Raw genomic sequence first — 56,724 nt, 5'->3', positions numbered from 1 at the left:
GGCGCGCTGCCTGCGAGGGTCTGGGTGGACATCATTCTTCCAAGTCTATCGAGGGGATCTGAGTCTGGTCGGGGAAGGCTCTGTCCGGGAGCGGAGTCCTAGAGGGATCTCTGCGCCCGGCTGCGGACGGGGACGAAGGCGAGGACGGCCGCGATGACCATGGGGCCGAGCAGCCACACCACCGACCGCAGGGTGCCGGTGACGACGATGTCGGATCCCGGCAGCCACTCCGGCTGGCCGAGGATGTAGGAGACGACGGCGATGACGATCGCGGCGACGAGCATCGGTGCGGTGGACCGGTACATCGATTTGAGGTGCCAGAGGCCGCACAGGGCGAGCAGCAGTCCGAGTCCGAGTCCCCAGGGCACGATCGCGGGGGTCTCGCCGAGGCGGACGACCGAGACGTTGAGATGCTGGAATCCCCCGAGGAGGCCGATGAGGAGGCCGAGGAGTCCCGCATGGATGAAGGCGAAGACACCGGGCTTCTTCGGCTCGCGGCGACGCCGGGGGGCTCCGGCCGCGTTCGCGTCCTCGAGAGCATCGAGGTCGAGGCCGGCGAGGACGTGCGAGGCGAGTCCCGAGCTCTGGGTCTCCGCGGGGAACGGGGCGCCGGCGCCGAGGGAGTAGTACTCGTGGTCGGCGGGCTTCGTGCCGATGCCGTTGGACAGGGCCATGAAGTCACCGCTGAGGCTCACCTGCGTGCGGTGCGCGGCCAACGCCCTCCGGCGGGCATCGCGGACGCCTGCGACGTTCTGGGCGACGACGATCTCGCCGACCGGCGCCATCGTCGGAATCGTCTGCGCCTGGGCGAACCCGGTCTCGGAGAATCCGGACTGGCGCGGATCGAAGGACGCCCTGGCCACCTCGGCGGGGATCTCGACGAAGAGCAGCCGACCGGGCCGCCAGGTCGCCTTCTCGACGGCCGCGACGGTCGCGTCGTGGACGCGGACGTGGTCGGGGTGGCCGTAGCCGCCGTTGGCCGAGTACGTGATGACCACGTGCGGGCGGACCTCGTCGATGACGGCGGCGATGTAGTCGGCGACCTCGTCGGTCGACGCCGCGCACAGGGCGCCTGCGGGCATCGACGCTGCCGGCACGGCGTGGCCCTCGGGCCCCCATTCCATCCCCGAGTCCTCGAAACGACGCTCGGGCAGGGTCACCGCACCGCCTCGGCGAGTGCCGAGGAACCGGTGGTCGGTGACGCCGAGGGACCGCATCGCCTCGGCGATCTCGGACTCCCGCACGGACGCGAGCCCGGCCCGGTCGCCCTCGAGGGCCTTCATCTCCGGCGGGATGACCTCTCCGCCCTCACCGCGGGTGGCGGTGAGCACGGTGACCTGGTCGCCTTCGGCGGTCAGGGCTGCGATCGTGCCTCCCGTGGCGATGGTCTCGTCATCGGGGTGGGCGTGGACGAAGAGGATCCGCGGCGTGATCATGCGTTCTGACGACGCAGCTTCGCGTAGATCTTCGCGCGCTCCTTCTGGTCGAGTTCGACCTTGCGGATGCGCACGGCGGACGGGGTGACCTCGACGCATTCGTCCTCACGGGCGAATTCGAGGCTCTCCTCGAGCGTGAGCCTGCGCGGGGGCACGAGGTTCTCGAAGGAGTCCGCGGAGGCTGAGCGCATGTTCGTCAGCTTCTTCTCCTTCGTGATGTTGACGTCCATGTCATCGGCCCGGGAGTTCTCGCCGACGATCTGGCCCTCGTAGACCTCGGAGGTCGGTTCGACGAAGAAGGAACCGCGCTCCTGGAGGTTGATCATCGCGTACGGGGTGACGGCTCCGGCGCGGTCGGCCACGAGCGAGCCGTTGGTCCGGAACTCGATGTGGCCGGCCCACGGTCCGTAGCCGGCGGAGATCGAGTTGGCGATGCCGGTGCCGCGGGTCTCGGTGAGGAACCGGGTGCGGAAGCCGATGAGGCCGCGGGCGGGGACGGTGAATTCCATCCGCACCCAGCCGGTGCCGTGGTTCGTCATCGTCGACATGACGCCCTTGCGGCTGGCCATGAGCTGGGTGACGGCGCCGAGGTAGTCCTCCGGCACGTCGATCGTCAGGTCCTCGAAGGGCTCCTGGGTCTGGCCGTCGACCTGCTTGGTCACGACCTGGGGCTTGCCGACGGTGAGCTCGAAGCCCTCACGGCGCATCTGCTCGACGAGGATCGCGAGCGCGAGCTCACCGCGCCCCTGGACCTCCCAGGCGTCGGGACGCTCGGTGGGCAGGACCTTGAGGGAGACGTTGCCGACGAGTTCGGCGTCGAGGCGGTCCTTGACCATGCGGGCGGTGACCTTCGTGCCCTTCTCACGACCGGCCAGCGGCGAGGTGTTGATGCCGATGGTCATCGAGATCGCCGGATCGTCGATGACGATCGCCGGCATCGGCTTCGGGTTGTCGATGTCGGTGAGGGTGTCGCCGATCATGATGTCGGGGATGCCCGCAACGGCGACGATGTCACCGGCCGACGCCTCGGTGGCGGGAACCCGGTCGAGTCCCTGCGTCTCGAGGAGCTCGGTGATCTTCACGGAGCTGATCTCGTCACCGCGGGCCCACGCGACCTGCTGGCCCTTCTTCAGGGTGCCGCCGAAGATCCGCAGGAGGGCGAGACGGCCGAGGAACGGCGAAGCGTCGAGGTTCGTCACGTGCGCCTGGAGGACGCCGTCGGCGTTGATCTCCGGGGCCGGGATGGTCTCGATGATCGTCTTGAACAGCGGCTCGAGGTCCGGGTTGTCCGGGACCTCGCCGTCGGCGGGCTGGTCGAGCGAGGCCGCTCCGACCTTCGCGGCGGCGAAGACGACGGGGACGTCGAGGACGGCGTCGACGTCGAGGTCGGGGACCTCGTCGGCGAGGTCGGAGGCGAGGCCGAGGAGCAGGTCCTGCGAGTCCTCGACGACACCGTCGATGCGGGCGTCAGCCCGGTCGGTCTTGTTGATGACGAGGATGACCGGCAGCTTCGCCGCGAGAGCCTTGCGGAGGACGAAGCGGGTCTGGGGCAGCGGGCCCTCGGAGGCGTCGACGAGGAGGACGACGCCGTCGACCATGGACAGTCCGCGTTCGACCTCACCGCCGAAGTCGGCGTGGCCCGGGGTGTCGATGACGTTGATGACGATGGGCTCGTCACCGGCGGAGGGTCCGTTGTAGAGCACCGAGGTGTTCTTCGCGAGGATCGTGATCCCCTTCTCCCGCTCGAGGTCGCCGGAGTCCATCACGCGCTCGGCGAAGTCACCGTGCTCGTTGAAGACACCGGTCTGCCGGAGCATGGCGTCGACGAGGGTGGTCTTACCGTGGTCGACGTGGGCGACGATCGCCACGTTGCGGCGGTTGTCCCGGCGCGTGGGAGCTTCAGTCATCAATAGCCTTAGGTAGGGAGGGTGGTCCGGACCGGACCCAACACACAATTATACGCACCGCGCAGGTCGCCCGATTCACAGGTGGTTTCGGGCTCCTCCGGTGCCGGCCCGCCGGTGTCGGCCCTCCCGTGTCAGCCCTCGGACGCCAGCGAGGCGGATCCGGTTCGACATCAGAGCTGAGATCGAACCGGATCCGCCTCGCGGAGACTGCCATCCCCGGCACCGACGCCGAGGCGGTCCTGCTCAGGCGTTCATCGTCGCCTCGAGCACGGCGTCGCGGGCCTCCCGGCGCTTGCGCTGCTCCTTGGGATCCGGAACCGGAACCGCGGAGAGCAGGCGCTGCGTGTAGGGATGGACCGGGTTGGCCACGACCTGCGAGGCCTGCCCGATCTCGACGAGGTACCCGTGCCGCATGACGGCGATGCGGGAGGCGATGCGCTCGACGACAGCGAGATCGTGGCTGATGAAGAGGCACGCAAACCCGTAGAGCGCCTGGAGGCTCTCGAAGAGGTCGAGGACCTTCGCCTGGACGGAGACGTCGAGCGCCGAGGTCGGCTCATCGGCGATGAGCAGCTTCGGCCGCAGGCTGAGCGCACGGGCGATGCCGATGCGCTGACGCTGACCGCCCGAGAGCTCGTGCGGGTAGCGGTTGCGCATCGACGTCGGCAGCTCGACCGCGTGGAGGAGCTCCTCGACGCGCTTGTTGAGCGCCGGACCCTTCATCCCCTCGTGGAGGTAGAGGGGTTCGCCGATCGACTCGCCGATGGGCAGGCGCGGGTTGAGCGAGGAGCCGGGGTCCTGGAACACGATCCCCACCTCCTTGCGCAGCGGCCGCATCTGCTTGTTGGTCAGCCCCTTGATGCTCTTGCCGTTGACGACCATGTCGCCTTCGACGGTGGGCAGGAGGCCGAGGGCCGCGCGGCCGATCGTCGTCTTGCCCGATCCCGACTCGCCGACGAGGCCGACGACCTCACCGGGAGCGATCATGAGGTTGATGTGGTGAGCGGCGCGGAACGCCTTCTTCCGCCCGACCGCGGGGTACTCGATCGCCGCATCCCGCAGCTGGAGTGCCGAGGGCTGCGAGAAGTCCGCCTGCGACCCAGGATGGTAGTAGGTCTCCGTCGAATCCATCTCTATGTGAGGATGCGAAGCCTCCCCCGTCGACACGGCAGTGGCCTCGGCATCGTTGTCGGCCACCGATCCGGCGCCGAGATCGTCGCCCCCGGACTCGTCCGCGAAGGTCTCCTCGAGTTCGTGGATGGCCTCCTCGACGTCGTGGAGATCCGTACCGAACGCCTGCCCTTCGATCTCGGTGCCGAGGTGGGGCACGGCTTCGAGGAGCTGCTTCGTGTACGGGTGCTGCGGGTTGTAGAAGATCTCATCCGCCGTCCCCGACTCGACGACCTTGCCCGAACGCATGACGATGATGCGGTCGGCCATGTCCGCGACCACGCCCATGTCGTGCGTGATGAGGATGATGCCGGCATCGAGCTTCGACTTCAGCTCGCGCATGAGCTTGAGGATCTCCGCCTGCACCGTGACGTCGAGCGCCGTGGTCGGCTCGTCGGCGATGAGCAGCTTCGGCTGGCACGCAAGCGCCTGCGCGATCATGATGCGCTGGCGCTGACCGCCCGAGAGCTGGTGGGGGAACGAGTTGTACCGCTCCTCCGGTTCCGGGATCTCGACGAGGCGCATGAGCTCGAGAGCGCGCTCCTTCGCCTCCTTCGGACCCATGTCGAGGTGGACGCGGAGGGTCTCCATGATCTGGAAGCCCGCCGTGTAGACCGGGTTGAGCGCGGTCATCGGCTCCTGGAAGATCACCGAGATGTCGTTGCCGCGGATGTGCTGCATCCGCTCCTGCGGCATCCCGATGAGCTCCTTGTCGCCGAGCTTCGCCGAGCCGGTGGCCCGGCCGTTGCTCGGCAGCAGACCGAGCAGGGACATGCTCGACTGCGATTTGCCGGAACCGGACTCACCGACGATCGCGAGCACTTCGCCCGCATTCACCGTGTACGTGAGTCCCTCGGCTGCCATCCACCATTCGTCGCTCACCCAGAAGTGGACTCCGAGGTCCTTGACGTCGAGGATCGGTGACTTCGCACCGGTGGTCGACTCAGTCGTGTTCTGCTCGGTCATCACTTGTCCCCCTTCTTCGCCATGCGCTCGGCCTTCTTCATCTTCCGCCAGCTCGGGATCGTCTTCATGCGGGGGTCGAACGCGTCGCGGAGACCGTCGCCGATGAAGTTCACGCACAGAGCGATGACGATGATGAAGAGACCGGGCCACCAGAACAGCCACGGGCGGGTCGCGAACGAGGTCTGGTATTCGCTGATGAGCTGCCCGAGTGAGATGTCCGGCGGAGAGATGCCGAAGCCGAGGAAGCTCAGCGACGCCTCGAGGACGATCGCCTGGCTCATCAGCAGCGTCGTGTTGACGATGATGACGCCCATCGCGTTCGGGAGCATGTGCTTGAACATGATCCGGAAGTCGCTCGCGCCGGCGACTCGGGCGGAGTCGACGAACTCGCGTTCGCGCAGGGAGAGGAAGTCACCGCGGACGAGTCGCGCCAGGCCGGTCCAGAGGATCGCGCCGAGGACGAGTCCGAGCATCGCGCCTCCGGTGCCCGAGACGAGCTTGCCGAGGATGGCGCCGACGACGATGACGGGAAGGATGATGAAGCCGTCGGTAACGCGCATGAGCAGTGAGTCGACCCAACCCCGGTAGTAACCAGCCAGCGCGCCGACGATCGTGCCGATGATGAGCGCCACGATGCCGATGATGAGCATGACCATGATGGAGATCTGGGTGCCCTTCATCACGCGGGCGAAGTTGTCCCGGCCGATCTCATCCTGACCGAACGGGTGCTCTCCCGGGGAGAAGAAGTTCTGCAGCGTCCACGTCGGCGCGCCGCCCGGATTGACGATCGGATTGGAGGCCGTGTGGTTGAAGATCCACCAGCCCGGGATCGGGCCGATGCCCTGGGCCGAGTAGGCGAAGACGGTGACGAGGAAGAGGACGATGAGTCCCACCATCGCGCCTTTGTGCCGGAGGAACTTCCGGAAGACGATCTTCCCCTGCGAGAGGCCTTCGGTCTCCTTGGCTTCGATCGCGTTCTCACCGACGCTGTCGGTGGCGATCGGGCTCTGTTCTTTGTCGTCGATGCTCATGCGTTCACTCGGATTCTCGGGTCGAGGACGGCGTAGAGGAAGTCCGCGACCAGGTTGGCGATGATGGCGAGGAGGCCCGTGATGAGGATGTAGGCCATGATCGGGTCGAGCTCAGCGCGATTCATCGAGTCGATGAAGAGCTTGCCCATGCCGTTCCAGCCGAAGATCGTCTCCGTGATCACCGCACCGCCGATCATCGTGATGACGTCGACGGGGATGATCGAGGCGAGCGGCAGAAGCGCGTTGCGCAGCGCATGGCGCATGATCACGGTGCGCTCGTTGAGTCCCTTGGCCCGCGCGGTGCGGATGTAGTCCTGTCCCATGACCTCGAGCATCGACCCGCGGGTGTAGCGGGTGTACGACGCGAAGGAGATGAGGACGAGGGCGATCGACGGCAGGAGGAGGTGGGTGAACGAGTCGAGGTTCGTGATCCAGAAATCGCCGTTGACGTTCGGTGCGGAGGCCCCGATCGTCGCGATCGGACGGTTGTTGATCGCGGGGCTTCTCGAGTACTCCGACCAGCCCTGGAGCACGCGGTCGGCGAAGATCGTCACGGCGATGATGAGCGTCGTGAAGACCGTCGTGCGCGCGGTGTCCCACGGGTCGGGTCCGCGGAAGGCAAGGCCGACGCCGATGGCCACGCCGATGGCGACGACGAGGAGGCCGAACATCCACAGCCAGTTCATCTCCTGGTAGTAGAAGAGGTACTGGAGCGGCATGTAGATGAGGGCTCCGATGACGGCGCACGTGAGTGTGGCGTAGAGGACGCGCTTGTTCTTCAAACCCGTCGAGAGGAACGTCATGACGATCGCCGCACCGACGCCGATGACGACGACGCCGACGACTCCGATGGTCGGCTGCTGCAGCCACCCGCTCGCGAGGATGTAGTAGATCGTGCCGAAGGTGACGAGCGTCGCGGCGGCGAAGGTGATGATCCGCCGCTTCTTGCCCCCGCCGAGTGCGCCCATCCAGAACAGGCCCATCGCGAGGCAGAAGATGATGATCGGCCACCAGCTGTCCAGTGTCGGATCATTGATGAAGTTGTTGATCTCGATCGCCCCGTACTGCTTGAGCAGAACCGCGACCCAGAAGACGGGCAGCGAGTAGAGGAGGAACGAGACGAAGGTGATGAAGTAGTCGAAGCCCGAGTACTGGCGGATGGCCGAGATCATGCCGACGGCGATGCCGAGGATGATGGCGACGATCGTCGAGGCCGTGATGAGCTTGATCGTGTTGATGATCGCGCCCTGGAGCAGGTAGGTGACTTCCTGACCGCTCTTCCACGCGATGCCGAGGTCGCACTGGCCGATGAGGCATCCGCTGGCACCGGCGAGCCACTTGAAGTAGCGGACGACCGCGGGTGTCTCGAGATCGAGGAGCCTGATACGGGACTCATAGAGTGCTTCGATGTTCGGGGAGGTGCTCGAGCGCAGGTCCCAGAAGAAGTCGAGGGCGACGTTGAGCAGGAGATAGAGGACGAACGTGACGACGAGCAGAACGATGACCGTCGACAGGAGACGTCTGAGAATGAACTTGATCATGGTGTGTCCGATTCCGTCTGTGCGAGCACGCCACTGTGGGGATCACTGATGTGATCCCCACAGCAGCTGAGAAGGTGAGAAGCCGATCGCATCAGATGCGAATCAGTTCTTCTCCCACTCCCAGTAGTTCCAGAACATCGTCGGCGACACGGACGTCGACTTCACGTTCTTGACGCTGTCGTTGTAGATCGTCAGCTCCGGGAACTGGAAGATCGGAGCACCGAAGGCGTCGTCGGTGAGCTGCTTCTCCAGATCGATCGAGAGCTTCTCGGCGTTCGCTTCGTCAGCGGTGAGCATCTCGTCGAGGATCTTGTCGACCTTCTCGTTCGAGTACCCGCCGTAGTTGTTCTGCGCACCGGTCCGGTAGTTCGCATCGCTCGAGGTGATTCCGGTGTCCTCGGACTGCCAGCCGAAGAGCGAGAGATCGTACGTGCCGTCGCCGAGGCGGGTGCCCCAGTTGACGTCGCCGACGTCTTCGATCTTGAAGCCGGCCTTCTCAGCCGATTCCTTGATGAGCTGGAACTCCTGCTGACGACGCGAGTTCGTGTTGTCGTACATGATGCGCACGGGCTTGATCTCGCCGCCGACCTCGTCGAGGAGCTTCTTCGCCTCGTCGGTGTTGACGTCCGAGTAGTCGGCCTTCATCCCGTTGCCGTTGACGATGCCGTCGTACATCGGCGAACCGGGCACCTGGGTGAAGGAATCGCGCACCACGGCGTTCTCGTTGAGCGGCTTGATAATCTTGTCGACGATCTCCGCGCGGGGAACCGTCTTGAGGAAGGCCTGCCGGACCTTCTTCGCCTTCTCCTCGTCGCCGCCGTAGGACTTCGGATCGAACGGACCGTTGTTGTCGAAGGTGAAGTCGACGTGCTCGTAGGTCGCACCGTCAGCGGCGTCGACCGTGACGCCGTCGATGCCCTCGGCGGCGGAGAGGACGTCAGCGGTCGCCTGCGGCTGGGTCATGTCGACCTCGCCGTTCTCGACCGCCTGCACCATCGCCATCGGGTCGCCGTTGTAGCGCACCGTGATGGTGTCGACCTTGGGCTTGACGGGACCCGAGTAGTTCTCGTCCTTCTGGACCGTGATGTACTGGCCCTCCTGGAAGTCCGTGATCTTGTACGGGCCGTTGTGGACGAGGAGGTCCTCGTCGTCGGGCATCGAGGTGAAGTCGAAGCCGGTGTTCCAGACATTCGAGATCTTCGACAGGGCTGCTGTGTCCTTGTTCTTGATCGCGTCGAGGATGGCCTGCTTGCCCGCGGCAGGGTCTTCCTCTCCCAGCGCCTTCTTCGCGACGATGTGCGCCGGCACGCCGACGCCGTCGGCGCCGACGCCGAAGGTGAGCTCCCAGTCGGCGAAGGGCTTGGAGTACTCGAAGGTGATCTCCTTGCCGTCTTCGGAGACCTCGGGGAAGTCCTTGATGAGAGCGGGGCCGATCGACGAGGAGTCGAAGTAGACGGTGCTCTCGTCGTTCTCCTTGACGGTGCCGTCGTCGTTGTTGTTCGAGTCGACCGTGTTGAAGTTCGCCGAGGTGCCCGCCCAGGTGAGAGCGAGGTCCGCGGCGTCGACCGGCGTGCCGTCCGACCACTTCGCGTTGTCGTTGAACGTGTACTTGACCTTGAGCGGATCCTCGGAGACCCGCTCGACCGAGCCGAGTGAGCCGTCCTGCAACTCCAGATTCTCGTCGTAGTACTTGAAGTTGTCATTCATCATGTAGGTGAGAATGGCGTTCGAGACCGCGTTGCCGTTGGCCGTCATCGTGTTCATCGAACGGAAGGACTCGTTCCACCCGATGTTGAGGATCGAGTTCTCCGAGGCCTGATCGTCATTGCCACCACCGGGAGGGGTGCAGGCAGAAAGCACCATTGCTGCTGCGGCAACTGAGGCACCGGCTGCGAGGAAGCGCTTGTTCACGTTCTCTCCTTGTTGTTCTCTGGGCTCGCGCCCACGTGCTCGCCTCCCGGATTCGGGATGCGCTGCGGTCACACGGCCCGCCATCGGGAATGTGACCTCGTTCATGCTTCTGCATGGATTGCCTCAAAGTTAATTCACACGTCACTGTGACTGAGTCCACAATGTGAGCCATATCTCGAATCGTTACCGTTTCGAGACCCAGGCCACAGTGATCGACCCTCGGGTCTCAGTGGATAGGATGTTCGGATGGCAAACAGTGAGATCGGACCCGACGAGACCCGAATCGTGAGAACGACGGGATCGACCGTCCTCTTCGTCCTCGTAGCGGCCGTCGCGGCGATCGGCATCGGCTCGATCGTTGTCGGCGACTTCACCCTTCGCGGCCTCGCCGTCGCAGGGATCCCGGTGCTGCTCTTCGTCGGCGTCTGGGCGCTCTACCGGCACCCCCGGGTCGAACTGCGACCGCAGGAGATCGTCCTCGTCAACCCGCTCACCACGATCACTGTGCCGTGGAACCTCGTCGACGGCTTCGACACCCATTTCGGACTGAGCGTGCGCACACACGAGAAGAGCTATTCATCGTGGCCGCTCGCGGGTCGGGGCAAGAAGATGGAGAAGGACGCCCACGGGATCCGCCGACTCGTCGACGAGCCGAGTCCCGCGGTCGACACCGTCCTCGACCACCATGCGCGCCTGAACGAGGCGCAGCTGGCCAACCCTCGCGGAGAGCGCACGATCACCCAGGTGTGGAATGTGCCGGTGATCGCAGCGCTGGCCGTCGCGATCGTCTGGGCGATCCTCGGCTTCATGGCCGTGCCGCGCTGGTGACCCTGCCCTGAGATCGGGTGCCGGGGAGTACTGACGATCAGGTTCCGGTCACCAGCCGCGTTCGCGCCACTCCCCCAACTGACCGCGCTCGGCACCGAGAGTCGTCGGCGCGCCGTGTCCCGGCAGCACCTGCGTGTCATCGGGCAGCTGGTCGAAGACCCGCTCCTCGAGGTCGTCCATGAGCGAGGTGAAGTCCTCCGGCGACCACGTCTTGCCGGGTCCGCCGGGGAAGAGCGAATCCCCGGAGAAGAGGATCGTCTCTCCCCCGTCGCGCAGCAGCAGGGCGATCGATCCCGGCGTGTGTCCGCACAGGGCGATTGCCTGGAGGACGAACCCGCCGAAGTCACCGACGTCGAGGTGCTCGACGGTGTGCGCGATCTCCACCCCTTTGGCCTCGGCGATCGCCGCGGCATCGGCGGCCCCGGCGATCGTCATCGCATCCGGGTGCCTCTTCGCTGCCGCCGGCAAGGCGCGGATGTGGTCCCAGTGGCGATGCGTCGTGATGATCGCCTGCAGGACCGGTGTCGCGCTCGTGTCCTCGGCTCCGGCACCAAGCAGCTCCTCGATCGCGTCGATGTCGTCGGCGGCGTCGATGAGGACCTGAGCCCCCGTCTCCTTCGCCGTGATGAGATAGACGTTGTTCTCCATCTCCGACACGGAGATCCAACGGACGACGACGTGCTCTGTCTCGATCGTGTTCACCATCTGCCCCTCACATACTGCGGTGGATACGGCCCCGGCTCTTCGCCGAGTTCATGGGCCGCCCGCTGCGGCCACGCAGGTTCGCGCAGGGCCACACGGGCGAGCAGGATCGCATCGGCCTGGCCTGATGCGAGGATCGTCTCCGCCTGACCGGGTTCGGTGATGAGGCCGACGGTCGCCGTCGTCGCGCCCGCGTCCCTGATCGCCGCCGACAGCGGCACCTGATAGCCGGGTCCCACGGGGACCTTCACGGGAACGTTTCCGCCCGAGGACACGTCGATGACGTCGACCCCGCGGGCGTCGAGGGCACGGGAGACCTCGACCGCCTCGGCGATGTCGAATCCCCCTTCGGTCCATTCGCTCGCCGAGAGCCGGACGAACACGGGGACATCCTCACCCACGGCCGCACGCACGGCGTCGTAGGTCTCGACGAGCAGACGGGAGCGTCCCTCGAGATCACCGCCGTAGCGATCGGTGCGCTGATTCGACAGCGGGGAGAGGAACGAATGGAGGAGGTAGCCGTGAGCGGCATGGAGTTCGACGAGGTCGAAGCCGACCCCGACGGCGCGTTTCGCGGCCGCGGCGAAGGCGGCGACCACCTCGGCGATGTCGTCCTCCGTCATCTCCGTCGGCTCGGTGTACCCGGGGTAGGCGATCGGGCTCGCGCCCACCGGCTGCCATCCGCCCTCCGACTCGGGAACGGTGCCGCGCGGGTTGCCGTCGAAGGGCCGGTAGGTGCTCGCCTTGCGTCCGGCGTGGGCGAGCTGCATGCCGATCGGGGTCCCCTGCGAGTGGACGAAGTCGACGACGGGCGTCCACGCCGCGGCGTGGTCGTCGCTCCAGATCCCGGCGTCCTGCGGGGAGATCCTGCCCTCGGGAACGACCGCCGAGGCTTCGGTGAGGATGAGCCCGAATCCGCCGGTCGCGCGCGCTCCGAGATGGACGAGGTGCCAGCTGCCGGGCATGCCGTCCTCGGCCTCGCACGAGTACTGGCACATGGGAGCGAGCCAGATCCGGTTCTCGATCGTCAGTCCGCGCAGCGTCATCGGGGTGAAGAGTTCAGCCATGGTCACAAGTCTGCCTGAAAGATGCTCGTCTCACCTCATGAAGCGTCACATCATGATGCCGAAGACGGGAACGGCGAGGAGGAAGACCGTCGCGGTGATGAGGACGATGCCCACGAGGTTGAGCCAGATGCCGCCCTTGACCATCTGCCCGATCGTCACGTACCCCGACCCGTAGGCGACGGCGTTGGGCGGGGTGGCCACCGGCAGCATGAACGCACAGGTCGCCGCGAGCGCGACGGGGATCGTGAGGAGCAGCGGGTCGAGCTGGAGGCCGAGCGCGACTCCGCCGACGACGGGGATGAACGTCGCGGCCGTCGCCGTGTTCGACGTCAGCTCCGTGAGGAAGAGGATAATCGCAGCGAAGACGGCGACGATGAGGATGGGCGGCAGGACCCCGAGGCCGGCGGAGGCCTCGCCGATCCATTCGGTCAGGCCCGAGGAGGAGAACTGTGCGGAGAGGGCGAGACCACCGCCGAAGAGGAGGAGGACGCCCCACGGCAGCTTCTCCGCGGTCTCCCAGTCGAGGAGGCGGACGCCGCGGTTCGCCCCTCCGGGGATGAGGAAGAGGAGGAGGCCGATGACCATGGCGATGCCCTCATCGCTGATGGGCGGGTCCTCGAAGATGAGCGGGATCGTGATCCAGCTGACCGCGGCGAGGACGAACATGCCGAGGACGAGCTTCTCGCCCGTCGACATCGGGCCGAGCTTGGCCAGCTCCTCGCGGATGAGTTCGCGGCCGCCGGGGATCTCGTCGATCTCGGGCTTGAAGAGGACCTTGACGAGGAGGAACCATGCGATCGCCATCATCACCACGGCCAGGGGGACGCCGACGAGCATCCACTGTCCGAAGCCGATCGAGATGTCGTGGTTGTCCTTGAGGTAGGCGACGAGGAACGTGTTCGGCGGGGTGCCGATGATCGTGCCGAGCGATCCGATCGAGGCGGCGTAGGCGATGCCGAGCATGAGCGCGGTGCCGAAGTTCGACTTCACGACGTGGCCGAGGCCCACCTCGGAGTCGGGGCCCGAATCGGCGCCGGAGGCAGTGTCAGCGCCAGTGCCAGTGTCAGCACCAGTGCCGGCGTCGGGAGCCGAACCCTCGGTTGTCGCTGACGACCGTTTCGAGTCGGACCGGTCGGTCGCCTCGGCGGGGGTGATCGCAGATCCGACGACCTTGGCGACGATCATGAGCACGGAGATGCCGATCGGCAGCATCATCACGGCCGTCGCCGTGTTCGAGACCCACATCGACATGAACCCGGTGGCGATCATGAACCCCGCGATCATCGGGCCGGGCCTGTTGCCCATGAGGCTGAGGGTGAAGAGCGCGATGCGCCGGTGGAGGTTCCACCGCTGCATCGACAGGGCGATGAGGAATCCGCCGAGGAAGAGGAAGATGATCGGGTTGCCGTAGGAGGCGCCGACGTCGGCCATCTCGATCTCGGAGCCGAAGACGGGGAAGGCGACGAGGGGGACGAGTGAGGTCGCCGGGATCGGCAGGGCCTCGGTCATCCACCACACGGCCATGAGGACGGCGACCCCGGCGGTGAGCCTCGCGTCGTGGGCGACCGAGTCGGGCATGATCGCGTAGACGAGCGTGGAGAGGATGAGGCCGAGGAAGAAGCCGGTCCACCGGATCCGCACGGTCTTGAGCGGGAACCCCGGGGCCCGCTCTCCCGGTGACTTCTCCGCGATCTCGGTCGACATCGGCGTGGTCTGGTTCTCGTTCACGGTGAGCTCCTCGGCGAGCCGGCTGGACTACAGCTGTCCCTGTCATCGTAGCAACCGGGGGTGACGCGCGGGATCATGCTCGGGCGGGGATGAGGCTGTCGGTGTGAGGCCCGGCCGACGCCACGAGCGGGGCCGTCGCGGTCGGGCCGTCGCCCTACCGGCGGGGCCGTCGCCCTATCGGCGGGGCCGTCGCGGTCTCGGCGGGCCCGTCGCCCTCTCAGCGACGTCGACGCGCTATCGGGCGGCGTCGACGCGCTATCGGGCGGCGTCGACGCGCTATCGGGCGGGTTCGACGCGCTATCGAGCGGCGTACTCGCCCTGCTCAGGATGCTGAGCAGTCGCCCTTAGCGGGAGGCGAGGAACGAGTGGATACGGTCGGCGACGATCTCGGGGTGCTCGGCCATGAGCAGATGCGCGGAGTCGGGGACGACCGCGAGCTCCGAGCCGTCGACGGCGTCGCGCATCTCCCCCATCGCCTCGGGCGTACAACCGGGGTCCTGCGAGCCGGCGAGGAAGAGCGTCGGCGTCGTGATCGCGCCGAGCTTGCCGGTGAGGTCGTAGAGCGCGAGCGCACGGCAGCAGGCGATGTAGGCGGCGTCGTCGATGGTCGCGAGGTCGGTGAGCGTTGCCGGCCCCGTCGCGATGTCCTCCTCGAGGAAGCCCGCGGCGAACCAGCGGTCGGCGGTGTCGGGCAGCAGGGACTGCGTGCCGTCGTTCTCGACCTCGGTGATCCGCTCGGCCCACGAAACATCGGTGCCGAACTTCGTCGCCGTCGAACACGCGATGAGACCGGTGAGCTTCTGCGGGTGTTCGAGGGCGAGAGTGAGACCGATCCCGCCGGAGATCGAGGCACCGCAGTACGTGAACGACTCGACGCCGTGGTCCTCGAGCGATTGAACGAGGCCGGCGGCGAGGTCGGAGATCGTGAAGTCGGTGCTCAGCTCCTGCTTCGACACCGGGAACGTGTGTCCGGGCAGGTCGGAGAGGTAGATCTGGTGGTCATCGACGAGGCGCGAGGCCACGGCCGCCCACAGCGAGACGCGCGTGCCGAGGGCATCGCCGAAGACGAGGACAGGAGATCCGGGGTTGTCGTTGAAGGCGTGCAGGGCGATGCGCATGAGGGCTCCTCATCGTCGGGTCGGGATCAGCTCGTCGGGTCGGGATCAGCGGTCGTCGACAGTCCTCTCTGGAGCGTCGACGGTCGTCGCAGGTGAACTCGCAGGTCAACGGGATCGCGCCGGAGCGCCGGTCACGCCAACAGCCTACCGTCGGAATAGCGCAGATAACAGCGCGGACACAGCGATTCATAGGTCACGGCGTTGCCGTCGATGGCGACCTGATCGCCGTCGAAGATGAACCGCCCGTCGACGAGGCGGCCGTTGAACATCGCCTTCCTCCCACAGCGGCAGATGGTCTTGAGCTCTTCGAGGGTGTGGGCGATCTCGAGCAGGCGCGCCGAGCCAGGAAAGGCCCGGGTGCGGAAATCGGTGCGGATGCCGTAGCACATCACCGGCACCGAGGCGTCGGTGGCGATGCGCATGAGCGAGTCGACCTGCTCGGGTTCGAGGAACTGCGCCTCGTCGATGAGGAGGCACGCGACCGGGGCCTTGGGGGCGTCGATCGATTCGATGAGGGCGTCGTGGTCGACGTAGTCGGCGTGCTCGCGGTAGATGAGCTCGACATCGGCGCCTGCGGGGATGAGGAAGTCGACGGCGCGGGTGACGCCGAGGCGGGAGACGATCTCGTCGGCGCCCTTCGTGTCGATGTCGGGTTTGGCCAGCAGCACCCGCTGCCCGCGCTCCTCATAGTTGAAGGCGGCCTGGAGCAGCGCCGTCGACTTGCCCGAGTTCATCGCCCCGTAGCGGAAGTAGAGTTTGGCCACCTGGTCCCCCATCTGTCGAATCTGCTGCCGCGCAAGCCCCGGCGTGCTGTATTCCGGCGTGCTGTATTCCGGCGTGCTGTGTTCCTGCGTGCTGCGGTATTCCTGCGTGCTGCCGCGCGGTCCCGCGCGTGCGTGCCGACGACACTCTACCGTCGCCGCCGCGCACGCACCCCGGCGGGAGGCCGCGATCGCACTGCGGGCCCGACCGCCTCGGCGAGAGGGCACAGCCGGGCTGGGACCACACGATCGCACGTACGCCTCCGACCACCTCGGCGAGAGGGCGAGTCACCGCGCTCACAGGCGCGAGCGCCTCGGCGGAACGACCGAACGGGGCGAAGAGACCAAACGGTAGGATGGTGAGGTCAAACCCCACGACGATTCGGAGCAGTCCATCACCATGGCCAAAATCATTTACACGCGCACCGATGAAGCGCCGCTGCTGGCGACGTACTCACTCAAGCCGATCATCGAAGCCTTCGCCACCTCGGCGGGCGTCGACGTCGAGACCCGGGACATCTCCCTGGCCGGCCGTGTGCTCGCCCAGTTCGCCGATCGTCTCCCCGCCGACCAGCAGGTCGCCGACGCGCTGACCGAGCTCGGCGAACTCGCCAAGACCCCGGCAGCGAACATCATCAAGCTCCCCAACATCTCCGCCTCCGTCCCCCAGCTCAAGGCCACGATCGCCGAGCTGCAGTCCCAGGGCTACGACCTCCCCGATTACCCGGAGGAGCCCGAGACGGACGAGGACAAGGACGTCAGGGCCCGCTACGACAAGGTCAAGGGTTCGGCCGTCAACCCGGTGCTGCGCGAGGGCAACTCCGACCGCCGCGCACCCGAGGCCGTGAAGAACTACGCGAAGAAGCACCCGCACTCGATGGGCGAATGGTCGCCGAACTCGAAGACGAACGTCGCGACGATGGGTGCCGACGACTTCCGCGCGAACGAGCAGTCCGTCGTCATGGACGCCGATGACACGCTGAGCATCGTGCTCGTCACCGAATCCGGCGACGAGGTCGTCCTCAAGGACTCCCTGCCCGTGCTCGCCGGCGAGGTCGTCGATGCGACGAAGATGAACGTCGCCGCCCTCGACGAATTCCTCCGCGCGCAGATCCAGCGCGCCAAGGACGAGGGGATCCTCTTCTCCGTCCACCTCAAGGCGACGATGATGAAGGTCTCCGACCCCATCCTCTTCGGCCACGTCATCGAGGCGTTCTTCCCCGAGGTCTTCGCCGAGTACGGCGACGCCCTCGCCGAGGCGGGGCTCACCCCCGACAACGGCCTCGCCGCGATCCTCGCCGGCCTCGATGAGCTGCTCGCCGAGGTGGCCGAGGGTGTCCGCGCCGGCATCGAGAAGGGTCTCGCCGATGGTCCGGCACTCGCCATGGTCAACTCCGCGAAGGGCATCACCAACCTCCACGTGCCCTCCGACGTCATCGTCGACGCCTCGATGCCGGCGATGATCCGCGTGGGCGGGAAGATGTGGGACAAGGACGACCAGACCCAGGACACGCTGGCCGTCATCCCCGACTCCTCCTACGCCGGCATCTACCAGACCGTCATCGACGACTGCCGTGCCAACGGCGCGTACGACCCGACGACGATGGGCACCGTCCCCAACGTCGGCCTCATGGCCCAGAAGGCCGAGGAGTACGGCAGCCACGACAAGACCTTCGAGATCGAGCAGGCCGGCGTCGTCGAGGTCCGCAACTCCGCCGGTGACGTCCTCATGAGCACCGAGGTGGCCCCCGGTGACATCTGGCGCGCGTGCCAGACGAAGGACATCCCCGTCCGCGACTGGGTCAAGCTCGCCGTCACCCGGGCCCGCCTGTCGAACACCCCCGCCGTGTTCTGGCTCGATGAGACCCGCGCGCATGACCGCAACCTCAAGGCGAAGGTCGAGGAGTACCTCGGCGATCACGACACCGAGGGCCTCGACATCCGGATCCTCAACCCCGTCGATGCGACCCAGTTCTCGATCGACCGGATCCGTGAGGGCAAGGACACGATCTCCGTGACCGGCAACGTCCTGCGCGACTACAACACGGACCTCTTCCCGATCCTCGAGCTCGGCACCTCGGCGAAGATGCTCTCCGTCGTCCCGCTCATCGCCGGCGGCGGACTCTTCGAGACGGGTGCCGGCGGTTCCGCACCCAAGCACGTCCAGCAGCTCGTCGAGGAGAACCACCTGCGGTGGGACTCGCTCGGTGAATTCCTCGCCCTCGCCGAGTCGTTCCGGCACGAGTTCAACGTCCACGGCAACGCTCGGGCCGGTGTCCTCGCCGACACCCTCGACGCCGCGACGGGACGCTTCCTCGAGGAGAACAAATCGCCCTCGCGCAAGGTCGGCGAGATCGACAACCGCGGCAGTCACTTCTACCTCGCCCTCTACTGGGCGCAGGAGCTGGCGAAGCAGACCGAGGACGCCGAGCTCGCCGCCGCGATCGCCCCGGTCGCAGCCGAACTCGAGGAGAACGCCGAGACGATCGCCTCCGAGCTGCTCGCCGTCCAGGGGTCGCCGGTCGACCTCGGCGGATACTACAACCCCGACGATGCGAAGACCGAAGCGGCGATGCGTCCGTCCGAGACCCTCAACCGGATCGTCGCGACGCTGAGCGAGAAGGTCTGAGGCAGGCCACAGCACACCCGCGACTCGCATCGCACCACTGACTCACGTCGCACCACTGACTCGCGTCGCACCACTGACTCATGGGCCCATCAGCATCTATGATGGGCCCATGAGTTCTCAAGACCCCCGTGGACGCTCCCAGACGCCCGAAGAGCTGCTCGCCGAGACCGATGCGCTGCTCGGCCAGTCCCAGACGCCTGCCGGACAGTCACCGGCCGGACAGGCGCCGAACGGACAGGCGCCGTCCGGCCACGCGCCGACGCAGGAGACGACTGCCGGTCAGAGTCCTGTCCGGCAGTCGCCGACGGGGACCTCGCGCACCAAGGAGCAGCGCGGCGGAATGTCCGCTGGCATGTGGATCTCACTCATCCTCGGCGCGGCCATCGTCGTCCTCCTCCTCATCTTCATCCTCCAGAACAACGTGCCCGCCGACTTCCAGTACTTCGGCTGGCAGTTCCAGCTTCCCCTCGGCGTCGCGATGCTCTTCGCGGCGATCGGCGGCATCTTCGTGGCAGGCATCATCGGCTCGGTGCGGATCTTCGTGCTCAGCCGCCGCCTGAAGAAGATCGAGAGGTCAGGCCGCTGAACCTCCCGATGCACCCCGACTTCACCGTTCTCCCCACCGATCTTCCCGCTACGTTCGTCCTCGCCGATACGGCCGGTGCTGCCTCATGGGCGCGCACCGAGGAGGCGATCGCCTCAGTGCTCACCGAGCAGGAGCAGAACTATGCCAAGGAGTTCGACGCCGAGGCGGCCCTGACCTGGGCGGCCGGTCGCGTCGTCCTCCGCCACGTCCTCGGGTCGGTCCTCGACGTGGATCCCGCGGAGATCGAGATCCGCCTCGACTCGGCGGGAAAGCCGCGCATCGACGACGGCGAGTTCTCGGTCACGCGGGCGCGCAGGCTCGTCCTCATCGCCGTCGCCGAGGATCCGGTCGGCGTCGACCTCGAGGCCGTGCCCGACCACGCCGTCGCCGCCGAAGCGCTGACGCTGCTCCAGCCTCGGGAACGTGAGGAGCTCGAATCCCTCGCCGAGGCGGACCTGCCTGAGGCCTTCGTGCGCGTGTGGGCGCGCAAGGAGGCATTCCTCAAGGCGCTGAGCACCGGTCTCGCTCGGGATCCCGGCATGGACTACATCGGCTCGGGTGAGACGCCGCAGTCACCGCACCCCGACGTCGACATCCACGACCTCGTCGAGGGCGTTCCCGCCGGTTACCGGGCCGCGATCGCCTTCAACCGCTGATTCCTCAGGGCGCCGACCGCGCCTCGGTCAAGGCGCAGCGCGGATCGCCGCGCGCCCAGCCGCCACCGCCGCTCGGTCAAGGCGCAGCGCGGATCGCCGCGCGCCCAGCCGCCACCGCCGCTCGGTCAAGCCGCAGCGCGGATCGCCGGCCGAGGAACCCCCGCGATCTGCGCTGCGCCTTGAGTGAGGGATGTGCGCGAGCGATCTCCGTGGGCTGCCACTCATCGCGGGCCACCACCGTGCCGCGCAATCTCGGTCAAGCCGGAGCGCGGATAGCCACGCGCCCAGCCGCCACTGCCGCTCGGTCAAGGCGCAGCGCGGATCGCCGGCCGAGGAACCCCTGCGATCTGCGCTGCGCCTTGAGTGAGCGGGGTGGGCGACGACCTCGGGTGCGCGACGGGCGTGAGTGACCGAGCGTCTGGGGTAAGACAGGCGCGCCGGATCAGGCCTCTTCCGCGAAGTCGGGGCCGTTGGCGCCGGTGGTGAAGACGATCGCGATCGCGAGCGACACGAGGGCGAGGACGCCGAAGAGGATGTAGCCGCCGGCAGGATTCTCCGCGGCGGCGAGGATGATTCCGACGACGACCGCGACGATGACTGCCGAGTCGGCGAGCATGACGTGCATGAAGTAGGTTCTCGCACCCTTGCTCACGCCGTACGAGATCTCCGTGGCCGAACTGAGGAAGAGCAGGACCGCCGCGGTGATGACGATCCACGTCGGGGCGAGGAAGAAGTCCCGGAGTCCGGGCATGAAGACGAGCAGGGCTACCGCGGCGAGGAGCTTGACGATTCCGTCGACGACGTACACGGGCTTGATCATGCTTCGATCCTATCGGCTCTGCGGCGGACTCCTCAGAGCGCCGCAGGTCCCCGCGGCCTGACCCGGGGCAGCCTCGCCTCCCACCCGCGCAGCGTCGCCGGTCTCATGTCACGCACCGCCGTCGCCGAGCTCCCTGATCTCCCCGAGCACCCGCCGCAGGACGCTCGCCTCGACGTTCGAGTGCGCGAGGACGATGCCGTGACGGACCGCGCTGTCACCGCTCCAGCCGTCGGCGAGCGATGCCACCCGGATACCGCGTTCGAGCAGCTCACTCTGCAGCCTCCTCGCCTCCCGCGCGCTCGTCTCGATGACGAGCGTCCTGCCTTCGTGGACGAGTCCGGGCAGAGTTCCGACCTCGGCGACGACCGCCTCGGCGGCCCGCAGACGACGACGCCCCCGGGCGATGCGCCGCCGCAGGCCACCCGACTCGAGGTAGCCGGCCACCGCGGACTGGAGCACGGGTGCGATCGCCGGTCCCCACGACGTACGCACCTCGGCCATCGCCGTCCCGAACCGCCCGCCGCGGGCGACGACGTACCCGGTCGAGACAGCGGTGGTCAGCAGGGTCGAGAATGTGCCGATGTGGACGAGGTCGACGTCGAGCTCCATCGACCCGGCCAGATCGAAGAGCGTGGGCACCGCGGTGCGCTGGAACCGTGCCTCACTGTCGTAGTCGTCCTCGATGACGACGACCCCCGCCTCTGCCGCCCACGTCAGCAGCGCGATGCGCGTGCTCAACGGCATCGTCGTCCCGTGCGGGAACTGATGGTTGGGGGTGACGACGATCGCCGCGACCCTGCCCTCGAGGCCCGCGAGCGCGCCGATGTCGAGACCGGTGGAGACGTCGAAGGGGATGAGCTCGCGGTCGGCCATCGCCAGCCGCAGCCCGGGGAACCCGGGGTTCTCCACGCCGATCGGCCCGCCGAGTCCCGACGCGAAGAGCAGCCGCAGCCCGTCGCGCGAGCCGCTGGTGACGATGAGGTCGTTCGGGTCGACGCTCATCCCCCGGAGCAGACGGAGATGATCGGCGATCGCCCAGCGGGCACCCGGCTGTCCGAGCGGATCGGTCGTGCCCGGGTCGACGTCGAGAGCATCCCGCCAGGCCTTGCGGAACGCGGGATCGCGCAAGGGGTCGTCGCCGCCGTGACCGGGGCGCAGATCGATGAGCCGCCGAGGCGGTCGCCGGGGCACCGTGGGCGGTGCGGGGGCCTGCGCCCGCCGCAGCAGCGCCGCCGGGAGGTCGGGGTCGACGATCGTCGCCGACCGTTCCCGCGTGAGGAGGTAGCCCTCGACCGCGAGCTGGGCATACGCGGTCTCGACCGTCCCGCGGGAGACGCCGAGGTGGCCGGCAAGCTTCCGACTCGCAGGCACGGGCTCTCCCGGCCGCAGCTCCCCGCGCGCGACGAGGGCCCGGATCCCGGTGACGATCTGGTCGGGCAGCGGCGAGTCGTGGTCGAGTGCGATGCCGAGGGACTCACGGGTCGAGCGCGGAAGTGCGGGCATGGCTCCATGCTACCCACTACTGGCCCAAACTTCTCGATGGATTCTGGCTCTCCGTATGGGCCACATTGAGCTCTAGCCTGGAGTGGACGCGTCGGCGGCCGACGTGCAGACAAACCCTTGTCCCACCCATCCACGGTGCCCGTCCCCCTGGGCACCCGTGCGACAGAAGCGAAGCGAAGGCACAGCAATGACCGAGACACAGACCCTGCTCAACACCGGACTCGCCCAGATGCTCAAGGGCGGCGTCATCATGGACGTCGTCAACGAGGAGCAGGCCCGCATCGCCGAGGCCGCCGGTGCCTCCGCCGTCATGGCCCTCGAGCGGGTCCCCGCCGACATCCGCGCCCAGGGCGGTGTCGCTCGGATGTCCGACCCCGACCTCATCGACTCGATCGTCAACGCCGTCTCCATCCCCGTCATGGCCAAGGCCCGCATCGGCCACTTCGTCGAGGCGCAGATCCTCGAGAGCCTCGGGGTCGACTACATCGACGAGTCCGAGGTCCTCTCCCCCGCCGACTACGTCAACCACATCGACAAGTCCGTCTTCACCGTCCCCTTCATCTGCGGGGCGACCAACCTCGGCGAGGCGCTGCGCCGCATCCAGGAGGGCGCATCGATGATCCGCTCGAAGGGTGAGGCAGGCACCGGCGACGTCTCCGAGGCGATGCGCCACCTGCGCACGATCAACTCCGAGATCCGGGCACTCGGCGCCAAGAGCGAGGACGAGCTCTACGTCGCAGCGAAGGAGATCGCCGCCCCGTACCAGCTCGTCAAGCAGGTCGCCAGCCTCGGCCGCCTCCCCGTCGTCACCTTCGTCGCCGGCGGCATCGCCACCCCGGCCGATGCCGCGATGATGATGCAGCTCGGCGCCGACGGCGTCTTCGTCGGCTCCGGCATCTTCAAGTCAGGCAACCCCGAGGCCCGCGCCAAGGCCATCGTCGAGGCGACGACCCACTTTGACGATCCCGCCGCCGTCGCCGCCGCCTCCCGCGGTCTCGGCGACGCCATGGTCGGCATCAACGTCGCCGACGTCCCCGCCCCGCACCGCCTCGCCGAGCGCGGATGGTGACGGTCGGCGTCCTCGCCCTCCAGGGAGCGTTCCGCGAGCACCTGAGCGTGCTCGGCTCCCTGGGGGTCGGGACCCGCAAGGTCACCCGCCCCGAGCACCTCGACGGACTCGACGGGATCGTCCTGCCCGGCGGGGAGTCGAGCGCCATGGTCAGGCTCGCCGCCCCCACGGGACTCTTCGGCCGCCTCGGCGAGAGGATCCGGGACGGTCTGCCGGTCTTCGGCACCTGTGCCGGACTCATCCTCCTCGCCGACCGCCTCACCGATGATTCGCTGGCAGGCTTCGACCGCCTCGGCGGGCTCGACATCACGGTCGCCCGCAACGCCTACGGTCGGCAGCGGGAGTCGTTCGTCGCTCCCCTGACGATCACCGGGATGACCCCGGATTTCGACGGCACGTTCATCCGTGCCCCGCAGATCGTCGACACCGGAAGCGCCGAGGTGCTCGCCCGTCACGGCGGGACCGCGGTCCTCGTCCGGCAGGGAGACGTCTGGGGCGCGAGCTTCCATCCGGAGTTGGGTCCGGACACGAGACTCCACGCGGAGTTCGTGCGAAGATTGGGCCATGACGACTGAGGCGATCGACACGCTCAAGACCGGATACACCTTCGACGGCGCCACCCTCGACCTGGGGGTGGCGCTCGACGGGGAGACCCCGGCACCGGACGTACCCATCTCGATTCCACTCTCGATGCTCAACCGGCACGGACTCGTCGCCGGGGCCACCGGCACCGGCAAGACCGTCACCCTCCAGGTCCTCGCCGAGCAGCTCTCCCGCGCGGGCGTTCCCGTCTTCGCCTCCGACATCAAGGGCGACCTCTCGGGCATCGGGGCGCCCGGGGTGCCCTCGGACAAGCTCACCAAGCGCCTCGAGGCCGCCGGTCAGGAGTGGGACCCGAAGGCGAACCCGACGGAGTTCTACACCCTCGGCGACTCCGGACTCGGGACTCCGATCCGGGCGACCGTGACCTCGTTCGGGCCCATCCTGCTCTCGAAGGTCCTCGAACTCAACGACACCCAGGAATCGGTCCTCTCCCTCGTCTTCCACTACGCGGACAAGGCCGGTCTCGCGCTCCTCGACCTCTCCGACCTCCGGGCGGTGCTCACCTACCTCACCTCGGATGAGGGCAAGGCCGAGCTCGAGGGCATCGGCGGGGCATCGAAGGCGACCGTCGGCGTCATCCTCCGCAAGATCGCCGAACTCTCCGCGCAGGGCGGCGACGTCTTCTTCGGCGAACCCGAGTTCGACACCGCCGACCTGCTCCGCGTCGACGAGAACGGCGCGGGCATCGTCTCCGTGCTCGAGCTGCAGAAGCTCAGCCAGTCCCCCGCGCTCTTCTCGACGTTCCTCATGTGGCTGCTCGCGGACCTCTTCCAGGATCTGCCCGAGGTCGGCGATGCGGACAAGCCCTCCCTCGTCTTCTTCTTCGACGAGGCCCACCTCCTCTTCGCCGACGCGTCGAAGGCGTTCCTCGAGTCGGTGACTCAGACCGTGCGCCTCATCCGCTCGAAGGGCGTCGGCGTCTTCTTCGTCACGCAGACGCCGAAGGACGTCCCCGAGGACGTCCTCGCCCAGCTCGGCTCCCGGATCCAGCACCAGCTGCGAGCGCACACGCCCAATGACCAGAAGGCGCTCAAGGCCACGGTGCAGACCTTCCCGAAATCCGACTACGACCTCGAGGAGCTGCTCACCTCGCTCGGCATCGGCGAAGCCGTCGTCACCGTCATGGATCCCGACGGCGCCCCGACTCCCGTTGCCCCGACCCGGATGCGCGCCCCGGAGTCGAAGATCGGCCCGATGAGCGAGGACGAGGTCCGTGCCGCCGTGGCCGCTTCCCCGCAGCAGAAGAAGTACGGCACTGCGATCGACAACGAGTCCGCCCGTGAGATCCTCACCGCCCGTCTCGAAGGCGGAACCGCAGCGAAGGAGGCCGAGGACAAGGCCGCCGGGCAGGGCACAGCAGGCGCCGAGTCGGGGTCCGCAGGCGCCGAGTCGGGGGCCGCAGGCTCGGCAGACAAGGTCCCGTTCCCCGAGGATCCGGCACCGCGGTCGCAGTCGAAGGCTCCCGAGAAGAAGGAGGAGAACCTCTTCTCGCAGGTCGTCAACTCCTCCGCGTTCAAGCAGTTCACCCGGACTGCGGCCAGGGAGATCGCCCGCGGCATCTTCGGCACCTCGCGCCGCCGCCGCTGAGGCGGCGCGGCTGAGCTGTCGCAGGGCCGCCGCTGAGCTAACGCGGCCGAGCCTGTCACTGGGCCGCCGCTGAGCCCGCCGCTGGGCCGTCGCCGAGCCGGGGTCGCCGCTGAGCTGACGCGGCCGAGCCTGTCACTGGGTCGCCGCTGGTCTACCGCCGCTGGTCAATCGCCGCTGAGCCGTCGCGGCGCCCGGGAGACCGGTCAGCGTCGGTGCGACCTCGATTCGGCGGGGACGATGACGTCGAGCATGAGCTCCCCGGTGTCGATCTCGACGGCGACCGCCTCGCCGAGGTGGTCGCCGTCGAGCTCGATCGGCGCAGGCTCCGAGACGGTGATCGTCGACCGCCGTGCTGTCCAGTAGCGCATCGCCGGGTCCCGTTCGGGGTGCCCGCGCAGGCAGGCGGCACCGATGCCGACCCACTCGCCGAGGCGACGGGCCGCCGCACCGGGCCCGAGGACGACGGCGAGGAATTCGAGGTCTTCGCTCACCGCCTCGGCGCCGGGGAAGACCGGGACGGGACCTGCGGGACGCCGCGTCTTGGCGGCCATGACCGACCAGACCTCGAGTTCCTCGCCGTCGATGCGCGCTGTCAGCTGCGGGGCGAAGAGCGCGAGCAGCGCGCCTCTCGCATAGCCGAGCAGCCCCCACGCGCGGTCGTGGGCGGCGACGGCGCGCGCATCGCCGCCGATGCCCGCCAGCGAGAGGAAGTGCTCGTGCCGGACCGCACCAGAGGCGTCGAGGAACTCAGCGACCGAGATGGGGACGCCCGCCTGGGAGACGGCTCCGTGGAGGAAGTCCTCGCACAGCGCCAGACCTGACCGTGCCGTGTGGAGGCCGAACCCGCGGGAGAAGACATTGGCTGTGCCCGTGGGGACGACGAGGACGGGGACCCCTGCGGTCGCGAGGACGGGGGCGGCGGATCGGAGGGTGCCGTCCCCGCCGAGGAGGACGACCGCCTCGGCGCCCCAGTCGACGAGGTCCTGCGCCTGCCGTGACCCGGGGGCCTCCGGGGTCGTCGAGGTGGTGCGGTATCGGATGTCGAGTGCGGTGAGCAGACCGACGAGGCGGTGGTGGGCGCGGTGCGTCCGGGCGTGGACCGGGTTGACGATGATCCCGATGCGCATGTGCCTGCTCCTCCTTGAACGAACTCTTGAACGAACTCTCGGACGAACCCTCAGACGAACGCCGGATGGGTGCTCGCGACGGCGTCGACTCGCTCCGCGTCGATCGTCTCCCCCGGAAAGGGGTCGACGAGGACGCGCGGGCCGCTCTTCTTCGGTGAGCGCTTCCACGTGCCGCGCACGCGTGTGCCCTCGACGACGGTGTTCTTGAACATGCCGTTGCCGCCGGGGACGACGGCGCGCTCGTGGCCGGGGTCGAGGGTGCAGCTGCGGTCCTTGTAGCCGAGGATGAGCTCGTCGAATCCCGGCAGCAGGGTGAGCGCGTGGGCGGCGTCCTCCCAGACGGACAGGCGGTCCTCGAGGTCGGGGGCCTGGACGTGTTCGACGTCGTCGATCGTCACGGCCGCGATGTCGCCCGAGTCGACGAGTGAGGCCAGGTCGGCGCGGATCGGGGTCTTGGGCAGATCCGTCCATCGGGTTGCGTCGTCGACGGTGACCGGTCCGTGACCGAGAACGTAGCGGCGCATCCATTCGACGAGGGCGGACTCGGTGTCGACGGCCGTGTCGGCGGAGGGATCGCGCAGGGCGAAGGCGAGTTCGTCGCGCCCGGGCACGAACCCGGACTGGATGAGCAGACCCTGCATCGAGAGGTTGGTGATGAGGTGCCGCTGTCGTCCGTACTCCTCGTCCTCGGAGATTCCTGTCATCAGCGGGGCGAGGCTGGCGACGAGGTCCTCCCGGCTGAGCGGGCCGCGGTCGGCGATGGCCGCCTCCACGAGGGCGGCGGCGGTCTCGAGCAGCGGTTCGTCGACGCCGAAGTGGGCCCGCCGGGTGGCTTCGGTTTTCCACCGCCGCGGCGCGGTGAGGCGGAGGATCCACCCGACGTCCTCGGCAGTCGTGAGGTGGACCGTGCCGCGCTGGGTCCACGTGCGCACGATCGATCCGGCCTCGATCTCCGCCCGCACTTCGGCGAGGTCCCGGGTCTGCGTGCGCAGCGCCACGGAGACGAGCGCCCCGCCGAGCGCCTGGGCCTGCACGCACGCGAGCCGACGGACCGCCTCGGCGAGGGTGAGGGCATCGGACCCGACGAGACCTGAGGAGATCATGCGAGCCGCCGAGATCTGGGCTGAGTCCATGGACTCAGCGTAGCGCGCGGACCTCACCATCTATTACGGTCGAATAACGAGTTGCGCCTCACATCATGACTGACAGCATCTGTTGTGAACGATGTCCGATCATGGAGGGGCAGCACTCCCCACCCACAAAGGAATCCCGAAGTGACTTTGAGCCCCATCAGAGCACGCGACCGCCTGGTCGACGACACCTGCACACGGGCCGTGACCGAGCACGGCCTGCTCTTCATGGTCTCCGGCTACGCGGGGACCGGCAAGACCTGGCTGCTGCGCGCGATCGGCGAGCGGATGATCGCAGCGTCGACGGTCTGCTTCGCCACCGCCGACGAGTTCGAGAAGGAGATCCCGTACAGCTTCATCGAACGGCTCCTGAGCACCTGCGCCGCTCCCTTTCCGATCATCGATCCGACTCGTCCGCCGATGGAGATCGCCCGGGAGATCCTGCTCGGGCTCATGGACAAGGGCGACGGCCGACTGCGGACGATCATCGTCGACGACGCCCAGTGGATCGACATCGAATCCCGGCTGGTGCTCCGCTACATCGTGCCGCGCGTGATGCGACAGGGACTCTTCATCGTCGTCGCCGCACGACTGCCCGACATGGATTCGACCGCGATGACGTTCTTCGCCGATCTCGCCGAATCGACCCCTGGAGGGATCACGAAGGTCCTCGAGCCGCTCAGCGTCGAGGAGATCCGGGCCCTGGCCGTCGACGTGCTCGGGGCGTCGATCTCCCCGTTCACCGCCGAGACGCTGCGCAATTCGACGGGCGGGTCGTTCCTCGGCATCGACAGCATCTTCCGCCGCATCACCCCGCAGGAGCGCAACAAGCTCCACCTCCTCTGGGACATCCCCATCCGCGGCGTCGAACCGGCGCGCAACCCCCTTCTCGGACCGTTCCACATGCTGCCGCCCGCCGCGAAGGCGGCCGTGGAGATCGTCTGCTGTGCGGGTCCGGAGACCAGACCGACGACCGTCGCCGAGGTGGCCGACCGCCTCGGCGAGGACGTCGAGATCGGTCCCGCTGTCGCCGCCTCCGTGCTCACGGAGTCCGGGTTCGGTTCGACGGTGTCCCCACGGCATTCGCTCATCGCCCACGCGGTGCGGCAGATGCTCCCGCGCGCTCGGGCCCAGGCGATCTACCGGGCCCTGGCACCGAGCGCGCAGGGGTTCCGGAGGATGTGGTATTCGCTCAGCGGGGCCGCCGAATGGAGTCCGGAACTCGCCGAGGCGGTCCGGGAGTTCATCGACGACGCCGTGGTCAGACGCAGCTATGCGACGATCAACGATGTGCTCCGGCGCAGCCTCGACTTGGCGACCGGCAGCGACCGGGATGCGCTCCTCATCCGGCTCGGCCTCATCAATATGGAGAACAAGACCGTGTACTCGCTCTTCGACCTCGCCCCCGAGTTCGAAGCCCTGCCGGAGACACCGGTGAGGGAGTGCATCATGCTCACGATCATGGCCTACCGCAAGGACCAGGAGTTCCCCCGGGCGCGGTTGGCGAAGTTCCTCGCGCTCGAGCACGCGGATGCCGATGTGCGCACCCTGCAGGCCTATGCCGGCTTCCTCTCCGTCGTCGAGGTCATCCGCAGTCAGGACTACGACCAGCTGCCTGCTGTCGTCGCCGAGGCCAAGGCGATCATCGCCCGCGGACCGGAGACACCGGAGGAGGTGAGCGATCCCGATCTCGCGTGGATGGTCGCCCCCGGACCGGTCCTCGTGCTCCTGGATACCCTGACGATGCTCCAGTCCGTCGTCGTCTCCGATGCCGTCACCGTCTCCGGCATGCTCGATGACCTTGTGCCGCAGGTCCTCGCCCTCCCGCCGTCGCCGCACAAGGTGGATGCGCTCACGCCGCTCGCGATCGTGGCGATGATGATCGGTGAGATCAACCGGTCCCGTTCGCTGGCGGCGACCGCCGTCGACCTCCTCGAGCAGGTGGGACGCACATGGGGAGAGGGCACGGTCCGGCTGATCCACGCGCACACGACCTCGCTGCTCGGATCGCTCGATGAGGCGGCCGAGCTCGTCGAACTCGCCACGGAGTCGAGCGGAAGCACGATCGACGTCGAGACGAGGCTGCCGCTGAGCGGCCTGCAGGCGTGGGTGAATGCGGTCCGCGGGGTGCCCGACTTCATCGACCTCGACGCGCAGACGGACCGGCAGACGAGTCTGGCCTGGCAGCCGTACGCCGCTGACATGATCGTCAACGCCGAGTGCGAGCGGGCGCGGGCCGCCGGCGATCCGCAGGGCGTCATCGACGCCTCGGCCCCGCACAGGGTGCGCTCGCTCGTCGGCACCCAGCGAGGGTTCCTCAACTATCGGACTCATGCGCTCATCGACCTCGAACGCCTCGGCGAGGCTGCCGAGCTCATCGGCACCCTCATCGACAAGCGGGGCCGGGGGTGGCAGCCGTACTGGGGATCACTCGAATGGGCGCAGGCCAGGCTGCTCTCCGGGTTCCTCGGCACCGCCGGGGCCGGGAGCGAGGAGGCACGGGCAGGTGTCGAGCGGGCGGGCCTCTCCCCCGATCGGATCGGCGCGGAGGAAGTGGCCCGACTCTTCGACGAGGCGGTCGGGGACGACCGTTTCCCACTCCCCCACGCGCTCACCCTCCGCGACTACGGAACGTTCCTCATCGCCGAGGGCCAGCGGGCGCGGGCGCGGACGATGCTCGAGCGATCCCTGGCGACGGTGCGGCGGATCGGCGCGGCGGCCTATCTGCCGAGCATCCGCGACGTCCTCGGCTCGGTGTCGCAGGCGGAGCGGGATCTCCTCTCCTCGCTCACCGCGCGTGAGCGGGAGATCAGTCGTCTGCTCGCACAGGGGCGGAGCAATCAGGAGATCGCCGCCGAGCTCTTCGTCGCCCCTGCCACGGTCCGCTATCACGTCTCGAACGTGCTCCGGAAACTCGAGCTGAGCAGACGCAGCCAGGTCGCCGCCGTGTTCCACGAATCGGGCATCGCCGTCGGGGACTGACCAGGCGCCGCGCGGGGCAGGCGGTATGCGGGAGGCTGGACCGGGTGACGTGGTCGCGACGGGTGCCTGAGTCGCTACGGATGCCTCAGTCGCTGCGGGTGTTTCAGTCGCTGCGGGTGTTTCAGTCGCGGCGGGTGCTTCAGTCGCTGCGGGTGCCTCAGTCGCGGCGGCGGACGGTGCGCACGAGTGCCGCACCGACGCCGGCGAGGATCGCACCGACGACGGCGAGCCACCACATCGCACCACCGGTGCGCGGCAGGTCGCCCCCGCCGTCACCGACCACGGCAGAGCCGTTCGCCGACGACTCTCCGTTCGCTGCGACATCGGCGTCAGCGCTCGCTCCTGCGGAGGCAGAGCTCGAACCGGAGGCGCCGTCGGTATCCGCTGACGCGTCGGAGGAGGCAGCATCGGCTGTCGAGTCAGAGCCCGCCGTCGCATCCGACTCCGCAGTCGCGTCCGAATCAGCCGTCGCACTCGAGTCCGTGCTCGAATCATCCACCGCGTTCGACCCGGCGTTCGAGTCGGGGCTGTCGTCCGCCTCGGCGTCATCACCGCCGAGTTCGAGGAGCACATCGAAGCTACCCTGCCGGAGACCCACATTCGACCTGTTGCCCGATGTCGCCTCGACCGGGAAGTCGTAGCCGATGGTCACCGGATTCGTCGCACCCTTGGCCAGCGGGATCTCCATGACCTGCGTCGTACCGGCGGAATCGAGCTCCCTGATCGAGGAGGATCCCCGGTTCCAGGTGATGCGGAGGTCGTCGTAGAACTCATCGGCGATCGGAGTCTCGAGGAGGTCGACGTTGACGATGCTCACCCGCAGAGTGCCGCCGGTAGGGCCATCGTTGCGGACCGTGAGAGTGCGCGACGTGGAGTCACCGGGGACGGTGACGGGGAACCCGACGAAGCTCTCGGTCGTCGTGTCGCTGTAGGCACTGCCGTCCCAGGACATCTGGATGGCTCTGCTGCTGTCTGCCGCGAGGGCCGGAGCCCCGGGGATCAGGACGGCGAGGAGGGCGACAAGAAGGGTGCGGACGAGTCTCACCGGCCGACACCTCCCGGACGGAAGGTCTCGTACTCGAAGACGATGTCCCGGTTCGGCTCCTGCTTCGGGTCGAGCCCGAGACGGATCTTCGCGTTCCACGAATCCTTCGCCTCGACCTTCGTCCCGGCGGGATCCTCTGCGGTGACGGTCGCAGTGTTCTCGTACTGTCCGACCTCGCCGTTGTCCTTCAGCTTCGCGCTCACGCACCAGTACTCGATCGTCGGATCGGTGGTCTCGGAGTACTCAGCGCTCACCGGGGTCGACCGGAGGTCCTGCGCGGTGGTCGGGGTGTTCGCGACCGTGCACTCGCTCGGTGCTCTCACCCGGAAGACGCTGACATCGGAGGCACCGAAGATGCCTCCGGACCAATCCGGTGGGGTGAGTTCGTACCGCAGGCCCTTGTTGCCCTGGCTGAGCGAGTCCGTCTGCAGCGCAACAGCGACCTCGCCGTCCTTGAGCAGCGTCTCGGCTTCGGCGGCGCCGAGGCTGACCGAGGCCTTCTTGCCCTTTGCCGCCTGCGTGTCATCGACTCGACCCGCGGCGAAGTACTCGTAGCCGCTGGAGATCTCACCGGTCCCGGAGGCGTTGTCGCTCCACAGGGCAAGTGTGCCGCCGCCGATGCCGAGGAGGATGCCGAGCACTGCCGCGAGACTGAGGATGAGGGTGTTCTTGAGTGAGATGTTCGACTTCACGGGCGCGCTCCCGGCTCCCGCACCTGGTCGAGGGTGAAGGTGAAGCGGCCGAGGTCGGCCACCTGGACGGGACTCTCGGCCCCGACGCGGTCGCTCATATCGGCGAAGTCGAGGGTGACTGCCACGGAGAAGTCATCGGTGCGTCCGTCGTTGCCGGTCACCAGTCGGTTCTCGTCGAGGACGAGATCCGAGCCGACGGGGGTGGGCTCGCCGAGGCGGGTGCCCGTCGAGTCGAGAACTGTGTAGTCCGCGGTGACGCCCTCGGGCAGCTCAGCGGGTTCGGCCCAGTCGACGGCGATCCGGGCGGACATGTTGTCGCCTTCGATGCGCGTGGTGAAGTCCTGGGTCATCTCCACGGTGTCGCCTTGGCGGACGAGAAAGGTCTCCGGGTCGATCGTCCGGCCGGAGTTCGCGACATCGCTCGACGTCTCCGTCCACGTGGTCTCCCCCGCAGTGACGTCGAGGTCGCCGGCGATGATCGCTGCCGGCGCCGTGTTGCCTGCGGTCTTCCACAGGGCCATGGTGCCGCCGCCGGCGGCCGTGCCCGCGATGAGGACTGCGGTGGCCAGGAGCGGCAGGCGCCAGCTGGTCCTCGTCGTCATGATCTCGCCTCCGTCTCGGATGCCTCGGTGCTGTGTGTCTCAGCGCTGCTGCCCGCGGATCCCACGGCAGCGCTGCTCATCGCGGGCGCCGCATCATCGCCTGCCGCGGATGCCTGGGAAGCCGTCGTCTTCCGGCGCCGGTCCACGGCCGCGGAGACGAACGCAAAAGCGGCGTAGGCGATGAGAAGAACGCCGATGCCGGCCACCAGCAGTCCCGTGTTGCCCCCGACGGCCTGCTGGACGTAGCCGAGTTTGGGGATCGAGTAGAGGACCTTGCCCATCACCTGGGCTTCGACGATGGGGGCGTCGTCGCTGCCGTTGGCGTCCCCGCGGGTGACGAAGGTCCGGCCCTCGTCGGTGTCGGTGACGGCGACGATTCGGTGGGTGATGAGCATCGGGTCGCCTGACCGGGGTTGGAAGGTCACCGGATCGCCGATGCGGTACTGCTCCTGCGGCACCGAGACGACGATGTCGCCGGGTTCGTACGTCGGCTCCATCGACCCGGTGAGCACGGTCAGGGCCGCACCGTTCATCACCTTGGGCACGACGCCCACGGCGACGACGAGGCCGAGGAGACCGAGGAGGAGGATGGCGAACACCCCGGACCGCAGTCCGCGTGCGAATCCTGAAGTCCGGGAGTGCCGCGCCATTCTCATCAACCTCGTGTCTCAGCCGCCTCGGCGGTGTTCAGTCTGCTCAGCGGTCCTGCTGGAGCTGGATGTTCGAGCCGGCCAGAGCAGCCTGCTGCTGGACGAGCTCGCGGTTCGGGGTGTCCTTGGCGAATTCGGCGGTGACGACGACGTTGAAGTCGGCGGTGCCGTCGACGACCGTGCCCGCTGCCACCTGGGTGCCCCCGGGAGCGGTGTTGTCGGACGAGACGAGGGAGACCTCGACACCGGCGTTGTCACCGGTCGCGATCTCCTTGCCCGCGGCGTCCTGAACGCTGTACTTGAGGCTCAGACCCTCGGCGAGAGCGCCTTCGAGCTGGCCGCCGCCGGCGAGCTTGAGCTTCGCGACCATGTTGTCGCCTTCGAGTCCGACGTCGACGCCGTACGTGCCCTGGACGGTGTCGCCCGGGATGATCTTGAAGGTCTTGAGGTCGATGTCGTGCGGGTTGTCGGGGCGGTCGGCCGAGATGTCCTGCCAAGCGGAGCCGGTGACGGCGACGTCGAGGTTACCTGCGGTGATCTGGCCGCCGTCGGCCTCGGCGCTGTCGGTCCAGAGGGCGAAGGTTCCGCCGCCGAGGAGCAGGGCTGCTCCAGCTGCTCCGGCGATGATTCCGAGGGTCTGCTTCTTCACGATTCTCTCCTGTTGTCGTGTATCGGTTCTACTTCACTGCGCCAGAGGCGGAGCAGGTCATGGATTCGCCTGGATTCAGGCGGGTCTTCGGGCACTTCACCGAGGAAGTGGGAAGTCTGTCGTCGACGACGGTGATGCCGTCGAGGGGGGTCTTGCCTGTGTTCGTCACGAGGTAGGTCCAGGTCACGGTCGTGCCGTCTGGGACCGAGTCACCGGCGGGGATCTCCTTCGCCCCGTCGAGTCCCGCTGCGGTCGGGGTGTCCCACGCCTTCTTCTCGATCGAGATGCCGGGTACGAGCGTCTGCTTGTTCGTCACGGTGCATTTGACCGTGTCGCCGGCGGTGACGTCGAAGCCGATGCTGTCCGCGGTCACGGAGATCTTCTTCCCGTTGATGCGGCATTCGGCGCCGTCGAGCTTCCACCCCTCAGCGGTCTGCTTGTCGCTGAGGAGCTCCTCGATGGTCACCTTCGAGGCGCTTGCGGGCTTCGGGGTGGAGAACTTCACCTGGTAGTCGACCGTCGACGTGTCCCCGGTCGTCTGCTGCCGGGCCGGGGCGAGGGTTCCCGGCGCCGAGGCGGTGGCTGAGAAGGTCCATCCCGCACCGCCGGGGCTCGGGCTTGCGGCTCCGTAGGCGAGGGTCTTCTTATCGATCTCGATGTCGGCACGGCACGTCGCTCCCTTGGCCATGCTCGCCATGAGGTCGGCGAGCTCCTCCCACCCGGCTTGGAAGTAGTCGGCGTCGTTGATCGACTCGCCGGTGGTGTACTTCGTGCCGCCGGAGATCGCTGCGAGGTTGGCTCCGCCGCTCGAGACTCCCTCACCGACGCCGACGGCCATGACACGGCTGCCCTTGGCCTTGACGGCGTTGGCGGAGAAGACTGCTGATTCGATCTCGTCGAAACTGGTGGTCGAGCCGTTGGAGTCGGCGTTGCTCGTGTTGTTGATCGAGTAGGTCGGCATGCCGTCGGTGACGACCACGACGAGGTCGTAGGGGTCTGCGGTGTTGGCGACCTCCCACATCGCGCTGTCCCAGTTCGTGCCGCCGCCTGTGGCGTAGGCGTCGATGCGGGACTTGATCGTCTCGGCGTTGCTGCCTGGGTCGATCGACATCGACGGCCAGTTGCGGCCGTCGTCAGTGTTGCTGCGCGGCGAGTCATTGGAGAAGGTGTAGAGGGCCATCGACGAGCTCGTGCCCTTGAGCGCGTCGACCATACCCTTCGACGCGTCCTTGAGGGTGCCCAGGGCGCCGGAGTTCGACACGGAACCTGAGAGGTCGAGGACGAGGGCGACACGGAGGCCGGCCGAGCATGAGACCTGCAGGGCGGGGTTGCGGCGGGTGTTCTGCCAGGTGCCCGTCGAATTCGTCGTGATGTTGCGGCGGCCGGTGTTCATGAACTGGTCACCCGAGCGGTATGTCTGTCCATTGCGCAGCTCTGTTCCGGTGCGGAAGGCGTAGCGTTCGCTCGAGTGGTTCGATGAGGTGCCGACGATGAGGCGGTCGTTGGCGCTCCACCCTTCGGGAGCGGATTCCTGGACGACCCAGAATCGCTTGTCGCGGTTGGCCTGGTTCTCCCACCCACAGAAGACGAGGAGCGAGCAGACCCATTTCCGGTTGGTCTGGGGAACGGTGAACGAGCAGTCGCCGTCGCGGTCGGAGGTGCATGACGCCCAGGTCTCGCTGAGCGGGCTGCCGATGCTTCCTGAGCGGTCAGAGTAGAGGCGCAGCTTCACGCCCTGGAGTCCCTTGACGGTGGTCTCGCTGGTGCGGTCACCGCCGACCTTGACGGTGATGACGGCGTTGTCGCCGGAGGCGCTGGGAACCGATTGAGGCGCGACGGACTTCGGGGATGTGGCGCGTCTGCCGCTCTCCGGAGAGTCCTTCCCCTCTGACGCGTCGCTCTTCGCGGGAGTCTCGCTCTTCGCTGGAGCATCGTCCTTCGCCGGAGCGTCGTCCTTCGTTGGGGTCTCGCCGTCGGTCGGCGCGCTGTCCTTGTTCGACGGGACATCGCCGGTCGCAGGCGGCGCTGCCTGGGCGAGGTTTGATGCCGAGGTGGGGGCCTCGGCGGGGATGGGGGCCTCGGAGGGGGATGTCGCCTGTGCTGCGGGGACGATGGAGAATACGGTGATCAGGACGGCGGCGATGGTGATCCCGGCCCGGGTGAGCCGGTTCTTCTGCGGGTTTCTCAACGATCTCCTCGAACAGCATGAAGCAACGGTTCGAGTCTAGGAATCTGCGGACGTTTCGACCCTGGCCGAATGGATGGGTTCGGCGTTGGGAAAGTGTTGGGTTCGGTGTTGGGGCCCACAACCCTGATGCCGGCGTTCACGTCGCCACGGGCCGCCTGAGCCGCAATAGGCCGATTGCGCCGCTGCCGCCTGAGCCGGCAAGGGCATCCCGGGCCGCCTCAGCCGCCATAGGCCGATAGCGCAACCACGGGCCGATTGAGCAACCACGGGCTGCCCGAACCACCGTGGGCCGCCCGAGCCACCTCGGGCTGCTCGAGCCCCCGTGGGCCGCCCGAGCCACCTCGGGTCCAATGCCCACTTCACTGTGCGCGGCGTTCGAATCCAGCCCTGCGACTCAGCAGTCCGACGGGCTCAGCAGTCCGACGGGCTCGGCAGCCCGACCGGCACGACAGCACAGACTCCGAACTCCGCACTCGGTGGTCGGCAGGCTGCCTTTCCAACTGTGACACCTCAGGGTACATGGTTCTCGAGGTGCAGGCGCGTCACGGAGGCGCTCTCATCGACGCTACGGAGGCACTCCTATCGGCAGGACCCGGTCGTCCGGGTCGCATGGTCGCTGTGCTGCCGCGCCTCTGAACTTGTCGACCCGCGCCATTCATCAAGCACGTCGACCTGACTCGGATCGACCGAGGGGGTCGAGACCGGTCATTCACCCGAGGATGTCGATGAGTCCTGGAACCGCGATCCGCGGAAGGGATCCCGAGGTCGCGAAACGGCCCCAGATCCTCCGCAGCTCGGGGCCGGCCACCTCGGCGGCGACACCGTAGTTGAGGAAGCTCGAGTCCCAGACCGGACCGGGGAAGAGCAACGGCAGGTCTCCGGAGTGGGCCGCGTCGAAGAAGCTGCCGTCGCCGCGGGAGACGATGAGGAGGCGGGCGCCCTGACCGCCGGCCATCCGGTGGCGGTCGTAGAATTCCTTGGCCGCTCGGGTGTAGACCGCCGAGGTGATGCCCGAGATGAGGGATTCGAGCATCGGCGAGGTGAGCCTGCGGTCGTGGAGGCGGTGGAAGGCGGGAACGAAGCCGGCGAAGAATGCGATCTCGCGTTCGGTGCGGGTCATGAGCACGTCGTACTTCGGCGCTTCCCGCGCCCATGCCGCTGCCGCCTCGGAGCGGGACGGCAGGGGGTAGTCGCCGTAGTGGACGCCGAAGCACATGCCGGCGTGGAGTCCTCCGACGAGAGCGGCCTTGTGCACCTCGTCCTGAGCGGCGAGGATCTCGGAGACGGTCGCGCCGTCGGGGATGCGGGCTGCGACCTTCGCCATGGCCCAGTTCATCGAGTCGGTGCCGCCGGAGAGCCCCAAGGGGGCGGAGGCCATGATCACGCGCGAGAACAGGCCGCCGGTCGCCTCGGCGATCATGAGATGGGCGCACGCGTCGGCACCGGCACTCTGCCCGGCGAGGGTGACGTTGTCGGGATCGCCTCCGAAGGCGGCGATGTTGCGCTGCACCCACCGAAGCGCGGAGATCTGGTCGAGCAGTCCGAGATTGGAGTGCTCGGGTCTGCCCTGGCCCAGGTAGCCGAGCACGCCGAGGCGGTAGGTGACGGAGACGACGATGATGTGCTGTTCGTCGACGAGGGTGTGCGGGTCGTAGATCTCGGCGTCGCCTGCCCCGGTGACGTACGCACCGCCGTGGATCCATACGAGTACGGGCAGTCTTGGACCGTCTCCGGTCAGCGGCGTGTCGATCGGCATCGTCACACTCAGCCGCAGGCAGTCTTCGCTGGTGCTCAGTCCGCCGATCTGGTCGAAGCTGATGTCGGCGTTGGGATCGACACGGTGCTGGGGGCTCGCGGGACCTGGCCTCGTGGCGTCGATGACGTCGACGGCGGGTTCGTCGACGGGGTGGGCGAACCGTTCGGCCCTCGCATAGCGGATGCCGCGGGCGCGGACGACGGTGCCGTCGACCGTCGCACGTACCCGTCCGCAGGGAGCGGGGATGTCGAAGGGTGCGCTCATCCTCGGCGGGTCAGCGCGAGGGCTGGACCGGGGGTTCGGCAGACCAGGGGAAGACGATCCACTGGTCGGTGCGCTTCCAGACGAAGTCGGGGTCGACGATGGAGGCGGACTTCGCGTAGATGACCGCGGACTGGGCCTCGGCGCCGTTCTTCTTGAGAAGTTCGAGGACGAGGGCGAGCGTGCGACCCGAGTCGGCGACGTCGTCGACGACGAGGAGCTTCTTGCCTTTGATCGCGTCGATGTCGAGCATCGGGGCAAGCAGGATCGGGTCGGGCAGAGTCTCTTCGACGTCGGTGTAGAACTCGACGTTGATGGCGTCGGAGAGCTTCAGCCCCAGGGCATAGGCCAGTGCACCGGCGGGAAGGAGTCCGCCGCGGGCGATCGCGATGACGATCTCGGGATCGTAGTCGGAGTCGGCGATGGTCTGGGCGAGCTCCCTGGCCGACTGTCCGAAGGTGTCCCAGGTGAGGATCTCCTTGTCGGTGAGGTCGGACGAATCGGCGTGGTAGGCCTGGCTCATGGGATCTCCTTCTAAGGTCAGCGGCTCGCGGTCCAGCGGGGGATCGATCCGTCGAAGTTCGGTCCCGCGGGGTTCGTCCCGTCGGGATTCTGTCCGACGGGCTCCGTCCCTCGGGAATCGATCCATCGGGGTTCGGGCCGTCGGGATTCCAAGGATACGCGTCCAAGCGGCCGGACTGCCATCCGAATCGGCGGCACCGTTTCACCGGATCGACTCAGACAGTGCAGGAGGGAACCCTTCCCTCACCAGGGACGCAAGACGACGGTTCAGCCGCGCCATCCGAGCTCACTGGTGCCCCAGCTGTGCCCGCGCATCAGCGAACGGAGTCCTCCAGCACTCCTGCCTCCTCGATCATGAACCCGCGCCTCTCCGGCAACTCCGCGGCAATCCAGTACTCCCCGGTGTGGGCGTTGCGTTCGAGGTACCGGTAGTCGATGAGTTCGCGTCGGAGGCGGGCGAAGTCCGGGTGGAACCGACCCAGGTGCGCATTGAGTTCCTTCTCCGTATAGACCCGGTCCGCGTCGAGGCTCGCGCGGATGTCGAGGAGGAGGACGACGAGGGCACGGCGCTTGGTGGGAATGGCGGTGAACGCACCGTCCTTGACGAAGGTCGCGCGGACCTTGTTCTTGTAGCGCTCGAGGGCGGCTTGGGCTTCGAGGTCCGGCGCTTCCGTCTGCCTCACGAGGTTCTCGGTGAGCAGTGCCGCGCGAGCGGACGTGTAGTTCTCCCCCGTCTCGGCCATGCGGGCGCGGATGAGGCTCTTGAAGTCGCTGTTCTTGGTCATCGTGGTCGATCCTTGCTCGACCGAGCTTCGCCCCAGCTCGATGCCCGGTCAGGAATTCACCACTGACAGGACGATCCGAGGATTCGCTCCCCTTCGCCGAATGGTCTGCAGGCTGGGGTGTCAGACCGCGGCTGGGCGTCGGATGCGCCACTGGGTCCGAGTATAGCGGCTGCGCCAGCGCTTGGAGCGCGACGCTTGGAGCGTCGTTCACCCGTCGGCGGGTCCGAGGTAGAGCCAACGGCCCGCGCGACGGGCGAACGACGAGTTCTCCTCGAGCACGTGTTCGCCGAGGCTGTCTCGATAGTGGGCACGGAAGTGGACCGTTCCCGTGCCGTCGTCTTCGCCGCCGGCGGTCGTGCCGAGAACATCGAGTCGGGTCCATGTCACCAGGTCGTCGACTCCGAGATCGGTCGGTCGCGTGCGAGGGTGCCACGTGCGGAACAGGTGGTCGGCGTTCTTCAGGCTGAAGGCGGTGAAGCGCGAACGCATGAGCGCCTCGGCGGTGGTGGGCCACACTTGACCATCAAGGGCGGGCCGGCAGCAGTCTTCGAAGCTGGCTCCTGGGGGCATTCCCGAGCACGGGCAGATCATCAACGCGTCTCACCTCAACTGTCCGAACCGGGGTCGACATAGAAGTCTTCGGGCTCGAGCTGGATCCACTCAGTGAACTGCCCGGTGCCGTTGCGCTTCTCCAAGTGGATGGTCTCGTCGTCGCCGAGCACCTCGGCGATCCGGCTGTAGGCATCGTCGGCATCTTCGCGAGTCTCATAGTGGACGACGAATTCTCGCGGCATGAGCTCTGTGCCGTCCTCAGTCATCTCGACCATGCCCTTCTGGGCGAAGTCCTCGTCCTCTCGCACCTCGAGCCTGAGCCTGTAGACCCCTGTGCTGACACGGTTGTCGTTCTGTTCGCTTTCGAAGTACTCGACCGCTTCACTCATGTCACGCCGCCCTCTCTCGCGTCGGTTGCGAGTCCACCTTATGCCTCTTCGGCCGGAAGCGGCAGAGTTCTCTTCGCAGGGAAAGTCGAGGTTGTCCTCCCAAAAAAGTCGAGCTCGATCGAATCGCGATCTGCCAGACCCGCGGTCACGGCCGCCGGCTGCCCATGTTGCGAATCGGACAATGGCAGGTCGCCACGGGACATGCGAATATGGGGAGATGACTACCGTCTTTCTCTCAGGTGATCCGAAGTCCGACGAACTCCTCGCCGATGACCCCTTCGCCTTGCTCACCGGAATGCTCCTTGACCAGCAGGTGCCGATGGAGGTCGCCTTCGCAGGTCCGGCGAAGCTCGCCGACCGACTCGGCAAGCTCGATGTGCATGAGATCGCTGAGATGAACCCGGATGAGTTCCTCGAGAAGTTCGCCGAGAAGCCGGCTGTGCATCGGTTCCCAAAGTCGATGGCGGCGCGAGTGCAGAAGCTCGCCGAGGCGATCGTCGATGATTACGACGGCGATACCTCAGCGATCTGGACGAGCGGGGATCCGACGGGTGCCGAGGTGCTCAAGCGGCTGAAGAAGCTCCCGGGATTCGGGGAGCAGAAGGCGAAGATCTTCCTCGCTCTCCTCGGCAAGCAGTTCGGTCTGCAGGCGTCGGGGTGGCGTGAGGCCGCTGGTGACTACGGCACCGAGGGCAGTCGCCGCTCGATCGCTGATGTTGTCGACGAGGACACCCTCCAGGAGGTCCGGGCGTTCAAGAAGCAGGCCAAGGCCGCAGCGAAAGCAGCGAAGAAATAGTTCGACACTGACCGGCACTCCCCTGGGGACCGGGCTGTGCCCAGAATCGACTGCAGGCAGGGCTGTGCCCTCTCACCCAGCCGCGTCCGGCCAGTCATTACTGCCGGCCTCGTCCCCGTCAGACCTGTTGCGCTCATCCACGGACTCCGCCGCGAGACCGTCGGAGTTCTCCATGCTGGGCCCGGACTCGTCAGGGTGGTCGTCGAAGAGAGACGCGATGATCTCCTCGGCCAGGAACCGCGGATGCAACAGTGGTCGTCGGGCAGGATCCACCGACGCCGGTGGTCTCCACGCCGGACGCCCATCCAGAAGCATGAGCATCTCCCAGTCGGAGCGATCCAACAGGTGATGGTGGGCACTGCAGGCCAGAGCCAGATTGTTGATCGTCGTCTTCCCACCCCTGGCCCAGGGCACCACATGGTTGGCCTCGCACCACCCCGGGGGCGCATCACACCCGGGGAACGTACACCCCTTGTCACGGGCGGTGATGACCGCGACCTGTTTCTTGTTCGCGAACCGTTTCTCCGTCATCACCTGCATCGTGTGCGCGGTCTCACTCATGAGGTGGAAGAACACGTCCCCGTTGAGCCCGTTGGTGGCCAGTTCGTGGATCGGGATCAGGGTCTCGACCCCGGTCGTGCCCTCCCCAGTCCGGAGAGCGAGATCCTCAGCGGTCGCGGTCACCACGAGAGCGTAAGGCGACCCGGTACCGGCCTGGTCCATGCTGATCCGAGAGATCAGGGTCGCGAAGCGTTCATAGATCCACGCCCGCGCCGAAGGCCGCTGCCCGGTGAGGTCGACCGGGGTGCCGTCCTCACGCACCCCGACACCAACCGGGAAACCGGTAGCCACGCCGCCTGTGGTGTTGGTCGGATCGGTGATTCCGGCCGAAGTGGCAGAACCCGTGCCGTCGCCGTCACCGTTGCCGAGCGTGTAGGAGTCGTCGGTGGCAGGCGGGACTGCCCAGTCTGGGGGTGCCTGCGGGATCGGCAGAGGCGCATCATGGAGCTCCCCGTGGAGGACCTGATCGACAATCTCGAAGAGCGCATCTTGGCCCCCAGCAGCACTACTGCCGTCTGTCGATGCGCCGGAGCACCCGGGGGGCGCGGTCTTCGAGGCATTCTCGCCTGCCAGAGGCGCGTCGCCCTGGTCTGCGTCAGCGTTGCTGTGACCGACACCGGCACCGCCGGCGGTACCGTCGGGGGTGGCTGAGTGGATGCGGGAGGTGAGCAACCCGTTCAATGCCGCCCCGGACACCGGGTCGAGCAGTCCCCCGAGCACCCAGTCCCCGTTGCGCTTGGGCCGGATCGTCACCGAATAGTCCGTGCGCGGGGTCTCCTCACGAGGTTTGGCCCCGTCGGGATCAATATAGGCAAGCATCCGGTCGAAGATGCCCCGCAGATCCTTCACCCGCACCTGGGGTGCGTAGTCGACGAGGCGTTTCTCCACATCCGCCCGCTGCTCGGCTGACACCCAGGCGGGCAGGTCATCAAGGCAGTCATCGATGGCTTTCGCCTGCCCGGCCGAGAGCATGCCCGCATGGAGGCCTTCGGCGACTTCCGGACACAACGGTTGCAGGGCTTGTCCGGTGGTATCGACCCTGCCCCCGAGGTTCTTCGCCAACTCGGTACGCCGGTTCGCTTCGGTCGGGGTGAGGTTGAGCCGGTCGCGGATGAGGGATTTCGTGTCCTTGGCTCCTGTGTCAGTTGGTGTTCCGACGCGTTCGTAGACGGACAGTGCCAGGGTGGAGAGTGCCTCGGTGATCCGGGACAGGGCCTCGGTGCCATCGATGAGCAGGAGAGCCTCATCCGGGCCCATGGGCCGGTCGAAGGAGCGCAGCCCGGTGCTGAAGTCCATGAGGGTGGTGATGCTGGTCGTGACTTCCGGAGCGAACCCCGACAGGTCCGCCCACGCGGTGTCAGTGAGCAGAGGGTGGCGACTCACCCACCCAGGAGCATCAGCCGTCTCGACGGTGCCTGTGCCGACAGTCTCCGAGGTGTCCGTGGTGGGGGTGCCGACGGGAACCGACGTTGTGGAGTCATCAGGAGACTGCGGGATCGACGAGCCGGAAGCGAAGGGCCCCGGGGTGTTGGTTGAGTTCGCGGGAGTCGACGGCACCGACTGTGACTGGCCATTGCGGGCGGTCGCGGGCAGGTCGCCGGGATGGGCGGTGTCGTCTGGGATCGGGTGTTCGGGGTCCTGTGAGGGAGCATCGCCGGGCCACTCGTCCGCCTCTTCTCCGCCGTTGTCTCGGCGAGGTCCGAAGAGGTCGATGTCGGAGTCATCGATGGTGGAGAAGTAGTCGAATGCGGGGTCCTCGGGGACCGGGGCGTTGGTGGTGACGGGGTCGAGGGCGTCGAAGTCGTCGGCGAGGGGGTGGCCGGTGAGGTCGAATCCGGCCTGGGCGAGTTGGTCGCGCAGTGACTGGAGTTCTTCGCTGATCGCCTCGTCACGTGGACCATCAGCCGCGGGTGTCCTGCGGGGGTTCGTCGACGTCTCATCGGGCCCGGGCGCATCCTGCGAGGGAGTCGGAGCGTGGCGCTTCGGCTTCTTCGGGGTGCGGTCCGGGGTGAGAGTCATGGCCTCCTGGTCCATTCATCAACGTCGGTGTTGATGCTCCTAGTATACACGTGTTTCGGTGTTGTCAATGGTTTTCTTTGTTTTTTGTTCGATTATTTGACTCCTGTTCTATGCGCTTCGAATCCCTCGTCAACTGTTCTTGTTCTCAAGTGTGCTGGGTGTGTGGTGGTCTGCGCTTCTGATCAGGGGCGAATGTGCGCAGTGACTCTCCGAACGCCTTAGCAGTGGTCCCCGGTCGGCTGGGGCGTGAGGCCGATCGACGCGGTCGGTTCGGCTTGGTTGCAGCTGATCGACGCGGCGGGTTCGGCCTGGTTGCGGGTGATCTTACGCGCCGGTGATGACACCGGGGCAAAACACGACCAGCGGAGCCTCAGCCGCGCTCTTCTCCGCGAGCCAGTCCCTTGAGGTACTCGTTGTAGGCGTCGAGCTCCTTGTCACCGTGCTCCGCAACTGAGCGGTCGCGGATCTCGTTGTTCTTCGACTCCTGCCGGAACCAGGTGATGAGGATGATGAGGAGGATGAGAACGGCAGGGCCTTCGCCGTAGGCCCACGCGATCCCACCGGCGAGCTTCTGGTCTTCCATCGGGTCGATCCCCCACCTCGGCGGGAGTTGCGCGAAACGATCGACCAGCGGAAGGGTCGCCATCATGACGATGACGCCGAAGAACGCATGGAGGCCTGCCTCCATGAAGGAGTGGAAGATGCGGACGACGTGGGATTCGGGAACCGGCAGCGGATCGGCGGGGATGAGGGTCGCGTTGAACACGATTCCCGTGAAGAGGAAGACGAGCTCGAGCCCGATGTGCACGCCGATCCCCTGGTTGAAGACCCAGCTCGCCGCGTTCGAGAGGTAGAGGCCGTAGAAGAGGACAAGGAAGAGCGGAATCGAGAACAGAGGATGGACGATCACCTTGCCCGGCCATGACCGCAGTCCGAAGATCGCCGTCTTGAGCACCATCCGGCCGGGAAGATTGCGCGGCGTCGACCGCAGGAGCAACGTACCTGGAGCGCCGAGGAGCAGCAGCGGCGGCACCGCCATCATCAGCGTCATCTGCTGGAACATGAAGACCGAGAACATGACCTGGCCGTAGCCCTCGATCGCAAGGCCCATCGTCGCGGCGAGCAGCGCACACCCGAGGAGGAAGAGGATCCCCCTCCACGCCGGCCACGGCCGACCCTGCACAGCCAGGCGGATCCAGCCAAAGGTATAGGCGAGGGCGACAAGCCCGGCGATGACGGGGATGACGGGAATGGGCTGTAGGTCGAAGCCGAGGAATGCGCTCAGCGAAGGGGCTTCAGTCGGGATCCACGTCAGGTCGGTCATTGTTCAGGTGATACCAATCTTGCAGGGATTGTGCGCACGCTCTTGTCGCTCGCGCAACGGTCATGTCCTCGGTCAAGATTACTCCCCACAGATGTGCGCGTCGCCGCGTGCTCTTGTCGCGAGGCGTCGTGCGCCTGCCATATCGGTGGGAGGTGCAACGGGCGGTTGGGCCCCTTCGACTCGTGCGCGGGTTATCCACAGATTCAACTTCATCTGTTCTCAATCGGCGGGAACTCGCATAATGTGGTGCTCCCGGGCACCCGGACAGTGACGGTGCCGGAATCACGGACCACAGAGGCGTGGAATGAGAACCGGATTCGCTACACCCGTTCGTCGACCCTGGTTTTATCGCGCGCGTGGAACACGCCGCAGTCGGGCGTCGATTGCAGTCGCTGCGATCGTCGCCCTGAGCGCGTTCACAACGGCATGTGCTGACAATTCTCCGGTGAGCGCGCCCACGTCGACGCTCCCAGCGCCGCAACCATCAGAAACGGCAAGTTCGCCATCCGTTCCCGAGTACACCACCGACCTCGACCTCACCGACGAGGAGAAAGAAGCGGTGGAAGGGGCGCTGGTGGCATTCGATGGGTTCTTCCGAGTGGTCAACCGAGCCTATAAAGGCGATTATGAAGCCACGAAGGAATTCTCTCGCTACGCAAGAGGCGAAGCCCTGGAATCGATTCAAGGCGACTCGCAAGTGATAGAGGACGGGTCCTATGTTTTCACCGGCAACGTGGAACCCACCAAGGTAGCAGTTACGAAGTTCGACGGCATCCAGGGAAGCGCTTCCCCGGAAAGGGTAAATGTCCAGTTTTGCTTTGATCTAACCAAATGGTCACTAGCTCCGAAGAACGAAACTCCGACTTTGACGTCGGATTTCGCAACGATGGAGCACGAGATCACATACGAAGACGGAAGTTGGAAGGTCGCAGCTCAGACACTAAAGGACCGCTCGTGTTGAAGGCATCAACTCCGAGTTGGATTCGCGTGACATCTGCACTTGCCCTGATGTTGGTGTTTGTCGTGACTGGTTCCGCCAGGGCAGTTGCTTCTGGGCCCGGTTGCGACATGAGAAACATCAACAGCTGCTCGGTAGACAATCCCGGCGGAGGTGGCGGTTCTGGCCCGGGAGGCGGCGGCTCCGGAGGTGGTGGCGGCGGCTCAGGCGGAGGAGGATCTGACGGCGGCGGAGGCAGCGGAGGCGGCGGAGGCAGCGGAGGCGGCGGCTCTGGCGGTGGAGGGGGCTCCGGTGGCGGCGGGAGTGGTCCGCCCGACTGCGTGTACGAAGAGCTCGGCTACATCTGCGCGGACCTTCCCGATCCGCCAGGTGGCGGCGGTGGAGGCGGGGGTCCTGCTCGGCCGGAACCGCCGACCGAGATCCCCGAATCACAGTTCCAGACGTTCGACATCCCTGCACCCAAGATCAGTGCATGGCCCAAGGACTGGGCGGTCATCGGCAAACCCGCGGCGTTCTGGACCGACGCCGATGTCAGTTACATCGACATGACTCTCCTCGGCTACGCCGTCACGGTCAAAGTCACACCCGAGAAGTACAACTGGGACTTCGGCGACGGCACCGGCGCGACGACGACCAAGAAGGGATCGAAGCCGAAACCCGGCGACGACCCGGTCATCGGCCACGACTTCCAGAAGGTCGGCCCGACGACTGTCAGCATGACGACGACCTTCAGCGGTGAGTTCTCGGTCGACGGCGGCCCGTGGATTCCCATCGACGGCTATGCCTACGTGGCGAGCAACGAGCTGGCGATCGATGTCTACCGATTCCACCGTTACCTCGTCGACGAGGACTGCGCGACGAATCCCGACGGCCCCGACTGTCAGTGACATCAGTCGGCACAAGCCGAGTCACCTCTCCGCACGGGACTTCCTCCGCTCGAAGAACATCACAGCGATGAAGCCGATGACGACGACCGTAGCCGGAACCCAAAGCGCCTGTCCCATCGCGTCCGCGAAGCCGGAAGCGATCGCGTCCGGCATGCCGACGCTTCCCCCACCGCCGGCACCACCCGCGCCAGCCCCAGCCCCACCGGAAGCCCCCGCCCCACCGGAACCTCCCACACCGGCTTCTCCGCCGCCGGCCATGCCGCTGGCATCACCGATGTTGGCCTCAAGCCGGGCCTCCATCGCCACAGCGATCGCCGCACTGCCGAGCACCGCCCCGACCTGACGCACCGTGTTGTACACACCTGACCCAGCGCCCGCGTAGTGCAGCGGCAGATTCCGCGTCGCTGTCGAACTGATCGGTGCCCACATGAATCCGTTGGCCACGCCCAGCAGCACGATCGCCGGCACCACCCTCCACGGCGACGAGTTCGCATCGAGGAGTGCGCCCAACCAGAACAGTCCCACAGAGAACGCCGCCAGCCCGATCCCCGCCAGCAGCCGCGGATTGCCCGTGTCCACCATCCGGCCCACGAACGGGGCGAGCAGCGTCGAAACGACGGCCATGGGCGCAAGCAGCAGCGCCGCCTGGGTCGGGGTGTACCCGAGGACGTTCTGCGCCCACAGCATGAACGGGAACGCCATCGACGTGACACCGAATCCGACGGTCGTCATGGCGACGCAGGCGAGCGAGAAGTTCCGGTCACGGAACAGCGAGAGGGGGACGAGCACCTCGGCGGTGGTGTGCTTCTGCCACAGCACGAACGCCACGAGGAAGGCCAACCCGCCCCCGATGACGAACGGCACGGTGATCGGCCCGATGAGCGGACCCCATTCGACCGCGTGCGCCTGCTGAATTCCGTAGACGAGGAGGAACATCCCGCACGCGGAGAGGACGACACCGAGCCAGTCGAAGCTGTGCGGATGCGTCTGCAGGCGCGGGACCAGACGCCACGCGAGCACGAGGCCGATGAGCCCCACGGGCACGTTGACGAAGAAGATCCACTCCCAGCCGAAACCATCGACGAGCAGTCCCCCAATGATCGGTCCGAGCAGCGTGGCGATGCCCGCCACGGCACCCCACAGTCCCATCGCGGGACCGCGCCGGTCCGGCGGGAAGACGCGCGTGATCACGGCCATCGTCTGCGGCGTCATCGCCGCAGCTCCGAGTCCCTGGACGACGCGGGCGGCGATGAGCGCTCCGACACTGGCCGTCAGCCCGCACCACAGCGACGCCAGGGTGAACACGACGAGACCGACGAGGTAGACCCTCTTCGGGCCGTACTTGTCACCGAGTCGACCCGTGATGAGCAGCGGTACGACATAGGCGAGCAGGTACGCCGACGTCACCCACACGACCGCGTTGATGTCGGCGCCGAGCGACGCCATGATGTCGGGCATCGCAACGGAGACGATCGTCGAATCGACGAGGATCATGAAGAAGCCGACGCACAGTGCCCAGAGTGCTCGCCACGGATTCGCCGGTTGAGACGAGCTCGACGGCTCGGAGGACGCTGATGAGTTGTTCACTGCCTCATCCTCAACCCGTCCATATTCTCAGTCAACTCACACAGGAAAACCCAACAGAACCTGTCAGACTGTCGCCATGGTCTGTCGACTCACCGAGCTGCTCCCCGATTCCCACTGGCCAGTCGTCATCATCGGCGCAGGTCAAGCGGGTCTTTCCGCCGCCCATTACCTTTGGCGCGACGGTCTGAAGCCGGGCCGGGACTTCATCGTCCTCGATGCCGCCGACGGTCCTGGCGGCGCCTGGCGACAGCGATGGGAATCACTCACCCTGGGGTCGACGAACCACATCGCCGACCTCCCCGGCTTCCCGTTGGGCACCCCCGATCCCTCGGTCCCCGCCTCGGCGATCGTCACCGACTACTACTCCCGCTTCGAGGACGAACTCGAACTCTGCGTCGTCCGCCCCGCCGAGGTGGCGAACGTGACCTCGGCCGAAACCGGCACCGGACCACTGCAGATCACCGTCCGCCTCGACGGCGAACGCGTCCACCTCACCAGCGATTTCATCATCAACGCCACCGGCACGTGGACGCATCCCTACGTCCCCTTCGTCCCCGGCATCGCCGAGTTCGAGGGCCTGCAGCTCCACACCGCCCAGTTCCGCGGCGTCGAGGACTTCCGCGGACTGCGCACCCTCGTCGTCGGCGGCGGCATCTCCGCCACCCAGTTCCTCCTCCAGCTCGCCGAGGTGACCGATACCCTCTGGGCCACCCGACGCCCCCCGAACTTCACCGCCAGAGAGTTCGACGGCAATTGGGGTCTCGAAGTCGAACGGGCGGTGCGCTCCCGCACCCTCGCGGGTCTGCCGCCGGCCAGCGTCGTCCGCACCACCGGTCTTCCGCTGCGACGCGAGTTCCTCGACGGTGTCGAGGCCGGGGTCCTCGTCTCCCATGGGATGTTCGACGAGATCCTCCCCCACGGCGTCCACTTCCCCGCCCGCCCTGCCGAGGCGACCGCCTCCTCCGAAGGACTCGGACCCTCCCGGAGCGACCGCCTCGCCCTTCCCCAATCCTGGCAGCCCTTCCCCGAAGAACGGGTCGAAGACGTCGACGTCATCTTCTGGAACACGGGCTTCCGCGCCGCGCTCAACCACCTCGCTCCCCTGCACCTGCGCTCCAGAGAAGGCGGAATCGCCATGGACACCGAGGTGGCGGTGAAGAACGATCACCGCATATTCCTCGTCGGCTACGGTTCGGCCAGTTCCACGGTCGGGGCGACGCGCGCCGGGCGCATCGCCGCCCGGGAACTCCTCAAACGGCTCGACACCCTCGACTCCGCTCCCGCGATGGACAGCAATGAGGCAGCGGCGCGTCGGACGTCCGGCGGTGCAGCGGATGCAGCGGTCGCGAGCGGCACGGAACGCACCCGGGCTCGGCGAGCGGAGGAGGCGACGGTCAGTTCAGCCCCGGCGGCGGAGTGAGCGCGTTTCCGGCGAAGCGCACCGTCGGAAGCATCTGCGCGTAGACGGCAGCTGCCTCGGCGTCATCGGACTTCGCCACCATCTCGACACTGACCTTGTACAGCCGGCCGTCGTCGCGGATCCCGGCCACTGCCCCGTAGAGCACCGACTCCGTGCTCGCGATCGAACGCACCTCCGACGGCCCCAGCACACCCTGGACCGTCCAGAAGACTCCGCCCGGGGTCTCGCCCACCTTCTCGGAGACGACGCGAGAACCCGATTCCGAGAACGTCACGTCCATGGCCTCGTCGGTGACATCCTGAGGCTGCGTCCCGCCCCACGCGTAGCAGTTGACGCTGATGAGACGCGCATCGCCGTTCGAGTACAGCCAGTAGCCGGAATAGCCCACCCCATCGCCCCATCGGCGATCGATTGCGAACTCGACGGAGATCGGGCATTCCTCACCGAGCGTGACTGCGACCTCCTCCATCCCGTCCGGGATCGCCTTCTCGGTCGGTTCCGGTGTGGCCTGCGCACTGTCTCTCAGCCCGACTTCGACCGGCTTCGAATTCTGTTCCGACGTGCTCACCCTGAGCGCCGAGCACCCTGTCACGAACAGGCTCAGGCTCAGCATTCCGCCGAGCAGCAGCCGAGGGATCATCAGCAGGCCTTCCGTCGTCGTCACAGACATCGTACGGCACAGAGTCCGCTGCGATCCTGGCGCGAGTCTCCAGGGAGGCATAGGCTCAGGTCATGACCGATCTCCCGCTCCTCGATGATTCCGAACTCTCGCGCATCCTCTGCATCGTCGCCCACCCTGATGACATGGAGTACGGCGCATCCGCGGCCGTGGCGAAGTGGACGGGTGAGGGCAAGACCGTCGCCTATCTTCTCCTCACACACGGCGAGGCGGGCATCAGGAACCTCCCGCCTGTCGAAGTCGGCCCGTTGCGCGCCGAGGAACAGGCGAATGCCTGTCGCATCGTCGGCGTCGACGACCTCGAGATCCTCGACTTCCCCGACGGACTGCTCGAACCCGATCAGGCGCTCCGGCACGCGATCGCGAAGAGGATCCGCGAATTCCGTCCCGACGCCGTGATGATGACCAACTGGCGCCTCGAAGTCCCGTGGGGCCTCAATCATGTCGACCACCGCGCAACGGGGATTGCGACGATCGATGCGATCCGAGACGCGGACAATCCGTGGCTGTTCACCGACCTCGCGGCTGCCGGTCTCGCCGCGTGGAAGGCGACCCGTCTCCTCGTCACCGGCTCCGAGCCGACGAACGCGATCGAGCTCAGCGCCGAGGACGTCGCCAAGGGCGTCGCCTCCCTCGAAGCCCACACCGTCTACCTCGAAGCCCTGTCGGATCATCCGGAGCCCAAGGAGATGATTACCGACATCTGCACGAGCGCAGGTGAAGAGGCCGGAGTCGAGTATGCGCTGCCGGTGCAGGTCATCGACATGTGAGGACCCGGCGCCGTGCGCTGCCCCCTCGACCGCGGATCCCCTCGGCGGCCGATCCCCGGCCGCGGATCCTCAGCCGTGGACCCTCGGCCGGGGAGATGAACATCCACCGCAGACGCCGCTGGGGCTCAGCGAACGGATTCGCTGAGCCCCAGTGGACGGCCGGCAGTGTCCCCGGCGGACGGGGCAGGTGGTGCCTCAGTCGCCGAGTGCGGCCACCGCTGCGTCGTAGTCGGGTTCGGTGGTGATCTCGTCGACGAGCTGTTCGTAGACCACGGTGCCATTGGCGTCGAGGACGACGACGGAGCGGGCGAGCAGTCCGGCCAAGGGTCCGTCGACCATGGTCACACCGTATTCCTTGCCGAAGGCGCTGCGGAATCCGGAGGCGGTGATGACGTTCTCGATGTTCTCAGCACCGCAGAAGCGGGCCTGCGCGAACGGCAGGTCGTTCGAGACGCACACGACTGTGGTGTTCTCGAGGCCGGCGGCGAGTTCGTTGAACTTGCGGACCGAGGCGGCGCATACTCCGGTGTCGACGCTCGGGAAGATGTTGAGCACGACACGGCTGTCGGCGAATTCCGAGGAGTTGACCTCGCCGAGGTCGTTGCCGACGAGCGTGTACGCGGGAGCCTGGGTGCCGACGGCGGGCAGATCGCCGACGGTGTGGACGGGGTTGCCTTCGAGTGCTGTGGTCGCCATGCTTCGATCATTCCTTCACGTGAGGCAGATGCGGTCGAAGCTCACTCTACGTCAAACTCCCTGGCTTGACTCCTCGTTCCGCTTCCCGGCGAAACGCGACTCGATGACGATGAGGATGAGGACGACGACGGCACCGACGGCGGCGAGGAGGATCGGTCCGAGCACCGGATCGTAGGGGGCCAGCAGGCCGCCCGCACCGTGCGGCTCCCCGTCGGAGCCCACCTCGGCGGCGGACTGCCACGGCCACAGGGCGCGGAGGGAGCCGAGCATGAGTCCGGCCATGATGAGCAGCGTCCACCAGCGGTGGTTGTGGAGGAAGTAGCGGAGGATGTTGACGAACACCGCGAGTCCGACCACGGCACCGAGCCCGAAGACCGCGATGTAGACGAGGTTGCGGCTGTCGACGGCCTGCAGCGTCGTCGTGTACATGCCGACGGCGAGGAGGAAGAACGATCCCGAGACGCCGGGGACGACGAGAGCGCAGATGGCGATCGAGGCGACGAGGAAGACGAGGATGAGCGGCGGGTTCTCGACCTCCGCTCCCCCGGCCAGCCCCGTCATCCAGAAGGCCAGCGCCGCCGCGGCGAGGAAGGCGAGGATGCCGAGCAGGATCGGTTGGCGGGGCGTCCTGGCCGGCAGCATCCGCAGCGGGACGACGATGCTCGCCGCGACGAGACCGAAGAAGAGTCCGCGGGCGAGCTCGGGGTTGTTCGTGACGAACCCGGCCATGACGCCGGCGATGCTGAAGACGGCGGTCGCCATTCCGAGGAGGACGGGGATGATGAGGAACCAGTCGGTGCGACGCAGCTCGTCGAGCATGCCTCTGACCCGGTTCGGCCCCGTCACCAGCGTCTTCGCGGCCTTGACGACGTGCGCAGCGGAATCGATGAGCTCATCGTAGACTCCGGTGACCAGGGCGACCGTACCGCCGGAGACTCCCGGGACGAGCTCGGCGGAGCCGATGAGGAAACCGCGGACGAGGTCGAGCGGGATCCACGCCTTCGAACGCGGCACGGGGTTGTCGGAAGCACTCGTGGTGTCAGGGGCAGGTGAGGTCAAGGATCGCCTTCGTCAGGGGGCAGGGAAAGAACGTCTCCTTCCAGGGTCTCATATGCACCGTCCCGTCCGCCTGTTCACAGCGGTCTCTGGAGCGTGATGTCAGTCGCCGACGCTGCCGTCGATGCTCTCCCGGATGAGATCAGCGTGACCGGCATGCCGTGCGTACTCCTCGATCATGTGGATGAGCACCCAGCGCACATTGTGCACGTGGCCGTGACGTCGTCGTACCAGCTCCTGATCGAGATCGTCGACTCCGTCGAGGACACTTCGGGCAGCCGCGCACGCCGTCTCGTGGAGGTCGAGGAGATCCTGAAGGGAATCGTCGGCGGCGCTGTGGAAGTCCCAGTCGGGGTCAGCTCGCCAGTCGATGGTCGCGAACGGTTCGGGCAGATCCTCACCGAGGATGTCCTCGAGGAACCACGAGTACTCGACGAGGCTGAGGTGCTTGATGATCCCGCCGAGCGTCAGCGTCGACGCACCGACCGTGCGGTTGAGGTCCGCAGAGCTCAGGCCGTCGACCTTGCGTCTGAGCACCTGTCGGTAGTACTCGAGGTAGTCGACGAGACCGTCGCGTTCACTCGGTGCGGGTCTCGGATCGTCGAGTGGAAGACTCATCGGGGTTCCTTCCTCAGTTCTGCTTCCGACGGCCGATGTCGAAGACGTAGCCCTCGGGGTCCCTGAGGGTCGTCCATTCGATGCCGAACTCATCGAACGAGCCGACCTTCGTCGCCCCGAGGGCGATCGCCCGGTCGACGTCGGCCGGATAGTGCGGATCGTCGAGGTCGATGTGCAGCGGGTTCTTCGTTTCGACGTGGTCGTCGACCTTGAGGAAGAGCATGCCCGGGGTCGGCGATTCTCCGGAGTGGATGCCGCCGATGCTCGCAACGAACTCATTGGCCCCGTCGTCGATCTCTGCGCCGAGGAGCTCGGCCCAGAACAGCGACTGGGTTTCGACGTCGAGGCAGTCGAAGGTGATGCTCAGGGAGTGAAGTGAAGCCATGCCTTCGGGTTCCTTCCGGGTCGGTTCTCTCTGCTGTGGTGCGATGATCGGCGACGCATGATCGGCGGTGATGGACTCACCCTAGCCCTCACCTCTGACACGACCGCCCCGCTCGGTCACGAACCGCAGTCGGCCGTCACATGACGCGCGCACGACAGTCCCGAGAGACGTCCGAGGGTCGCACTTCCCCTCCCCGCGTCGGAGCGGTCAGCTGCGAGGCTGTCGCGCGAGCTGCCGGGACTGGGCGACGAGGCGCCCGGTCGAGTCCCACAGCTCGCAGTCCTCTTCGAACATGCCGCCGGCGATGTTGCGCGTCTCGACCTTCACCGCGATCCAGCCCGGCGCCGGGAGGGCGCGGACGTGCGCGGTGAGCTCCATCGTCGGTGACCAGCCGAACCGTCCGAGATCGAACATCACCGGCGGGAAGGCGTCGAGGAAGGCGAGGAGGGCGAGGGGGTCGGCATCGGCACCGTCTCCGAGCCGGATCCAGCCCTGGAGCAGACCGCGCCCGCTCGGCTTCCCGGCCGCGAAGCCCGCCGTGGCGGGGTCGAGGCGCATGTCGTATTGGGAGACGATCGGTGCGGCGTCGAGGAATTCCCGGGGTCCGTCGGCCATGGGCATGCAGTCCTCGGGCGCAGGGAGGTCCGGTGGACTCGCCGAGGTGGCGACATCGCCCGGCAGTCCACCGAGGCTGCCGTACGTGGCCAGGGCCGTCATCGTCGGCCGTCCGTCCTGGGTGAGCTCGGCTCCCAGCGTCGCACTCGAGCGTCCCGTCCGGATGGTCCGTACGGCCACCTCGGCGGGACCGGCATCACCGGGACCGAGATAGTACGCGGAGATGACGAGAGGGTCCGGAAGGTCGGGAACGGTCTCGGAGAGCGCTCGGCCCATCACGCCGAGGAGGTAGCCGCCGTTGATCGCGCCGGCAACCTTCCAGCTTCCATCGAGATCGGCGACGAAGGTGGACTCGGACGTCGGCGTCACGGAGGTCGCACGGGCGAAGTCGCTGAGGGTTTGGCTCGTCATGTGATCCACGTTACCACTGACTGAACGTTCGACAAGTCATGTCCGGCGGGCGGACTGGCGTTCGCTGCCACGGCGATAGTTGCCCGTGACGCGGGCAAGGAGCTGCTGGTCGGCGGCGTCGCCTGCCCCGAGCTTGGGAATGAGCGCCGCAGCCTGCTTGCCGCCGAGTTCCATCACGGTGCGACCGCCGCGGCCGATGATGATCATGCCGGACTTCGTGATGCGGTAGTCGAACGGATCGTCGTCGAGGCTCATTCCCACTTCCCTGTCTGCGTCGTCGCAGTACGGTTGTCTCCATGAGCATAGTCCTCGAGCCGATCGACCCGCGTGGGAGCGATCGGGACCGACTCATCGAGTTCTTCTCAGAGAATGCGTTCCCGTTCCATGCGAACTCCGGAACCCGCACGCCGGAGCAGGCCGCTGCGTTCGTCGATTCGGCCGGGTTCGTCGGCGACGGCGGCGCCGCGTTCTGGGTCGTCGACACGGAGCGCGGGCGGGTCGGTCTCGTCCGGTTCGACGACCTCGGCGATGACACTCCGATGTTCGATCTGCGGCTGGATGAACGGCACCGCGGGCGGGGTCTGGGGGTGCCGACGCTCAGGGCGGTGACCGATCATCTCTTCACGACCACCTCGGCGAATCGGTTCGAAGGGCAGACCCGCGAGGACAACATCGCGATGAGGACGGTGTTCGTCCGGGCCGGCTGGTCGAAGGAGGCGCACCATCGCCGAGCGTGGCCGGTCGGAGACGGCGAAGTCCGGGATGCGGTGGGGTACGCGATCCTCCGGGAGGAATGGGAGACGGGGAACTCGGTTCCGGTGCGGTGGGACGACTTTCGGGCGTGAAGGAGGGGCGCTCCCAGTGGGAACGCCCCTCGCGAGATCTCACACAGTCACATGGTGACTGTCAGAGAACTCAGTTCTTCTTCACCCGACGCATCGTCAGCACCACAGCAGCACCACCGACGAGCAGCAGTCCCGCACCAGCAGCGAG

Annotated in this window: 51 protein-coding genes (1 of these 51 only partly in view); 14 read left to right on the top strand and 37 right to left on the bottom strand. The window is 67.0% G+C overall.

Annotated features, from left to right (window positions below; all coding sequences use genetic code 11):
* The 7 genes from BC102111_RS16225 to BC102111_RS16195 all read right to left on the bottom strand — a co-directional run.
* A protein-coding gene (locus BC102111_RS16225) for a VanW family protein (RefSeq protein ID WP_101624851.1) crosses the window boundary here: on the bottom strand, positions 1-32 show its start. Its footprint begins 1,714 nt before the window's first position; the window shows 32 of its 1,746 coding nt (coding positions 1-32); its start codon is at positions 30-32; its stop codon lies off the left edge, out of view.
* Positions 33-98: 66 nt separating this feature from the next.
* Positions 99-1,436: a PIG-L family deacetylase gene (locus BC102111_RS16220; protein ID WP_009375168.1), complete on the bottom strand. Its 1,338-nt coding sequence runs from the start codon at positions 1,434-1,436 to the stop codon at positions 99-101.
* On the bottom strand, positions 1,433-3,343 hold the full coding sequence (gene typA / locus BC102111_RS16215) for a translational GTPase TypA (protein ID WP_101624850.1): 1,911 nt from the start codon (positions 3,341-3,343) through the stop codon (positions 1,433-1,435). Before typA ends, BC102111_RS16220 begins: the two co-directional genes overlap by 4 nt.
* Positions 3,344-3,586: 243 nt before the next feature.
* Positions 3,587-5,479: an ABC transporter ATP-binding protein gene (locus BC102111_RS16210; RefSeq protein WP_009375165.1), complete on the bottom strand. Its 1,893-nt coding sequence runs from the start codon at positions 5,477-5,479 to the stop codon at positions 3,587-3,589.
* Positions 5,479-6,510 carry an ABC transporter permease gene (locus BC102111_RS16205; protein WP_009375163.1) on the bottom strand — a complete coding sequence of 344 codons (1,032 nt, stop codon included), beginning with the start codon at positions 6,508-6,510 and terminating at the stop codon, positions 5,479-5,481. The genes BC102111_RS16210 and BC102111_RS16205 overlap by 1 nt, the downstream gene beginning before the upstream one ends.
* Positions 6,507-8,051, bottom strand: coding sequence for an ABC transporter permease (locus tag BC102111_RS16200; protein WP_009375162.1), 1,545 nt, complete (start codon positions 8,049-8,051; stop codon positions 6,507-6,509). Before BC102111_RS16200 ends, BC102111_RS16205 begins: the two co-directional genes overlap by 4 nt.
* 102 nt (positions 8,052-8,153) lie before the next feature.
* On the bottom strand, positions 8,154-9,962 hold the full coding sequence (locus BC102111_RS16195; protein ID WP_009375159.1) for an ABC transporter family substrate-binding protein: 1,809 nt from the start codon (positions 9,960-9,962) through the stop codon (positions 8,154-8,156).
* Between the two features lie 246 nt (positions 9,963-10,208).
* Here BC102111_RS16195 and BC102111_RS16190 point away from each other — a divergent pair, with 246 nt between their 5' ends.
* Complete coding sequence (locus BC102111_RS16190) at positions 10,209-10,790, top strand: hypothetical protein (protein ID WP_009375157.1); 582 nt, start codon at positions 10,209-10,211, stop codon at positions 10,788-10,790.
* A 48-nt stretch (positions 10,791-10,838) separates the two neighbouring features.
* Here BC102111_RS16190 and BC102111_RS16185 read toward each other — a convergent pair whose 3' ends face one another.
* The 5 genes from BC102111_RS16185 to BC102111_RS16165 all read right to left on the bottom strand — a co-directional run bounded on the left by BC102111_RS16185 (position 10,839) and on the right by BC102111_RS16165 (position 16,169).
* On the bottom strand, positions 10,839-11,495 hold the full coding sequence (locus BC102111_RS16185; protein ID WP_009375155.1) for an MBL fold metallo-hydrolase: 657 nt from the start codon (positions 11,493-11,495) through the stop codon (positions 10,839-10,841).
* Positions 11,489-12,559 (bottom strand): NADH:flavin oxidoreductase/NADH oxidase, encoded by a 1,071-nt coding sequence (locus BC102111_RS16180; protein WP_180960667.1) that lies wholly within the window; start codon positions 12,557-12,559, stop codon positions 11,489-11,491. Before BC102111_RS16180 ends, BC102111_RS16185 begins: the two co-directional genes overlap by 7 nt.
* 45 nt (positions 12,560-12,604) lie before the next feature.
* On the bottom strand, positions 12,605-14,263 hold the full coding sequence (locus tag BC102111_RS16175; RefSeq protein ID WP_081590947.1) for an SLC13 family permease: 1,659 nt from the start codon (positions 14,261-14,263) through the stop codon (positions 12,605-12,607).
* Positions 14,264-14,631: 368 nt separating this feature from the next.
* Positions 14,632-15,405, bottom strand: a complete 774-nt coding sequence (locus BC102111_RS16170) for an alpha/beta fold hydrolase (RefSeq protein WP_095375795.1) — start codon at positions 15,403-15,405, stop codon at positions 14,632-14,634.
* A gap of 131 nt (positions 15,406-15,536) precedes the next feature.
* On the bottom strand, positions 15,537-16,169 hold the full coding sequence (locus BC102111_RS16165) for a thymidine kinase (protein WP_101624870.1): 633 nt from the start codon (positions 16,167-16,169) through the stop codon (positions 15,537-15,539).
* A 397-nt stretch (positions 16,170-16,566) separates the two neighbouring features.
* Between BC102111_RS16165 and BC102111_RS16160 the strand changes: the two genes are divergently transcribed.
* From BC102111_RS16160 to BC102111_RS16150, 3 genes are all read left to right on the top strand, one after another.
* Positions 16,567-18,795, top strand: coding sequence for an NADP-dependent isocitrate dehydrogenase (locus BC102111_RS16160; RefSeq protein ID WP_009375146.1), 2,229 nt, complete (start codon positions 16,567-16,569; stop codon positions 18,793-18,795).
* A 109-nt stretch (positions 18,796-18,904) separates the two neighbouring features.
* The gene (locus tag BC102111_RS16155) at positions 18,905-19,381 is read left to right on the top strand and encodes a LapA family protein (protein ID WP_101624848.1); all 477 of its coding nucleotides are present in this window, start codon (positions 18,905-18,907) and stop codon (positions 19,379-19,381) included.
* A gap of 8 nt (positions 19,382-19,389) precedes the next feature.
* Positions 19,390-20,037: a 4'-phosphopantetheinyl transferase family protein gene (locus BC102111_RS16150; RefSeq protein WP_101624847.1), complete on the top strand. Its 648-nt coding sequence runs from the start codon at positions 19,390-19,392 to the stop codon at positions 20,035-20,037.
* Positions 20,038-20,479: 442 nt separating this feature from the next.
* Here the strand turns inward: BC102111_RS16150 and BC102111_RS16145 are convergent, their stop codons facing one another.
* Both BC102111_RS16145 and pdxR read right to left on the bottom strand, forming a co-directional pair.
* Positions 20,480-20,857: a hypothetical protein gene (locus BC102111_RS16145; protein ID WP_101624846.1), complete on the bottom strand. Its 378-nt coding sequence runs from the start codon at positions 20,855-20,857 to the stop codon at positions 20,480-20,482.
* A gap of 108 nt (positions 20,858-20,965) precedes the next feature.
* Positions 20,966-22,360, bottom strand: a complete 1,395-nt coding sequence (gene pdxR, locus BC102111_RS16140) for a MocR-like pyridoxine biosynthesis transcription factor PdxR (protein ID WP_101624845.1) — start codon at positions 22,358-22,360, stop codon at positions 20,966-20,968.
* A 187-nt stretch (positions 22,361-22,547) separates the two neighbouring features.
* Between pdxR and pdxS the strand changes: the two genes are divergently transcribed.
* From pdxS to BC102111_RS16125, 3 genes are read left to right on the top strand one after another with little or no spacing between them, the layout of a single operon-like run.
* Complete coding sequence (pdxS, locus tag BC102111_RS16135; protein WP_101624844.1) at positions 22,548-23,429, top strand: pyridoxal 5'-phosphate synthase lyase subunit PdxS; 882 nt, start codon at positions 22,548-22,550, stop codon at positions 23,427-23,429.
* A complete protein-coding gene (gene pdxT, locus BC102111_RS16130) occupies positions 23,423-24,004 on the top strand; it encodes a pyridoxal 5'-phosphate synthase glutaminase subunit PdxT (RefSeq protein WP_101624843.1) in 582 nt (193 codons plus the stop codon). The genes pdxS and pdxT overlap by 7 nt, the downstream gene beginning before the upstream one ends.
* Positions 23,994-25,619, top strand: a complete 1,626-nt coding sequence (locus tag BC102111_RS16125) for a helicase HerA-like domain-containing protein (RefSeq protein WP_101624842.1) — start codon at positions 23,994-23,996, stop codon at positions 25,617-25,619. Before pdxT ends, BC102111_RS16125 begins: the two co-directional genes overlap by 11 nt.
* A gap of 203 nt (positions 25,620-25,822) precedes the next feature.
* On the opposite strand, the gene BC102111_RS16120 is transcribed toward BC102111_RS16125, so the two are convergent.
* Together BC102111_RS16120 and BC102111_RS16115 are read right to left on the bottom strand one after the other, a co-directional pair.
* Entirely contained in the window at positions 25,823-26,746 is a 924-nt protein-coding gene (locus tag BC102111_RS16120; protein WP_101624841.1) for a diacylglycerol/lipid kinase family protein, read from the bottom strand.
* Positions 26,747-26,796: 50 nt separating this feature from the next.
* On the bottom strand, positions 26,797-27,879 hold the full coding sequence (locus BC102111_RS16115; RefSeq protein WP_101624840.1) for a winged helix DNA-binding domain-containing protein: 1,083 nt from the start codon (positions 27,877-27,879) through the stop codon (positions 26,797-26,799).
* 147 nt (positions 27,880-28,026) lie between these two features.
* On the opposite strand from BC102111_RS16115, the gene BC102111_RS18165 reads away from it, so the two are divergent.
* Complete coding sequence (locus BC102111_RS18165; protein WP_101624839.1) at positions 28,027-30,858, top strand: LuxR C-terminal-related transcriptional regulator; 2,832 nt, start codon at positions 28,027-28,029, stop codon at positions 30,856-30,858.
* 157 nt (positions 30,859-31,015) lie between these two features.
* On the opposite strand, the gene BC102111_RS16105 is transcribed toward BC102111_RS18165, so the two are convergent.
* From BC102111_RS16105 to BC102111_RS16055, 11 genes are all read right to left on the bottom strand, one after another.
* Positions 31,016-31,903, bottom strand: a complete 888-nt coding sequence (locus BC102111_RS16105) for an LPXTG cell wall anchor domain-containing protein (protein WP_101624838.1) — start codon at positions 31,901-31,903, stop codon at positions 31,016-31,018.
* Positions 31,900-32,595, bottom strand: coding sequence for a SipW-dependent-type signal peptide-containing protein (locus tag BC102111_RS16100; RefSeq protein WP_101624837.1), 696 nt, complete (start codon positions 32,593-32,595; stop codon positions 31,900-31,902). Before BC102111_RS16100 ends, BC102111_RS16105 begins: the two co-directional genes overlap by 4 nt.
* On the bottom strand, positions 32,592-33,197 hold the full coding sequence (locus BC102111_RS16095; RefSeq protein ID WP_101624836.1) for an alternate-type signal peptide domain-containing protein: 606 nt from the start codon (positions 33,195-33,197) through the stop codon (positions 32,592-32,594). The genes BC102111_RS16100 and BC102111_RS16095 overlap by 4 nt, the downstream gene beginning before the upstream one ends.
* Complete coding sequence (locus BC102111_RS16090) at positions 33,194-33,847, bottom strand: signal peptidase I (RefSeq protein ID WP_167560809.1); 654 nt, start codon at positions 33,845-33,847, stop codon at positions 33,194-33,196. Before BC102111_RS16090 ends, BC102111_RS16095 begins: the two co-directional genes overlap by 4 nt.
* 46 nt (positions 33,848-33,893) lie before the next feature.
* Positions 33,894-34,496, bottom strand: a complete 603-nt coding sequence (locus BC102111_RS16085; RefSeq protein WP_009375115.1) for an alternate-type signal peptide domain-containing protein — start codon at positions 34,494-34,496, stop codon at positions 33,894-33,896.
* Between the two features lie 28 nt (positions 34,497-34,524).
* Entirely contained in the window at positions 34,525-36,684 is a 2,160-nt protein-coding gene (locus BC102111_RS17850; protein WP_101624834.1) for a CLIPPER-2 domain-containing protein, read from the bottom strand.
* A gap of 709 nt (positions 36,685-37,393) precedes the next feature.
* Positions 37,394-38,704: a carboxylesterase family protein gene (locus BC102111_RS16075; protein ID WP_095375779.1), complete on the bottom strand. Its 1,311-nt coding sequence runs from the start codon at positions 38,702-38,704 to the stop codon at positions 37,394-37,396.
* A 10-nt stretch (positions 38,705-38,714) separates the two neighbouring features.
* Positions 38,715-39,224 (bottom strand): phosphoribosyltransferase, encoded by a 510-nt coding sequence (locus tag BC102111_RS16070; RefSeq protein ID WP_009375108.1) that lies wholly within the window; start codon positions 39,222-39,224, stop codon positions 38,715-38,717.
* Between the two features lie 313 nt (positions 39,225-39,537).
* Positions 39,538-40,008 carry a DUF2087 domain-containing protein gene (locus BC102111_RS16065; protein ID WP_095375778.1) on the bottom strand — a complete coding sequence of 157 codons (471 nt, stop codon included), beginning with the start codon at positions 40,006-40,008 and terminating at the stop codon, positions 39,538-39,540.
* 207 nt (positions 40,009-40,215) lie between these two features.
* On the bottom strand, positions 40,216-40,524 hold the full coding sequence (locus BC102111_RS16060) for a YchJ family protein (RefSeq protein WP_095375777.1): 309 nt from the start codon (positions 40,522-40,524) through the stop codon (positions 40,216-40,218).
* A gap of 89 nt (positions 40,525-40,613) precedes the next feature.
* Complete coding sequence (locus BC102111_RS16055) at positions 40,614-40,949, bottom strand: hypothetical protein (protein WP_009375101.1); 336 nt, start codon at positions 40,947-40,949, stop codon at positions 40,614-40,616.
* Positions 40,950-41,166: 217 nt separating this feature from the next.
* Here BC102111_RS16055 and BC102111_RS16050 point away from each other — a divergent pair, with 217 nt between their 5' ends.
* Positions 41,167-41,745, top strand: coding sequence for an HhH-GPD-type base excision DNA repair protein (locus tag BC102111_RS16050; RefSeq protein ID WP_009375099.1), 579 nt, complete (start codon positions 41,167-41,169; stop codon positions 41,743-41,745).
* A gap of 72 nt (positions 41,746-41,817) precedes the next feature.
* On the opposite strand, the gene BC102111_RS16045 is transcribed toward BC102111_RS16050, so the two are convergent.
* Together BC102111_RS16045 and BC102111_RS16040 are read right to left on the bottom strand one after the other, a co-directional pair.
* On the bottom strand, positions 41,818-44,340 hold the full coding sequence (locus tag BC102111_RS16045) for an HNH endonuclease signature motif containing protein (RefSeq protein ID WP_101624833.1): 2,523 nt from the start codon (positions 44,338-44,340) through the stop codon (positions 41,818-41,820).
* Positions 44,341-44,695: 355 nt separating this feature from the next.
* Positions 44,696-45,649 carry a cytochrome c oxidase assembly protein gene (locus BC102111_RS16040; RefSeq protein WP_101624832.1) on the bottom strand — a complete coding sequence of 318 codons (954 nt, stop codon included), beginning with the start codon at positions 45,647-45,649 and terminating at the stop codon, positions 44,696-44,698.
* 445 nt (positions 45,650-46,094) lie between these two features.
* On the opposite strand from BC102111_RS16040, the gene BC102111_RS17625 reads away from it, so the two are divergent.
* On the top strand, positions 46,095-46,610 hold the full coding sequence (locus tag BC102111_RS17625; protein WP_146001444.1) for a hypothetical protein: 516 nt from the start codon (positions 46,095-46,097) through the stop codon (positions 46,608-46,610).
* 317 nt (positions 46,611-46,927) lie between these two features.
* Positions 46,928-47,494: a hypothetical protein gene (locus tag BC102111_RS16030; protein WP_009375091.1), complete on the top strand. Its 567-nt coding sequence runs from the start codon at positions 46,928-46,930 to the stop codon at positions 47,492-47,494.
* A gap of 21 nt (positions 47,495-47,515) precedes the next feature.
* On the opposite strand, the gene BC102111_RS16025 is transcribed toward BC102111_RS16030, so the two are convergent.
* Positions 47,516-49,081: a DHA2 family efflux MFS transporter permease subunit gene (locus BC102111_RS16025; RefSeq protein ID WP_101624831.1), complete on the bottom strand. Its 1,566-nt coding sequence runs from the start codon at positions 49,079-49,081 to the stop codon at positions 47,516-47,518.
* A gap of 76 nt (positions 49,082-49,157) precedes the next feature.
* Here BC102111_RS16025 and BC102111_RS16020 point away from each other — a divergent pair, with 76 nt between their 5' ends.
* Positions 49,158-50,501, top strand: a complete 1,344-nt coding sequence (locus BC102111_RS16020; RefSeq protein WP_101624830.1) for an NAD(P)-binding domain-containing protein — start codon at positions 49,158-49,160, stop codon at positions 50,499-50,501.
* Here BC102111_RS16020 and BC102111_RS16015 read toward each other — a convergent pair.
* Positions 50,476-51,171 carry a hypothetical protein gene (locus tag BC102111_RS16015; RefSeq protein WP_232252573.1) on the bottom strand — a complete coding sequence of 232 codons (696 nt, stop codon included), beginning with the start codon at positions 51,169-51,171 and terminating at the stop codon, positions 50,476-50,478. The genes BC102111_RS16020 and BC102111_RS16015 overlap by 26 nt on opposite strands.
* A gap of 62 nt (positions 51,172-51,233) precedes the next feature.
* Between BC102111_RS16015 and BC102111_RS16010 the strand changes: the two genes are divergently transcribed.
* The gene (locus BC102111_RS16010; RefSeq protein ID WP_095375763.1) at positions 51,234-51,950 is read left to right on the top strand and encodes a PIG-L deacetylase family protein; all 717 of its coding nucleotides are present in this window, start codon (positions 51,234-51,236) and stop codon (positions 51,948-51,950) included.
* 195 nt (positions 51,951-52,145) lie between these two features.
* Here the strand turns inward: BC102111_RS16010 and tpx are convergent, their stop codons facing one another.
* The 6 genes from tpx to BC102111_RS15980 form a co-directional block, all read right to left on the bottom strand.
* Positions 52,146-52,646, bottom strand: coding sequence for a thiol peroxidase (gene tpx / locus BC102111_RS16005; protein WP_101624829.1), 501 nt, complete (start codon positions 52,644-52,646; stop codon positions 52,146-52,148).
* A 51-nt stretch (positions 52,647-52,697) separates the two neighbouring features.
* Positions 52,698-53,705 (bottom strand): DUF368 domain-containing protein, encoded by a 1,008-nt coding sequence (locus BC102111_RS16000; protein ID WP_223289852.1) that lies wholly within the window; start codon positions 53,703-53,705, stop codon positions 52,698-52,700.
* Positions 53,706-53,804: 99 nt separating this feature from the next.
* Positions 53,805-54,320: a DinB family protein gene (locus BC102111_RS15995; protein WP_101624827.1), complete on the bottom strand. Its 516-nt coding sequence runs from the start codon at positions 54,318-54,320 to the stop codon at positions 53,805-53,807.
* A gap of 13 nt (positions 54,321-54,333) precedes the next feature.
* Entirely contained in the window at positions 54,334-54,705 is a 372-nt protein-coding gene (locus BC102111_RS15990; protein ID WP_009375074.1) for a VOC family protein, read from the bottom strand.
* Between the two features lie 207 nt (positions 54,706-54,912).
* On the bottom strand, positions 54,913-55,731 hold the full coding sequence (locus tag BC102111_RS15985; protein ID WP_101624826.1) for a thioesterase family protein: 819 nt from the start codon (positions 55,729-55,731) through the stop codon (positions 54,913-54,915).
* Positions 55,732-55,767: 36 nt separating this feature from the next.
* A complete protein-coding gene (locus BC102111_RS15980) occupies positions 55,768-55,986 on the bottom strand; it encodes a hypothetical protein (RefSeq protein WP_101624825.1) in 219 nt (72 codons plus the stop codon).
* A 41-nt stretch (positions 55,987-56,027) separates the two neighbouring features.
* Between BC102111_RS15980 and BC102111_RS15975 the strand changes: the two genes are divergently transcribed.
* Positions 56,028-56,576, top strand: a complete 549-nt coding sequence (locus BC102111_RS15975; protein ID WP_101624824.1) for a GNAT family N-acetyltransferase — start codon at positions 56,028-56,030, stop codon at positions 56,574-56,576.
* The last annotated feature ends 148 nt before the right edge of the window (positions 56,577-56,724 follow it).

It is taken from the genome of Brevibacterium casei CIP 102111, from assembly GCF_900169275.1.
GTDB classification, from domain to species: Bacteria; Actinomycetota; Actinomycetes; order Actinomycetales; family Brevibacteriaceae; genus Brevibacterium; species Brevibacterium casei.
Note: the sequence above shows the minus strand (reverse complement) of the source record. Positions and strands in the feature narration are given on the sequence as shown.

What these genes read in the sequence shown, in the direction of transcription:
- BC102111_RS15980 (WP_101624825.1), bottom strand. Translation starts at nt 55,986, where the DNA reads ATGAGCCTCGACGACGATCCGTTCGACTACCGCATCACGAAGTCCGGC.
- BC102111_RS16220 (WP_009375168.1), bottom strand. Translation starts at nt 1,436, where the DNA reads ATGATCACGCCGCGGATCCTCTTCGTCCACGCCCACCCCGATGACGAG.
- BC102111_RS16020 (WP_101624830.1), top strand. Translation starts at nt 49,158, where the DNA reads ATGGTCTGTCGACTCACCGAGCTGCTCCCCGATTCCCACTGGCCAGTC.
- BC102111_RS16180 (WP_180960667.1), bottom strand. Translation starts at nt 12,559, where the DNA reads ATGGCTGAACTCTTCACCCCGATGACGCTGCGCGGACTGACGATCGAG.
- BC102111_RS16040 (WP_101624832.1), bottom strand. Translation starts at nt 45,649, where the DNA reads ATGACCGACCTGACGTGGATCCCGACTGAAGCCCCTTCGCTGAGCGCA.
- BC102111_RS16055 (WP_009375101.1), bottom strand. Translation starts at nt 40,949, where the DNA reads ATGAGTGAAGCGGTCGAGTACTTCGAAAGCGAACAGAACGACAACCGT.
- pdxS (WP_101624844.1), top strand. Translation starts at nt 22,548, where the DNA reads ATGACCGAGACACAGACCCTGCTCAACACCGGACTCGCCCAGATGCTC.
- BC102111_RS16090 (WP_167560809.1), bottom strand. Translation starts at nt 33,847, where the DNA reads ATGGCGCGGCACTCCCGGACTTCAGGATTCGCACGCGGACTGCGGTCC.
- BC102111_RS16150 (WP_101624847.1), top strand. Translation starts at nt 19,390, where the DNA reads ATGCACCCCGACTTCACCGTTCTCCCCACCGATCTTCCCGCTACGTTC.
- BC102111_RS16070 (WP_009375108.1), bottom strand. Translation starts at nt 39,224, where the DNA reads ATGAGCCAGGCCTACCACGCCGATTCGTCCGACCTCACCGACAAGGAG.
- BC102111_RS16185 (WP_009375155.1), bottom strand. Translation starts at nt 11,495, where the DNA reads ATGGTGAACACGATCGAGACAGAGCACGTCGTCGTCCGTTGGATCTCC.
- BC102111_RS16125 (WP_101624842.1), top strand. Translation starts at nt 23,994, where the DNA reads ATGACGACTGAGGCGATCGACACGCTCAAGACCGGATACACCTTCGAC.
- BC102111_RS16205 (WP_009375163.1), bottom strand. Translation starts at nt 6,510, where the DNA reads ATGAGCATCGACGACAAAGAACAGAGCCCGATCGCCACCGACAGCGTC.
- BC102111_RS16155 (WP_101624848.1), top strand. Translation starts at nt 18,905, where the DNA reads ATGAGTTCTCAAGACCCCCGTGGACGCTCCCAGACGCCCGAAGAGCTG.
- BC102111_RS16050 (WP_009375099.1), top strand. Translation starts at nt 41,167, where the DNA reads ATGACTACCGTCTTTCTCTCAGGTGATCCGAAGTCCGACGAACTCCTC.
- BC102111_RS15975 (WP_101624824.1), top strand. Translation starts at nt 56,028, where the DNA reads ATGAGCATAGTCCTCGAGCCGATCGACCCGCGTGGGAGCGATCGGGAC.
- BC102111_RS15990 (WP_009375074.1), bottom strand. Translation starts at nt 54,705, where the DNA reads ATGGCTTCACTTCACTCCCTGAGCATCACCTTCGACTGCCTCGACGTC.
- BC102111_RS16200 (WP_009375162.1), bottom strand. Translation starts at nt 8,051, where the DNA reads ATGATCAAGTTCATTCTCAGACGTCTCCTGTCGACGGTCATCGTTCTG.
- BC102111_RS16065 (WP_095375778.1), bottom strand. Translation starts at nt 40,008, where the DNA reads ATGACCAAGAACAGCGACTTCAAGAGCCTCATCCGCGCCCGCATGGCC.
- BC102111_RS16045 (WP_101624833.1), bottom strand. Translation starts at nt 44,340, where the DNA reads ATGGACCAGGAGGCCATGACTCTCACCCCGGACCGCACCCCGAAGAAG.
- BC102111_RS16115 (WP_101624840.1), bottom strand. Translation starts at nt 27,879, where the DNA reads ATGGACTCAGCCCAGATCTCGGCGGCTCGCATGATCTCCTCAGGTCTC.
- pdxT (WP_101624843.1), top strand. Translation starts at nt 23,423, where the DNA reads ATGGTGACGGTCGGCGTCCTCGCCCTCCAGGGAGCGTTCCGCGAGCAC.
- BC102111_RS16160 (WP_009375146.1), top strand. Translation starts at nt 16,567, where the DNA reads ATGGCCAAAATCATTTACACGCGCACCGATGAAGCGCCGCTGCTGGCG.
- BC102111_RS16010 (WP_095375763.1), top strand. Translation starts at nt 51,234, where the DNA reads ATGACCGATCTCCCGCTCCTCGATGATTCCGAACTCTCGCGCATCCTC.
- typA (WP_101624850.1), bottom strand. Translation starts at nt 3,343, where the DNA reads ATGACTGAAGCTCCCACGCGCCGGGACAACCGCCGCAACGTGGCGATC.
- BC102111_RS15985 (WP_101624826.1), bottom strand. Translation starts at nt 55,731, where the DNA reads ATGACGAGCCAAACCCTCAGCGACTTCGCCCGTGCGACCTCCGTGACG.
- BC102111_RS16190 (WP_009375157.1), top strand. Translation starts at nt 10,209, where the DNA reads ATGGCAAACAGTGAGATCGGACCCGACGAGACCCGAATCGTGAGAACG.
- BC102111_RS16015 (WP_232252573.1), bottom strand. Translation starts at nt 51,171, where the DNA reads ATGTCTGTGACGACGACGGAAGGCCTGCTGATGATCCCTCGGCTGCTG.
- BC102111_RS16210 (WP_009375165.1), bottom strand. Translation starts at nt 5,479, where the DNA reads ATGACCGAGCAGAACACGACTGAGTCGACCACCGGTGCGAAGTCACCG.
- BC102111_RS16170 (WP_095375795.1), bottom strand. Translation starts at nt 15,405, where the DNA reads ATGCGCATCGCCCTGCACGCCTTCAACGACAACCCCGGATCTCCTGTC.
- BC102111_RS16120 (WP_101624841.1), bottom strand. Translation starts at nt 26,746, where the DNA reads ATGCGCATCGGGATCATCGTCAACCCGGTCCACGCCCGGACGCACCGC.
- tpx (WP_101624829.1), bottom strand. Translation starts at nt 52,646, where the DNA reads ATGGCGACCACAGCACTCGAAGGCAACCCCGTCCACACCGTCGGCGAT.
- pdxR (WP_101624845.1), bottom strand. Translation starts at nt 22,360, where the DNA reads ATGCCCGCACTTCCGCGCTCGACCCGTGAGTCCCTCGGCATCGCACTC.
- BC102111_RS16145 (WP_101624846.1), bottom strand. Translation starts at nt 20,857, where the DNA reads ATGATCAAGCCCGTGTACGTCGTCGACGGAATCGTCAAGCTCCTCGCC.
- BC102111_RS16095 (WP_101624836.1), bottom strand. Translation starts at nt 33,197, where the DNA reads ATGACGACGAGGACCAGCTGGCGCCTGCCGCTCCTGGCCACCGCAGTC.
- BC102111_RS16175 (WP_081590947.1), bottom strand. Translation starts at nt 14,263, where the DNA reads ATGTCGACCGAGATCGCGGAGAAGTCACCGGGAGAGCGGGCCCCGGGG.
- BC102111_RS15995 (WP_101624827.1), bottom strand. Translation starts at nt 54,320, where the DNA reads ATGAGTCTTCCACTCGACGATCCGAGACCCGCACCGAGTGAACGCGAC.
- BC102111_RS16075 (WP_095375779.1), bottom strand. Translation starts at nt 38,704, where the DNA reads ATGAGCGCACCCTTCGACATCCCCGCTCCCTGCGGACGGGTACGTGCG.